Source organism: Sodalis sp. CWE, from assembly GCF_019646055.1.
Taxonomy (GTDB): domain Bacteria; phylum Pseudomonadota; class Gammaproteobacteria; order Enterobacterales; family Enterobacteriaceae; genus CWE.
Map to the genome: position 1 here is coordinate 403,699 of NZ_JAESFE010000001.1, position 57,671 is coordinate 461,369.

At 29.7% G+C, this 57,671-nt stretch carries 36 protein-coding genes and 3 tRNA genes; 10 read left to right on the forward strand and 29 right to left on the reverse strand.

Annotated features, from left to right (window positions below; translation table 11 throughout):
- Positions 1-588 precede the first annotated feature (588 nt).
- From JK145_RS01590 to JK145_RS01640, 11 genes are all read right to left on the reverse strand, one after another.
- Positions 589-662: transfer RNA gene (locus JK145_RS01590), tRNA-Arg, on the reverse strand.
- Between the two features lie 12 nt (positions 663-674).
- Positions 675-762, reverse strand: a tRNA-Ser gene (locus JK145_RS01595).
- Positions 763-1,019: 257 nt separating this feature from the next.
- Complete coding sequence (gene csrA / locus JK145_RS01600; protein WP_220665105.1) at positions 1,020-1,187, reverse strand: carbon storage regulator CsrA; 168 nt, start codon at positions 1,185-1,187, stop codon at positions 1,020-1,022.
- Between the two features lie 255 nt (positions 1,188-1,442).
- Positions 1,443-4,121, reverse strand: a complete 2,679-nt coding sequence (gene alaS, locus JK145_RS01605) for an alanine--tRNA ligase (protein WP_220665106.1) — start codon at positions 4,119-4,121, stop codon at positions 1,443-1,445.
- A gap of 420 nt (positions 4,122-4,541) precedes the next feature.
- Entirely contained in the window at positions 4,542-5,609 is a 1,068-nt protein-coding gene (gene recA / locus JK145_RS01610) for a recombinase RecA (RefSeq protein WP_220665107.1), read from the reverse strand.
- Between the two features lie 1,030 nt (positions 5,610-6,639).
- Entirely contained in the window at positions 6,640-7,623 is a 984-nt protein-coding gene (nlpD, locus tag JK145_RS01615) for a murein hydrolase activator NlpD (RefSeq protein ID WP_220665108.1), read from the reverse strand.
- A 796-nt stretch (positions 7,624-8,419) separates the two neighbouring features.
- The gene (gene ispF, locus JK145_RS01620; RefSeq protein ID WP_220665109.1) at positions 8,420-8,887 is read right to left on the reverse strand and encodes a 2-C-methyl-D-erythritol 2,4-cyclodiphosphate synthase; all 468 of its coding nucleotides are present in this window, start codon (positions 8,885-8,887) and stop codon (positions 8,420-8,422) included.
- A gap of 18 nt (positions 8,888-8,905) precedes the next feature.
- Positions 8,906-9,580, reverse strand: a complete 675-nt coding sequence (gene ispD / locus JK145_RS01625; protein WP_220665110.1) for a 2-C-methyl-D-erythritol 4-phosphate cytidylyltransferase — start codon at positions 9,578-9,580, stop codon at positions 8,906-8,908.
- Between the two features lie 34 nt (positions 9,581-9,614).
- Entirely contained in the window at positions 9,615-9,902 is a 288-nt protein-coding gene (ftsB, locus tag JK145_RS01630; RefSeq protein ID WP_220665111.1) for a cell division protein FtsB, read from the reverse strand.
- A gap of 620 nt (positions 9,903-10,522) precedes the next feature.
- The gene (gene eno / locus JK145_RS01635) at positions 10,523-11,836 is read right to left on the reverse strand and encodes a phosphopyruvate hydratase (RefSeq protein ID WP_220665112.1); all 1,314 of its coding nucleotides are present in this window, start codon (positions 11,834-11,836) and stop codon (positions 10,523-10,525) included.
- A 107-nt stretch (positions 11,837-11,943) separates the two neighbouring features.
- The gene (locus JK145_RS01640) at positions 11,944-13,569 is read right to left on the reverse strand and encodes a CTP synthase (protein ID WP_220665113.1); all 1,626 of its coding nucleotides are present in this window, start codon (positions 13,567-13,569) and stop codon (positions 11,944-11,946) included.
- A 1,296-nt stretch (positions 13,570-14,865) separates the two neighbouring features.
- On the opposite strand from JK145_RS01640, the gene mtnN reads away from it, so the two are divergent.
- Positions 14,866-15,579, forward strand: coding sequence for a 5'-methylthioadenosine/S-adenosylhomocysteine nucleosidase (gene mtnN / locus JK145_RS01645; protein ID WP_220665114.1), 714 nt, complete (start codon positions 14,866-14,868; stop codon positions 15,577-15,579).
- Between the two features lie 80 nt (positions 15,580-15,659).
- Here mtnN and erpA read toward each other — a convergent pair whose 3' ends face one another.
- Entirely contained in the window at positions 15,660-16,007 is a 348-nt protein-coding gene (gene erpA / locus JK145_RS01650; RefSeq protein WP_220665115.1) for an iron-sulfur cluster insertion protein ErpA, read from the reverse strand.
- Positions 16,008-16,560: 553 nt separating this feature from the next.
- Positions 16,561-16,845, reverse strand: a complete 285-nt coding sequence (rplY, locus tag JK145_RS01655) for a 50S ribosomal protein L25 (protein ID WP_220665116.1) — start codon at positions 16,843-16,845, stop codon at positions 16,561-16,563.
- Positions 16,846-17,572: 727 nt separating this feature from the next.
- Here rplY and JK145_RS01660 point away from each other — a divergent pair.
- Positions 17,573-17,646, forward strand: a tRNA-Pro gene (locus JK145_RS01660).
- 447 nt (positions 17,647-18,093) lie between these two features.
- Here JK145_RS01660 and JK145_RS01665 read toward each other — a convergent pair.
- Positions 18,094-19,191 carry a porin gene (locus JK145_RS01665; RefSeq protein WP_220665117.1) on the reverse strand — a complete coding sequence of 366 codons (1,098 nt, stop codon included), beginning with the start codon at positions 19,189-19,191 and terminating at the stop codon, positions 18,094-18,096.
- Positions 19,192-20,873: 1,682 nt separating this feature from the next.
- On the opposite strand from JK145_RS01665, the gene ibpA reads away from it, so the two are divergent.
- A complete protein-coding gene (gene ibpA / locus JK145_RS01670; RefSeq protein WP_220665118.1) occupies positions 20,874-21,287 on the forward strand; it encodes a small heat shock chaperone IbpA in 414 nt (137 codons plus the stop codon).
- A gap of 379 nt (positions 21,288-21,666) precedes the next feature.
- On the opposite strand, the gene JK145_RS01675 is transcribed toward ibpA, so the two are convergent.
- Complete coding sequence (locus tag JK145_RS01675; protein ID WP_220665119.1) at positions 21,667-22,668, reverse strand: AI-2E family transporter; 1,002 nt, start codon at positions 22,666-22,668, stop codon at positions 21,667-21,669.
- A gap of 1,110 nt (positions 22,669-23,778) precedes the next feature.
- Here JK145_RS01675 and glyQ point away from each other — a divergent pair.
- The gene (gene glyQ, locus JK145_RS01680) at positions 23,779-24,660 is read left to right on the forward strand and encodes a glycine--tRNA ligase subunit alpha (RefSeq protein WP_220665259.1); all 882 of its coding nucleotides are present in this window, start codon (positions 23,779-23,781) and stop codon (positions 24,658-24,660) included.
- Positions 24,661-24,720: 60 nt separating this feature from the next.
- Complete coding sequence (gene glyS / locus JK145_RS01685) at positions 24,721-26,802, forward strand: glycine--tRNA ligase subunit beta (RefSeq protein WP_220665260.1); 2,082 nt, start codon at positions 24,721-24,723, stop codon at positions 26,800-26,802.
- A gap of 145 nt (positions 26,803-26,947) precedes the next feature.
- Here the strand turns inward: glyS and JK145_RS01690 are convergent, their stop codons facing one another.
- The 3 genes from JK145_RS01690 to dnaN form a co-directional block, all read right to left on the reverse strand.
- Complete coding sequence (locus tag JK145_RS01690; RefSeq protein WP_220665120.1) at positions 26,948-27,565, reverse strand: Fe-Mn family superoxide dismutase; 618 nt, start codon at positions 27,563-27,565, stop codon at positions 26,948-26,950.
- A gap of 2,476 nt (positions 27,566-30,041) precedes the next feature.
- Positions 30,042-32,462 carry a DNA topoisomerase (ATP-hydrolyzing) subunit B gene (gene gyrB / locus JK145_RS01695; protein ID WP_220665121.1) on the reverse strand — a complete coding sequence of 807 codons (2,421 nt, stop codon included), beginning with the start codon at positions 32,460-32,462 and terminating at the stop codon, positions 30,042-30,044.
- Positions 32,463-33,011: 549 nt separating this feature from the next.
- Positions 33,012-34,121, reverse strand: a complete 1,110-nt coding sequence (gene dnaN, locus JK145_RS01700) for a DNA polymerase III subunit beta (RefSeq protein ID WP_220665122.1) — start codon at positions 34,119-34,121, stop codon at positions 33,012-33,014.
- A 1,004-nt stretch (positions 34,122-35,125) separates the two neighbouring features.
- On the opposite strand from dnaN, the gene rpmH reads away from it, so the two are divergent.
- From rpmH to mnmE, 5 genes are all read left to right on the forward strand, one after another.
- Positions 35,126-35,269: a 50S ribosomal protein L34 gene (gene rpmH, locus JK145_RS01705; protein WP_220665123.1), complete on the forward strand. Its 144-nt coding sequence runs from the start codon at positions 35,126-35,128 to the stop codon at positions 35,267-35,269.
- A gap of 8 nt (positions 35,270-35,277) precedes the next feature.
- The gene (rnpA, locus tag JK145_RS01710) at positions 35,278-35,637 is read left to right on the forward strand and encodes a ribonuclease P protein component (protein WP_220665124.1); all 360 of its coding nucleotides are present in this window, start codon (positions 35,278-35,280) and stop codon (positions 35,635-35,637) included.
- Entirely contained in the window at positions 35,601-35,846 is a 246-nt protein-coding gene (yidD, locus tag JK145_RS01715) for a membrane protein insertion efficiency factor YidD (RefSeq protein WP_220665125.1), read from the forward strand. Before rnpA ends, yidD begins: the two co-directional genes overlap by 37 nt.
- A gap of 14 nt (positions 35,847-35,860) precedes the next feature.
- The gene (yidC, locus tag JK145_RS01720) at positions 35,861-37,492 is read left to right on the forward strand and encodes a membrane protein insertase YidC (RefSeq protein ID WP_220665126.1); all 1,632 of its coding nucleotides are present in this window, start codon (positions 35,861-35,863) and stop codon (positions 37,490-37,492) included.
- A 76-nt stretch (positions 37,493-37,568) separates the two neighbouring features.
- Positions 37,569-38,966: a tRNA uridine-5-carboxymethylaminomethyl(34) synthesis GTPase MnmE gene (mnmE, locus tag JK145_RS01725; protein WP_220665127.1), complete on the forward strand. Its 1,398-nt coding sequence runs from the start codon at positions 37,569-37,571 to the stop codon at positions 38,964-38,966.
- Positions 38,967-39,096: 130 nt separating this feature from the next.
- On the opposite strand, the gene bamC is transcribed toward mnmE, so the two are convergent.
- The 11 genes from bamC to JK145_RS01780 all read right to left on the reverse strand — a co-directional run bounded on the left by bamC (position 39,097) and on the right by JK145_RS01780 (position 56,983).
- Entirely contained in the window at positions 39,097-39,411 is a 315-nt protein-coding gene (gene bamC, locus JK145_RS01730; protein ID WP_220665128.1) for an outer membrane protein assembly factor BamC, read from the reverse strand.
- Positions 39,412-39,432: 21 nt separating this feature from the next.
- Positions 39,433-40,320 (reverse strand): 4-hydroxy-tetrahydrodipicolinate synthase, encoded by an 888-nt coding sequence (gene dapA / locus JK145_RS01735; protein WP_220665261.1) that lies wholly within the window; start codon positions 40,318-40,320, stop codon positions 39,433-39,435.
- 1,483 nt (positions 40,321-41,803) lie between these two features.
- Positions 41,804-42,430, reverse strand: a complete 627-nt coding sequence (gene upp, locus JK145_RS01740) for a uracil phosphoribosyltransferase (RefSeq protein WP_220665129.1) — start codon at positions 42,428-42,430, stop codon at positions 41,804-41,806.
- A gap of 1,176 nt (positions 42,431-43,606) precedes the next feature.
- Positions 43,607-45,181 carry a glutamine-hydrolyzing GMP synthase gene (gene guaA, locus JK145_RS01745; RefSeq protein WP_220665130.1) on the reverse strand — a complete coding sequence of 525 codons (1,575 nt, stop codon included), beginning with the start codon at positions 45,179-45,181 and terminating at the stop codon, positions 43,607-43,609.
- Positions 45,182-45,198: 17 nt separating this feature from the next.
- Complete coding sequence (gene der, locus JK145_RS01750) at positions 45,199-46,641, reverse strand: ribosome biogenesis GTPase Der (RefSeq protein ID WP_220665131.1); 1,443 nt, start codon at positions 46,639-46,641, stop codon at positions 45,199-45,201.
- A 1,513-nt stretch (positions 46,642-48,154) separates the two neighbouring features.
- A complete protein-coding gene (gene hisS, locus JK145_RS01755; RefSeq protein ID WP_220665132.1) occupies positions 48,155-49,465 on the reverse strand; it encodes a histidine--tRNA ligase in 1,311 nt (436 codons plus the stop codon).
- A 13-nt stretch (positions 49,466-49,478) separates the two neighbouring features.
- On the reverse strand, positions 49,479-50,606 hold the full coding sequence (gene ispG / locus JK145_RS01760) for a flavodoxin-dependent (E)-4-hydroxy-3-methylbut-2-enyl-diphosphate synthase (RefSeq protein WP_220665133.1): 1,128 nt from the start codon (positions 50,604-50,606) through the stop codon (positions 49,479-49,481).
- Positions 50,585-51,511 (reverse strand): cytoskeleton protein RodZ, encoded by a 927-nt coding sequence (gene rodZ, locus JK145_RS01765; RefSeq protein ID WP_220665134.1) that lies wholly within the window; start codon positions 51,509-51,511, stop codon positions 50,585-50,587. The genes ispG and rodZ overlap by 22 nt, the downstream gene beginning before the upstream one ends.
- Positions 51,512-52,065: 554 nt before the next feature.
- A complete protein-coding gene (locus JK145_RS01770; protein WP_220665135.1) occupies positions 52,066-53,163 on the reverse strand; it encodes a bifunctional tRNA (adenosine(37)-C2)-methyltransferase TrmG/ribosomal RNA large subunit methyltransferase RlmN in 1,098 nt (365 codons plus the stop codon).
- Between the two features lie 898 nt (positions 53,164-54,061).
- Positions 54,062-55,351: an aminopeptidase PepB gene (gene pepB, locus JK145_RS01775; RefSeq protein WP_220665136.1), complete on the reverse strand. Its 1,290-nt coding sequence runs from the start codon at positions 55,349-55,351 to the stop codon at positions 54,062-54,064.
- Between the two features lie 477 nt (positions 55,352-55,828).
- A complete protein-coding gene (locus tag JK145_RS01780) occupies positions 55,829-56,983 on the reverse strand; it encodes an IscS subfamily cysteine desulfurase (RefSeq protein WP_220665137.1) in 1,155 nt (384 codons plus the stop codon).
- Positions 56,984-57,671: the final 688 nt, after the last annotated feature.

Consider the following 57,671-nt stretch of genomic DNA (forward strand, 5'->3'; position numbering starts at 1 on the left):
TAAAATTAAAAAAACAAATTAATTTAATATTAAATTAATCAAATTTTGACAAATTAAAATGGATAAATCAAATATTTATCTATATTATGAATATATGTTTAATTAATTTACTTAAGTTAAAACAAGTTACTATCTTAGTAAGATAATTGTTTTGTTTAAAATAGATAAATTTAATCTCTATTTTTTGAAAAAAATTTTTAAAATTTTCTTTTTTAAAATTACTCTGATTAGTTTACGATATAATACTATTAGTTAGTAACAGTCGAACTGTAATCCTCTAGAGAAGAGGCTCATGATTTATCGCGAGTACAATTTTCTATCATTTGCAGTAGTTTTTCATATGTAACTTAACTTAAACTAACTAATTGAGTTAATATTAAATCTGTTCATCAAATCTTTTCTTAAAAATGCATTCTAATTAGATGAAGCTAAATAAAAATAAGTAGCCCATTTGGTTAATCAATAAAAATTAGTCTTTATCCTTTTATAAACCTTACAAAAGAGAAAAATATCTAATTCATTTATGCGAAACAAAAAACAGCATTGGGGAAAAAATTAATCGTACCGTTCTATGCGTTATCAGAGTAGCGCATCCGAGAGGATTCGAACCTCTGACCGCTCGGTTCGTAGCCGAGTACTCTATCCAGCTGAGCTACGGATGCATTAATAAGCAGCGGTGAGAGAGGGATTTGAACCCTCGGTACAGTTTTTCTGTACACTCCCTTAGCAGGGGAGCGCCTTCAACCTCTCGGCCACCTCACCCAGTATTAAAACGAAGTAACATAAAACTATATACTTTTGAGGTTAAATAAGTCAAATATTTTTGCAACTATTGCGTAATGCCATGTTTTTTTTAGAAAAAATTAAAATTTTACTAAGTAAAATTTTTGTCTTTTTAAATCTCTCTTTTAAAGAGAAAAGAATTAAATTAGGTTGAGAATAAGAAATGTGTAACAATTAGATTGTTCAAAAGTAGCATTGATTACTAAGGTAGGTCTTACCGATGTATAAAATCTTCCTTATTTTTCGGCTTGAATGCGTTCATATATTTCTTCTCGATGCACAGAAACTTCTCTAGGGGCATTTACTCCAATACGTACCTGGTTGCCTTTGACGCCTAAAACAGTAACTGTGACCTCATCACCAATCATGAGGGTTTCGCCAACTCGACGGGTCAAAATAAGCATTTTGTGCTCCTTGAAAGATTATAATGAATCTAATGTTTTTGCAGACATATATTATTAGTAATGCGTTACAAAATTATGTAATCAAAAATATTACATAATGATATGATACATTTTTTATATTGATAACCTGTTGTTATGTTCGAATAAATATAAAGCAACCAAATTCAACACATGATTTTTTATCTTTGATCTCTTTTATAGAGAAACTTTACAGAATATTTTAACAAGAGAAAACGATGTTTTTTAACTAAAAGTTTATTCAAATTTCATACGGAATCTCGTGATTAAAAATTTTTCTGTACTTTTCAATGCAAGTTGAAAGTCGCATGCACTTTTACTTCCTGCTTGGGCGAGCTCAGGTTTCCCTTTTCCATCACTGATTTTGCCACTTACTTTTAACATAAGATTATTAATAATGTCGTATGCTTTAACTTGATCTACTAAGTCTTTAGTGATACTGACTATAAAGTTAACTTTTTTTCCTTCTGATGCAGCAAGGACAATAATGGATCTTCCTAATTGATTTTTCAGATTATCCACTATAGTACGTAATACTTGCGGTGCAAGATATTCTAATTGACTCACTAAAAGTTTAGTTCCATTAAAATCGTGAATTCTACTACTTTCAAGTAGAAAGTTTGATTGTTGCATTGCCTGTTGATTTCTTAATTTTTGAAGTTCTTTTTTCATTTTTTTAGAGTTTTCATATACGGTTTGTACTCTATTTAACAATGTTTGAGTATTACACTTAAGTAATTTAGCTACATTTTGTATCAGACTATCTTTATAATGTATTTGTTTTAAAGCTTCTGCTCCACAGACTGCTTCGATTCGACGAATCCCAGTTGCAATACCAAACTCAGATATGATTTGAAATATACCAATTTCACCAGTGTGAGTAGCATGAGTTCCACAACATAGTTCAGTAGAAAAATCGCCTATTTTCAATAATCTAAATTTTTGAGCACTGTTTTCTGTTTTTATTTTTTTTGTAATTCCTTTTTCTTTGGCCTCTTTTAACGTTATAACATCAGTCTCAATAAGTAAGTTTCGACGAATTTGCTCGTTCACTATTTCTTCTATACTATAAATTTGCTCTGGCTTCATAGGCTCATGGTAGGAAAAATCGAAGCGGAGATGTTTATTATCTATCAATGATCCTTTTTGTTTAACAAAATGTGGTTTTAGCACTTGACGTAACGCTGCATGCAATAAGTGAGTAGCAGAATGATTAAGACAAATATGTGTACGATATATTTTGTCTACTTGAGTAGCAACTTGTTCTCCTAATTCCAGTTTACCGTATTTAAGTGTTCCATGATGAAACACAATATCACCATATTTCCGTGTGTCTATGACTTCGAAGATTCCTGAGTTTGCTTTTAAAATTCCTTGATCTCCTACCTGTCCTCCAGATTCTCCATAAAATGATGTTTCATCTAATACAACCATTGCCTTTGTTCCATGAAAAAGAGTATTGACTGATTGATCATTATAAAATAATGAGATCACTTTTCCTTTATGTTGAAGATTTTCATAACCAAAAAAACGAGTACGATGATCATAATGTGTACGTAACACACTGTTGTTACGTGTAGCAATAAGGCTATCTTTTCTAATTAGTCTATTATTTTGTCGTTTTGCTTCTAAAATAGTTCTTAGACCAGCTTCATCAAGACGTAAGTTATGCTCTCGACAAATATCGTTGGTTAAATCTATTGGAAAACCGTAAGTGTCATAAAGACGAAAAACGGTATCTGCATCAAGAACGTCCCCGTCTAATTTAGCTAATTCTTCATTTAGCAATATTAATCCACGTTCCAAAGTGCGAGAAAACTGCTCTTCTTCAAGACGTAATACTTGCTCTATAAATTTTTGTTGACATTGTAGCTGGTTAGCAGATTTGTCCATTGTGTCGATAAGTAACGGGACTAACTTGTAGAAAAAAATTTCGTTAATGCCTAGTGTTCTTCCATGACGAAGCGCACGTCGAATAATTCGACGTAAAACATACCCTCTTCCTTCTTTGGAGGGCGTGATTCCATCACTAATTAAGAAAGAACATGACCTGATATGATCAGCAATAACTCGTAATGACTTACTATTTAGATTATTAGTTCCTATCATCTTAGCTATATTTACAATTAGCTTTTTAAATAAGTCAATCTCATAACTTGAGTTAACGTTTTGTAATATAGCTGCAATGCGCTCCAGTCCCATTCCTGTATCTACAGCAGGTCTGGGTAGAGATAACAATGTGCCATCGTTTTGACGATCAAATTGCATAAAAACTAAATTCCAAATTTCAATGCACTGATTTCTATCTTTTTTTGTAATTGAACTTAAACTATCTAATCCTTGTTCTCCATAAATGTAGAATATTTCTGAACAAGGCCCGCATGGACCAGTTTCGCCCATTTGCCAAAAATTATCTGAAGTGCAAGCATTATCCTTATTATTTCCGACACGTATAATACGTTCAGGTGAAACTCCTATTTTCTTAGCCCAAATAGTATAGGTTTCATCATCAGTGTTATGCACTGTTACAAAAAGTTTTTCCTGAGATAAATTGAACCATTGTGCTCCAGTTAATAGCTCCCAAGCAAAACGAATAGCATCGTATTTAAAATAATCGCCAAAGCTAAAATTTCCTAACATTTCAAAAAATGTATGATGAAATGGTGTATATCCAATATTCTCTAAATCGTTATGCTTTCCACCGGCCCTTACACAGCGCTGTGAGGTAACTATTCTCTGATATGGAGCCTTTTCCATACCAAGAAACATTTTTTTAAATTGGTTCATACCAGCGTTAGTAAAAAGCAAGGTTGGATCATTATTAGGGACAAGCGAACTGCTTGGCAGCATTTGATGTCCTTTACTACAAAAAAAGTCAAAGAACATTTGACGGATTGCAATAGTACTGTTATTCATACTTTACTTAAAATTATGCGATAATCACAAATTCTTAGGGGACACTAAGTACTAGTAATATTTTCAGAATTATAAAATTTACAATTAGGTTTTTATTTTAAATAAGTATTTCTACAAATAGAGCTCTATTATAGGCACAAGCTGTTTTTTCACTACAGAAAAATCCTTAGAAGAAAACACTATAAAAAACTGAATACTTGATTAGATCAAAATACAAAATTACCATACCATGATTTCTTAATAAGAAGTTTGAAAAACGTAATTAAAGAATCTTACTTAACTTAGTAAGTAAAGAAAAAACAGAAAAGTATGTTCTTTTAGTTAATCAAATTTTTCTTTGTTTTAAAGATTTAAAGCCATCTTCCAATATGGAGAGTTATTTCTTTATTAAAAAAAGAACCATGCTAATTGCTATTCATCTCACTCATCAACTTTTTCATTTTCATCTTCATTACCTTCATGGTAAGCCTTTAGTTGATTGATGTCTGTAGAATTCTTGTGCAATAGCATATTACGTAATTTTTTTTCTAACTCATCAAATATACTAGGATGGTTTTGCAAAAAGTTGCAAACACTGATTTTTCCTTGACCGATTTTTTCTCCAGCATAACTATACCAAGAACCTGCTTTTTCAATTAGATTATGTTTAACACCTAAATCAATTAGCTCACCAAATATATTAATGCCTTTTCCATAAATAATTTGAAATTCAGCTTGTTTGAACGGGGCAGAAACTTTATTCTTTACAACTTTGACGCGTGTTTCATTACCTATTACTGTATCTCCTTTTTTTACCGAACCAACACGACGAATATCTAAACGAACCGAGGCATAAAATTTAAGCGCATTTCCACCTGTAGTGGTTTCCGAATTACCAAACATAACACCAATTTTCATGCGAATTTGATTAATAAAAATCAATAATGTGTTAGCAGCCTTTAAGTTACTTGCCAGTTTTCGCATTGCCTGACTCATCATACGTGCAGCTAAACCTATATGAGTATCACCGATCTCACCTTCAATTTCTGCTTTTGGTGCTAACGCTGCTACAGAATCAACAATAATAACATCTACTAAACCGGAACGAACCAAAGCGTCACAAATTTCCAACGCTTGTTCACCAGTGTCTGGCTGAGAGCATAACAAATTTTCAATATCAACTCCTAATTTCTTTGCGTAAACAGGATCTAAAGCATGTTCAGCATCGATGAAAGCACATGTTTTTCCTTTTTGCTGTGCTACGGCAATAACCTGTAAAGTCAGAGTTGTTTTTCCAGATGATTCAGGACCATAAATTTCGACAATACGACCCATTGGTAAACCGCCAGTACCTAAAGCAATATCCAAAGAAAGAGAACCTGTAGAAATTATCTCAATATCCATAGAGCGATTTTCGCCCAATCGCATTATTGAGCCTTTACCAAATTGATTTTCAATTTGGGCTAGCACTGTTGTTAACGTTTTTTGCTTATTCTCATCAACAACCATTTTAGCTCCTAGAGAGCCATCCTCTCCTTTTTTATAAATTTATAATTTAGCGCACGAATCAAGCCTAAAAGGTATTTTTTTATATTAAAAACATGCGACAAACAAATTATTTTTATAATCTTAATAACATGCAGAATGCATATATGTTTACTTTATCTGGCTGGATATATTATTAGTTAATTAAATCTATATCAACAACTGTACTAAATATAGATTGCGAGCTCTTTTTTTTAACTTAAACAATACCAATTAAAAAATTCCTTAAAGGCTTATCAATTGTTTTTGTTAGTTAACATTAAATTACTAATCTAAGATTAGAACATTTTTAGTGCTATAGATATTCTTGCTATGAGCAGTATATAAAAATTATCATGTCCTTTTAAAGGAAGAAATTATAACATAATAAATTATAATCTTATGCAAATTAATCGTACGATGTATTTAGAACGAAAAAGAACTAATAAATTATATGTAAAATTATTAAAACTTTAATTTAAATCTATTCTAAATCTAATTTTTAATTTTGATCTTCTTAAGAAGAAGATTATGAAACATGGAATTTATCACAAGGAGTTTTTGAATGTTGTTTAATAAATATATTTAACTAATAATATTAAAGTAGATATCATGAAATGTAAGCCCTATGCTTTTACCAAAGCATAGGCAAGTTTAGTTCATTTCACGAATATAAAAGCATTTAATTTAAATAAATTTAACTAATAACTTTACTAACTTTAATGATTGGCTTTTTCTGGAAATCACTGTAATTTTGTAATTTTCTATAAAAACTCTTCTTTTAAGAAAGACTATTAAGTATTTTGCGTAAAGTGAAACATCTAATATACAAAATCACTGTCCGAATTTTTCTTGTTCTTAAAAAACTTAATATAAATCTACTTGATAATTTTATTTACCTATTCAAGCATATAAAAATTCTTAATTCTCTTCTTATTATGTGCAGTAAAAAATGGCTTATATTAAAGAATAATATTTTTTTTGATATAATGAAGAAAGTGCGTTGCAGGCAATATTATTTGTTCTTTTTTTGAAAAAAACAAAGAGGATTTATTGACTTTCCTTTATGTCGAATTTCAAAATGCAATTTGATTATATTGGTTCCAGTATCTCCCATAGTAGCAATTTTTTGCCCGTTTTTTACTTCTTCTTGTTCTCTAACTAAGATTCTATCATTGTGAGCATAAGCACTTAAGTAATCGTTTTTATGTTTAATGATTATCAAATTACCATATCCGCGTAAAGCATTACCAACATAAACTACTTTACCACTGGCGGCTGCTAAAATAGGTTGACCTTTTTTGCCAGAAATATCAATGCCTTTATTACCACCTTCCAATGAAGAAAAGCTCCCAATAATTTTTCCGTATGCTGGCCAACTCCAATTAAATGTTGGTAAATTGCTACTATGCATTTTAATATTTTTTTCTTTATCAAATATTGACCTCGACTTAATTGAAACTTCCCTGGAAGGAGAAGCAGAAAAAATATTTTCATTTGACGGTAAAGATATTTTCTTAGCATCTTTCCTATTAATACATTCGTAATTTTGATCAGAATTAATACTGTCTACATTTTTTAATGTTGGAGTAATGCCAGAATTAGTTGCGAATCCAGTATTTTTTTGGATTTTACTAGTAATTAATGTGGTCTTAGGTAATGGTAGTTTATTATTGGTAATTAACTGTGTTGTTTTCTTTTTATAAAGATATATAGTTTGCCCAACATATATATTGTATGGTTTTGGGATATTGTTCTTTTTTGCTAAAAAGTGATAGTTAGTTCCAGTAATCCAAGCAATATAAAACAATGTGTCGCCCTTTTTTACTTGGTATTTCGTATCAAAACATGGAACCTGTCGATGTTGATCGTAACGCTTAGAAAATTCTTTCTGAAAATGATTAGTTTGCTTTTTCTTACATTTCATTGATTTAGCAATTGGAGCATTAAACTCATTGCTTCCACATCCTACTAACGTACAGAATGCTATGACAAACATAAAAATTATGACGTAATAGCAGCACCTCTTATTCCTTTGCTTTTCCAAATTTAACCCTTCCCTACAGTGCTATTATCTTATTCATAACCTCAATAAGCTGATTATTTTTGGACTTAAACTACTAAATAAGTTTATATAAGTGTCTTTTATCAAAAAGTAATCTCGAATGATTCAAAATTATCTATTATATTTTATATTTATTTTTTAACTAAAATTAAATATTAAACTCTTTGGCAGAAATATTAATACCTTAACTAATTTAGTTACATAAGAGATCCCTTCAGGGATCCTCTCTATACAACAATAATAATTTAAATGAGTAAAATAATTATTAATATTTTTATTGAAAATTTAAAATAAATAAACTTAATTATTAAATAATAAAGAACTTTTTTTTCGAAAAAACTTCTGACACTGAATTATCAGTACTGCAATTTAAATTAATTAAAAATTATTCTTATCTCTTTTTAAGAATTTTCTTAAAAGGCAAGTTATTATAAACTTATCTGCGACTACAATTTTTTTTCACTGATATTCTTAATAGATATCACCTAATGTAACTATAAAAAATTATAAAAAAATCTATGAAACTCGCTATAAACAAGCCAACTCTTAGAGCATATTAAAATATTTCATGCTTTGTGCATATTTTGCATATACACTAATCACATTAATCAATATAAATTATGATTATTTAATTTTTAGTAAAAATTTGCTCAAATAAATTACTATTTTGTTCATTTATAAAATAACGTTTGAAGCGGATGTTTTTTTAATTACCACTGCATGCAGTTTTTTAAAAAATTAGTACCACTGCTTCACAAGCAATAGCTTCATTTCGTCCAATAAAACCTAGTTGCTCAGTAGTAGTTGCTTTGATGTTAATACTATCAATATGAGAGTTAAGATCTTCCGAAATATTTGTACGCATATTCGAAATGTAACTTGTTATAATTGGCAATTGAGCTATCAGCGTAACATCTAAATTACCCAAACAATGATAATTCTTGATCCGATTTTGCCAAACTTCACGTAATAATATTCGACTTTCTATTCCAATCAAAGTTGGATCGGAGTCTGGAAATAGCTTACCAATATCACCAAGAGCTGATGCTCCTAACAAGGCGTCAATAATAGCGTGTAACATGACATCTCCATCGGAGTGTGCTAATAATCCTTGTGAATAAGGAATGCAAACTCCACCAATAATAAGCGGTTTGATTCCGCCAAACTTGTGTATATCAAACCCATGCCCAATACGCATTTATGTTGCTCCAACCTTTTAGCTAAGAAAAAAACGAGCAAGTTCTAGATCTTCTGGATAGGTTACTTTAATATTGTCTGCTCGCCCTGGAACTAATAACGGTGAGTAACCACAATACTCTAACGCTGACGCTTCATCTGTTATTGTTATGTTTTTAGATATAACCTTCTCGAGACAAATCACTAGTAAATTACGTGAAAATAATTGAGGTGTTAAAGCATGCCACAAATCTTTTCGATCCACAGTGACAAAGATATTTTTAGAGCCAGCATATGCTCGTTTAATTGTGTCTCGTACTGGAACCGCTAAAACCCCACCTATGTTAGTATAAGCTACTATCTTTAGCAGGCGAAAGAGGTCATCCTGGTGTAAGCATGGACGAGAAGCGTCATGTACTAAAACCCATGATGCTGTTTTTGTGTAACGCAAGGCAGCCATAACTGAGTGAGTTCGAACTAAACCGCCAGTAACAACACGCACTCGTATATCATTAGAAATTGATAATCGGTAATACCAATGGTCGTTTGCATTTATTGCTACAATCACTTCATGGATATATGGATGATTGAATAGTCTTTCAATAGCGTGTTCAAGTAGTGTTTTATTGCCGATAGTAAGGTATTGTTTTGGTATATCACTACCCATTCGACTACCTACACCAGCTGCTGGCAATACAGCAATAACGTTAGTCAAGATTTACCTCCTATCGTTAGTAGAATAATTATTATTAATTATTTTGCGTGATAGGAACCAAACGATAAAAAGTTTCTCCAGACTTTATCATACCGAGCTCGTTGCGTGAGCGCTCTTCAATAAATTCTTGACCTTGATTGTTAAATTTGTTGATTTTCGAGAAAAGTTGACTATTTCGAGCTTTAAGTTGTATATTTTTACTTTTTTGTATTGCGATGTGATTTTTAATACGGATTAAATCATATAAACCGTTTTTTCCAAGCCATAGCGAATATTGTAACCAACCGAATATAATTAATAACAATACCGCTAGTTTTCCCATTTTTTCCTCTCTAACTGATAGTAGAAATAATTTATTTAAAATTATTTTTTGCGTTAATTTTGATGAAGGTCACTTAACACTAAACTGTAAAATTTTTTATGAAAATTATTTCACTAATTAAGCATAAATTATACAATTTTTTTAATTAAAAAATGTACGGGAGTCTAAAAACAATTTAGAAGATGTTAGCCATTTTCAAGAAAATAATAATAAATTTTAAATAATGATGCTTATTTGCTAATTAATCGATTATATATAATATACTATATAGTTTTCTTGTAATATGTTCCTACAAGGAAGACTTAGAGGTCAAATTTCACACTGAATGCATTTAAAAAATAAAAAACCTTTACTAAGTTTTTTATTTTATATTTAAAAAATCTTAATAAGAATCACATGAGTTAACTGTATATCAAATAGCAATACCTAATTCTTCTTTTTTAAGAATTATCTCGTTTTAGTGAGTAATAAATATCCTTTCGCAATAAGAAAAATTTAATGACGATAAACATCTCTCTAAAATGTAAAAATTTTACAGTTCTAAGTTTAGAAAATTAATTTTAGAAAAAACATATAATTTTTTATTAATGATTTTCTTGCTAGAAATGGATAATTAAATTTTATAAAACATCCCTTTTACATCGTATTTCATTTAAGCCAAAAAAAGGTGCTTGAACAACGCTAAGCTCTTCTTCAATGCGAATTAACTGGTTGTATTTTGCTATTCGATCAGAACGACTCATAGACCCGGTTTTAATCTGTCCGGCTGCAGTTCCTACTGCTAGATCAGCGATCGTAGAATCTTCCGTTTCACCAGAACGATGGGAAATAATAGTTGAATATTTTGCATTTTTAGCAAGGTTAATAGCCTCTAAAGTTTCAGTTAATGTACCAACTTGATTGAATTTGATAAGGATCGCATTTGCAATCTCTTTTTTAATACCCTGTTCTAATATTTTTGTATTAGTTACAAATAGATCATCTCCTACTAATTGAATTTTATTACCTAAAACCTTGGTCAGATAAGAAAAACCGCTTAGATCTAACTCGCTTAAGCCGTCTTCAATAGATAGTATTGGATACCTCTTAGTCAAATTTTCCAGGTAATGGACAAATTCTTGTGAAGTAAATACTTTACCTTCACCCTTCATATTATAATTTCCAGTAGATTGTTCGAAAAATTCAGAAGCTGCACAATCTATAGCTATAGTTATATCTTCGCCTGGTATGTAACCAGATTTCTCAACTCCTTCCTGAATAAGGTCTAGTGCAATTGAATTTGATTTTAAATTTGGCGCATACCCGCCTTCATCGCCTACGGCGGTGCTCATACCTTTTCTTTCTAGAATTTTCGCCAAGTTATGAAATACTTCAGACCCCATTCGAATTGCTTCTTTAACATTTTTTGCGCTGATTGGTTGGATCATAAACTCCTGAATATCAATATTATTATTAGCGTGTTTACCACCATTAATGATATTTATCATTGGTAATGGCATAGAATATTTGCCTTGCAAGCCATATAATTCTGCAATATGTACATATAAAGGTATACCTTTTGATGCAGCTGCTGCTTTAGCAACAGCTAAAGAAACGGCTAGTATAGAATTAGCGCCAAGCTTAGACTTATTTTTTGTGCCATCTAAATCGATCATAAGCCTGTCAATTATAGATTGATCTTTTGCGTCTTTATCGTTTAAAACTTGAGCGATAGCATTGTTTATTGCAGCAACTGCTTTAGTAACACCTTTTCCTAGAAAGCGAGATTTATTGTTATCTCGTAACTCTACTGCTTCATGCGTTCCTATTGAAGATCCAGAAGGCACTGAGGCTAGGCCAACAAAACCACCTTTAAGATGCACCTCTGCTTCTACTGTAGGATTGCCTCTAGAATCAATAATTTCTCGTCCAATAATCTTAACTAGATTAGACATTTTATATTTCTCCTATGAGATATTTATTTATAAGTAATTATCATGATTATCTTTTAAGAAGATCAACTTTTGAAGTTTATTAAATAAATCACAACCCATATCTTTTTTTATCTTTTTTGATATGTTTTTGCAGCTTGAACAAAACCAGAAAATAATGGATGACTATCTCTTGGAGTTGACGTAAATTCCGGATGAAACTGACTGGCTAAAAACCACGGATGATTTGGATATTCAATAATTTCTACTAACTTATTATTATTATTTCCAGACCATCCAGATACCCGTAATCCAGCAGTTTCTATTCTTTTTAGAAGAAAGTTATTTACTTCGTAACGATGACGATGTCGTTCCAAAATAGTAGCTTCAGCATACAACGTTTTTGCTAAACTTCCATCCTTTAAATAACAAAGTTGACTGCCAAGTCTCATGATATTATTACATAAATCATTACTTTTTTTACAGATACCATTGCTTTGTTGTTCAGTAATTAATGAAACTACAGGATATTTGCAATTTGGAACAAATTCAGTAGAATTAGCATCTTGCATTCCTACAACATGACGGGCAAATTCAATCAAAGCAACTTGCATACCTAAACAAATGCCAAAATAAGGAATTTTCTTTTCACGTGCATACTTTGCGGTTAAAATTTTCCCTTCAACTCCTCGAGGCCCGAAACCACCTGGAACAAGAATAGCTTCTAAATCTTTTAATATTTCAACACCGTGAATTTCAACATCCTGAGAATCAATTAAACGAACATGGACTGTTAAATGATTTTTTAGTCCAGCATGTTGCAGAGCTTCAATCACCGACTTATAAGCGTCTGGTAATTGGATATACTTGCCAATCATACCGATGATTACTTTACCAACTGGATTTTCTTGTTGTCGAATTACCTGTTTCCATTCGGTTAAATTTGCTTTTGGACAATTTAAATTAGATTTTTCACAAATATAGTCATCTAATCCTTGGGACTGCAATAAAACAGGCACTTTATAAATTGAATCAACATTCTTTAGCGAAATTACTGCTTTTTTTGGGACATTACAAAATGAAGCAATTTTTTCTAGTTCGTTACTAGGTACAGATCGATCAGAGCGGCAGATTAACACATCTGGTTGAATTCCGATAGAAAGAAGCTCTTTTACTGAATGCTGTGTCGGTTTGGTTTTTACTTCTCCGGAAGTAGCCATATATGGTACAAGGGTTAAATGCATATAAGTAGTATGTTCACGACCAACTTCTGATGCCATTTGACGAATGGCTTCTAAGAAAGGCATCGATTCAATATCTCCCACGGTTCCACCTATTTCTACTAAAACTATGTCGTAACCTTCTCCACCTCTAAAGATTCGTTCCTTAATGGCGTTGGTAACATGAGGAACAACCTGAACAGTGGCTCCGAGATAATCACCACGACGTTCTTTACGCAAAACATCAGAAAAGATACGACCAGTTGTAAAGTTATTCCAGCGCGACATTTTTGTACGAATAAAACGCTCATAGTGACCTAAATCTAGGTCAGTTTCCGCTCCATCTTCAGTTACAAAAACTTCACCGTGTTGAGTAGGGCTCATATTTCTTGGATCTACATTAATATAAGGATCTAGTTTTATGATAGTAACTTGAAGTCCTCGTGCTTCAAGAACAGCTGCTAAAGAAGCCGCAGCAATACCTTTTCCTAAAGAAGAAACAACTCCTCCCGTTACAAAAATATAGTTTGTTTTCATTTTCCAGTTTAATTATTAAGCACAAAAAGATAATATAACTAAAGTGAGAAACAAGAACTGTATGTGAGATTGCATTGCAACATAAATATTTTCTAATTCAAACATATAAATTATTTATGTCTTATCTCTTTCTTTTAAAGGAAAACATTCATTAAATGAAAGTAAATAAAAAAAAGAGGTTCAATCTTAACAAGATGGATCTTGTTTTCATCTGCATTGCTTCGATGTGTTGCTAAGTAATCTTCAACTAATTTAATTTTTTTTTGCAATTAAGTAATATTGTTTATTTATCAAATATTATTCTTTAATCTAAAGAGTTTGTATTTTTTTGTTAGTAGATTTTGATGCCAGATATTGATATATGCCAAATATACTTTGAATTTAGTGCTTATTTATAAGGAATTTAAAAAAACTCATTTAAAATGAAGTTTTGATTTTACAGTTTTAATCTTTTTTTTGATTTCTTCTTAAAAAGAAGTGCGCATCGTATTTTTATTGATAGCAGTTTTTCATATGTTTTTATATTTCTTTTTATTTATTTCAGATACTCATGATACTTTAATTTAAATTTGACGTTTTCTAGAAGGTTTTAATTGTCCTTTAACTCCCCTATTTAAAATGTTTAACGATGATTCTTGATTAATTTTAAATGAGTTCAATAAATATTGTTTATCTAAATTTTTCAACAATTATTAGAAATCTATAAGTACAAATAAACCAGTAATTCCATAATAGAGAATATAGATTATTATAGTTTTTCAATTTAGTTTATTAAACGTATTTTAAGTTTTTATCAATTAGACTAAAAATTTTCCTTTGAAAAGAAGACTAAGTATTCTGATCTTTCTTTAAGAAAGATCAGAATAGTAAATTATAAAGCTTATGCGCTATAACTTTTTCAGTTTAATTTTGTTAATAAACAATTTGTGTTTAGCGTTTAAAAAAATTTTTATTTAAAATAACTTGAATATGATAAGTGAACAACTGGCGTTGAATATAAAACTATTTCTATATTTCACTATGTTACGGAGACATATTAATAACTTAATTAAATTAATACGCTTGTTATTAAGGATATATAGTAACATTAAAACTATGCTAAAAAATGTTTTAAAAAATTAGAGTAACTTAATGTATCTGATATTTTATAAATTATAATTTCATTTAAAAATGGATATTTAGACAATTTCCATATTTTAATTTTATGTAATCAAAAAGCGATCTTATACATTTGTTAAAATGAATGACAATTATAATTAGCCATTCGTTTAATATTTTAATTAAAAAAAATTAATTATGAAAATTGGAATTATTGCTGCAATGGAACAAGAAATTGCGTTATTACGTAATCGTATGAGTAATTTTTCTGTTTGGCGTAAAGCGGGATGTAACATTTATATAGGTAAATTATTTGGTATTGAAGTTGCACTAATAAAATCGGGCGTTGGAAAAGTTTCTGCTGCGTTAGGAACAACGTTACTTCTCAATTTTTTTCAGCCAAATCTAATTATCAATACTGGTTCTGCTGGAAGTCTAAAATCTTCTCCAAAAATTGGAGATATTGTAGTACCATACAAAGTGGGTTATCACGATGTAAATCTTACTGTTTTTGGCTATAAAGAAGGACAAATGGCAAAATGTCCTAAAGAATTTAAAAGCGATCCTTTTTTAACAACCCTAGCAAATAAAATTGCCGTTAATTGCCTGAAGGTAAATTCAATTCATCATGGTATGATAGTCACTGGTGATACGTTTATAAATAACTCTGTTGACCTGGCCTGTATTCAAAGAAGGTTCCCATCAGCTATCGCCGTAGAAATGGAAGCTGCGGCAGTAGCTCACATTTGTTATCGATTCAACGTTTCTTTCATTATAACTCGTGCAATCACAGATTTTTCAAATCAAACATCTCACCTTTTTTTTAAAAAGTTTCTTATCGTTGCGTCAAAAAACTCCTCCCTCCTGGTGGAGGAGATAATAAAGTCATTAAAAATGAATCATGTTGCTTAATTAAATATAATCAAAGATCTATTTTAAACTTTGCATAAACACAAGTGCACCTTAAACATTTTTGTCTAAATTTTTATATTTTAGATGCTAAAAGATAGTCCACAACTACAAGTAGTTTTAACGTTAGGATTAATGACAATAAATCTAGATCCCTCTAATCCTTCGTCATAATCGACAGATCCTCCTGTCAAATACTGTAAACTCATAGAATCTACGATTAATGAAACTCCTTGTTTTTTAGTAACAAAATCATCACGATTGATTTTATCATCAAAAATGAAGCGATATTGAAAGCCGCTGCAACCACCTCCAGTGATATATACTCGTAGTTTTAAGTTTTTATTTTTTTCTTTTGAAATAAGATTTTTGACTTTAAAAGCTGCTGAGTCAGTAAAATTCAATGTTAGAGCTGTTGGTTTATTGTTCATAGCGTCACCCTAGATTTTATAACTCAATTAAGAATTGACTTGTTTGATATAAAAATATTCAAATTTTTACCTGAAATACTAGAAATATAGAATTTCATCCTTTAAAAAGGAAGTAGTTAACTAAGTAAAAATTTTTTGTTATAAACATTTTATTTTTTTTGTAAAAAACTAATTTAATTTTCTTGATAAGAAAAAAGAAAAGGACGTTGAGACATAATTATTTTTTCTGAGTTAAATACAAGTGTATTTTTATGTTTCCATAGTTTTTTATCATATTTGATAATTCTAGATTTATTAAATGTAATTCTGTACTTTTATCCCATCAAAATGAAAGGAAGTATAAATGTAAGTCTTTAAAAATTTTAATTAAAGATTAAAATAGTTAGTTTTTAATTAAATTAAATTTAAATTCACTTAAACAAATAACTTAATTGATTGACTCTAAATTTTTGGAAGATAAACGCTTTTGTTAATTAAATACAAAAAAACTAACCTGTTTATCAGACTTCTATTATTTTTAAGTGAAGACAGGATCTTTCGATATTAAAGGTACTTAAGAACGAATAAAATCAACATGGGTTAATTTTAGTTTAAACGGATGAAATTGGACCTCCTGCACTCGCACTTTATTCTCTTTACCATCAATCACAAGGACAAGAGGTTCAGTATAAAAAATTTTTTTATCTTGCATGTTTAAAATATGATCATAACGAATCTCAATCATAGTCGGTTTTTCAGCACCGCCATAGATAATAGCGGGAATTTTGTTCTTTAAACGTAATCGTCTGCTTACGCTTTTTCCACGAGAGCTACGGACCTTTGCATTTAAGTATAGCATATATTTTTATATTCTAATTTGTTTTGCCTTCATTTTAAAGGAGGCAGTTAACTTAAATCAAGTTAAAATTAACTTAATAATCACATCTATTCAGATTAATAAAATTTATTTGTATATGAGAACCACTTTTATGCAGTATGAACAATTTCTCAATATAATTTCATTAAAAATACTTAATTTCAGTACGTCTATCGTAATTCTGTAAAAACTTTAAAATTATTTAAGACAAATAAAGACATTTATTTGTTGTGTCCATCAATAATTTTCTGTTAAAAATTTCTTATGATAAAAAGATATTATTTATACCTTCATAAATTATGATTTACCATTTCATAAAAAAATTAAAAAATCAATAATCTGCAATTAAGTTTCGAATTGAAATTCATACACGTTCTTTAATTTAGAAATGAGCGTGTTGATTCTTAATAAGAAACGCTTTGCTAAAAGCGAAATGTTGTTTTAATGAGAGTTAAATATAATCCTAAAGGGAAGAAGATATAGATTTTTTCAATAAAAAAATACATTAAATATACATATGATTCAGCACTTTGATTTTTCTTTTCGAAAAGAGTTGCTAACGTAAATTAAATTTAATTATAGTTAATAACCTTTAAATTAAACTTATTAATCAATTTTTACTTTTTAAATCATAGTTAAATATAAAATTTTTGACTAAAATCAAAAATTATCTCTAAGTTGTTAAGCAAGTAAAAAATTCTTACAGTTTCGGCATGTAGCGCAGTTTGGTAGCGCGCCGTCATGGGGTGTCGGAGGTCGGAGGTTCAAATCCTCTCATGCCGATCAAGATCTTATATCGCAATGTACTAATTAAGATTTCAGCTAATTAGTATTTTCAGACATTAATTCTAAGAATGATACTAATCATAAATTTTTCAATTAAAAGTTGTACCCTAAACAACACATCTAATATCGACCATTCCAACCTAATGCAAGATTTTATCCAACATTAAAATTTTATTAAAAAAACCCTTAAAAAGGAAAAGGTGAAACGACCTTTTTATTTAGTTTTTCCATTATCAGTGATAGCATGAAAAATTTATCAAAATAATTGTAAGTAAGTAAAAATTTTCTAGTTCAAACAAAAAAAATCCCTCACTAATATAAGGCACCAGTGAGGGTGAAAAAAAGAAAACAAAAAATTCATTACTAAACGATTAATTTTTATTGTTGCTAATTTTTCTTTGTTTTAATTTGAAAAAATTAGATATTTTTAATTTTTAAAATTGTTCAGAATGTGTAAGTCATCCCTACTGCAATAGTATTATTTGTAGGTAATTTTGTATCTTGAACAAAACTATTTTTCGATAGTAAATTAATACGATAATCAACAAACGTTAAGGCATTTTTACTAAAATTGTAACTAGCTCCCATCCCAATGTATTTTTTCATATCTTGTCTATTGCTCTGATAGTTACGATTGATAGTTGATTGTAAATAACCAATCGAAGGGTGTAGACCAAAATCAAAGTCATACCTCGCAACTAATTCAATGTTGTGAGTTTTTTTAGCAAAATCCTGCTTTTTTTCTTTTGAATCTACAGTTTTATTGTACAAAACTGCATTGTGTGTTTCAAGATACAGTGCTGCCAGATACAAATTATCTGCATCATATTTTAATCCTAAAGAATATCCCTCAGCCTTTTTGTTATTTTTTAATAAACGCTGCTCAAGAGCACGATTACTACTACTATAAGCAGCACCTATGGACATACCATTCCATAAATCATATGTTATAGACATACCATAACCGTCGCCGTTTGCTTCGTGTACTTCTTGTTTTTCTTTATTTTTGATTAAATCATTTTTACCTTGATATTGCAGTGCAAAATTTAGTCCGTCAGTTGTTCCAAAAAAGTTATTATTGCGATAAGTAAGCACTCCGCTTGAACTTCCAATTATAAAGTTATCAGTAGCAGTAGCAGTAACATTATTAATCGTTGGCATAATACTAGTCCAACTGCCAATATCATGTAATATTCCGTAATTACGTCCGTAATCAATACTGACTGTATCATTAAACTTCATGCCAACTAAACCTAGACGGGTTGATTTACTTTTTCCTTCACCTTCAATAGGATTCAATTTAAATCCCTGTTCTAAAACTCCAAAACCTGTGAATCCTTCACCAAGCTGAGCTTCTCCACTGAGACCATACAGAAAAAAGGAGCAGTCCCCAGCGTTACTACCAGACATATAACGTCCACCATTAAATTTGCCAAAAAGATCTATTTTATTACCACCTCTATTATAAATTTCTGTTGCCTCAATACTGCCAGCTATAGCCATAGCTGAAATAACCACCAATCGATACCAAAATAGTTTCATACTTAAATTCCTCTTCCCGTTATCTTTGTTCTGACATTTTAGTTTGATACTTAAAGATCAGTAATTTCTAAATATTTCTTTTTATCTAAAAACGCGCTTAATTATACTTGAAAGATTCTGACATTTAAAAGAATTTATTTTTCACATATTAAAATAACGGGGAATACAAAAACCTGTTAACTCTACAGTTAGAAATTTATAATTAGCCTGAATGAAATATTTAAAGAACAATTTTTTATTTAAAAGCTAAACTGATACGTGACTAATCCTTTAACATATCATTGTTATGTTGTAAAGTAATTACATTGATTCGCTAATTCCTATCAATAACTGATTTAAAGATATTTATGAGTGCGCAAGTTAATCATATATTCTGGTTCTTTATTTAAAGAAGTTGCCTAATGATGATCAAAATTTATTTTTTAAAGATTATTAAAAATAATTTAAAGCTAATGTGCTAGCATGTTCTAAATTATTTAGATAACTTTCTAAGTTAGAAACTACCATTAAAAGAGATGGAAATTTTTTTTAATTAAAGCGCTAAAAAAGCGGTTTTATTGAATAGATTTATTACAATCACCCTATTCCATAGTAATTTTCTTGTTTTGAAACTTTGACTCTATTTTTTTTCAGATACTCTTTTCAAGACCTTTCTTTCTAAGAGCTTTAAATTTACGAGTTAAAGATTTATCAAGTTTTGTGCATACGCAATGTGCTTTGAAAAAGTTGAAACATGAAAGATATGCCTTTGACAAATCAAATTTCTTCAAGATATTCGTAAAATATTGTTAATTTAAATTGACATCTAATAAAGGCTAATTTTTTTTCAAAAAATTGATTTGTTAATAACAAAAAATCTTAAAGTTATTTGAATATTTCAAGTATAATTTGGGGCTATCTATATATTTTTTATAGCAAAAAAATTTAGGGCTATTAACTATAATTAACACATAAGGAAAAACTTTTTACATATCCTAACTAAAAAGAAAGAGTTCAGTTGTTACAATTTTTAGATTAACCGTAAAAAAATTATCGCTTTTAACGAAAACTTTCAGAACCTTCAGAAGAAATTTTTAATTTTTAATTTTAAACGAATTATCAATGATAATTTTGCCTTGGTGAAGCTATCTACTATATAGTTGAAGCTGAGCATTTTTTTAGTAATTGTTATCTAGTAATTGATTTTTTGTATACTTTAATTCTTAAGATCAGTTAACTCTCAATATAGTTTGAATGTCAAAAAATGACAGTCAATAATGCTTTTTATAAATTCTTATTTTTTCTATTTAATCAGGTTGCATTATTTATATCAGTGACTTACTACTTAATAAAAGTGTGTTAATTTATTTTAACAAATACTAGCAATACTAAAACAAGACTATTTACTTATATAGAATCTTTAAATTAAAATGGCGGTGTTAAATAAATTCTCCCTAAAAAAGCAGATCTAGTTTCTTTAGAAGACTAGAAGTCTTATATTATTTATATTAGAATCAAAATAGCAAGTCAGTTTAGTGTTTAAAAAAAATAACAATTCTTTCTTGTTTTAAGAAGTGTTAGTATCTATCTAGATTACAAGCTGTTTTTCTTCTGGAAGGCGCTTAAAATTAAGCTAAATCTAATTAAATATTAGTAATTTTAAAATAATGGTCAATTTTTGAAATATTTGGAGATTTAAATTTATGCGTAATTTTGACTTTTCACCCCTATATCGTTCTGCTATAGGGTTTGATCGTTTAGTAAATTTACTTGAATCAGGTCAAAGTCAAGGAAACGGTGGTTATCCTCCTTATAACGTTGAATTAGTAAGTGAGAATCAATACCGAATAGCCATTGCGGTTGCTGGATTCGCTGAAAATGAATTAGAGATCACTGCTAATGATAACTTACTAACAGTAAAAGGTATTCATACTAATGTTCAAAATGAACGCAACTATTTATATCAAGGTATTTCTGAACGCAACTTTGAACGTACGTTTCAGTTAGCTGAACATATACAAATACGAGGTGCTAAATTATACAATGGTTTGTTGTTTATTGATTTAGAACGTAAAGTGCCGGACACCTTAAAGCCAAGAAGAATTGAAATTAAATAATTGTTAATTTTTTGAAATCTTTTTCAAGTTCCTATCTGTAATCTTGGAAGATAGTCTTCCTTATAAAGGAACTTGTATTATAACAGTTAAAAAATTAATTTTAGTAACACTAAGTTTCGAACAAGACGCAAACATTTAATTAAATCAAGAAGATTTTTATTTTTTTCTTGATCAAATAATACAGATTTCATCAGGTCGCGTCTTGTTCCATACTTGAATAATTTTAATCATAATTATCATGTTTAATTTTACTGAATTTGGTAAGTTATTATGAAGATAAATAAATTTCTTTTTTATTATTTCCAATAACGAGGCTTTTTAAGTAAATGAAATTTTGACAATTTAAATAAAACAATCTGTTTGTTTTAGATAGATAAAATCAGATAATGTTTCTTGCTCGTAATTCTGTTTTTAAATAAGCATAATAAATTGGTGCTACTACCAATCCTCTTAATCCGAAGATTTCTTCAAAAATAAGCATTGCCAACAATAACTCCCAAGATTTTGCGTTAATACAATTTCCAACAATTTTTGCATTCAAGAAATATTCTAACTTATGAATTGAAACAAGATATATTATCATTATTCCTCCTAAACCTAAAGAAATTGAAAGCGCAGAAATTATAATCATAAAATTTGATATAAGATTGCCTATAATTGGCAAAAGACCACAGATAAAAGTAGCTATAACTAACGTGTTACTTAATGGTAAATGAATTCCAAACAGTGGGAGGAGCAATAAGATCATAATTGATGTTAACAATGTATTAACCAACGATACTTTAATTTGTGCATAAATAATATTACGAAAAGCTTGTGAAAGATAATATAAACGTTCCAGTAACTGATTCGTAAAGTATGTCCCATGACCAGAAGGTTGATTCAGTGAGATCACAGTGCCAATGACAAATCCAATAAAAACAGTAATTATTCCATGTAATAAGGAACGGCCCATTTTTCGAATAATTATTAGGTTTGACTCAATTAATAAAAAAAGTTGATCTTTTAATTCTTCCGCACTTTCAGGAAAAAAAAAAGGTAAGTGATCAGGAATATGACTTTTTACATCAGAAAAAATGCGATCTATTTTAGATATAACATCAATACCGAATTTAATATCCGAAGTTAGAAAATGTATCAAACCCATTACACATAATATAGTAACTAACATAACCAATATTATAATCATTGTCGCTACTAACAACCGCGCACGAATACCGCTTGCTAAGTTTTCAACCAAGGGAGTTAGAGAAATAATCGCTTCATATACTAAAAATCCAGCAATAAAACAAGGAAACAGATTTAATGGAATAATTAAGATAATAAAAGAAAACATTAATAAATAAGAAACAGCTTTTAGCCACCTTTTACTTGTTTTCATCTCCAGCATAGAAATTCCTTTATCGAGTAAACAACGGATTGTTATAACAATTGATTTAGAAAATCGAATTTTATTTCGTCATTTTCTTCTATATTAATTTGAAGATATTCGTCTTAATATAAATCGACCTTAAATAAATCTTTATTTATTGCATGATAATCGAAAAGTTTTTTGGACTATTTTAAATAAAAGTTTTTTACATCTTTATTAGTAAGTAGTGTATTTATACAATTGCTGGATTTTGATGCAAGCAGAAAGTTTGCTAGTGATTTTTTCTATTTAGAAAAAAATTTAATAAGATCGATACAGAAGTATTTAAATGCTAGATAAATTAATCTTCTATCCTTCAACTGAAATTATAAATGATTATATCAGTAGCTTAATCAATTTCAGTTGAAAAAATTTAGTATTTAAGTAATTAAAAACACTTTTTATATAAAGAAACAATTCGATTGGTTAATCAATTTGCATTACTTTTCTTACGTTAAGAAGATTTATATTCTTGTACGAGTAATATACTCATTACTCTAATGAAATTGATTAAATTTTTCATAGTTATTATGAATAATTTTTTACAGTTAGTTATTATTGAAATAATGCTGGGTTTGATCTTTCTTTCATTTATTTTTAATTTACTTTATTCTAAATAAAAAGGTCGATTTTTCTGAAAAAGTTATTCTAAAATGCTAAATAAATACCTTATATTCGCATGATTAATCAACTTTAAAATTAATAAAAATGATATAAAGAAGATAATCTCTTCATTAAGCACTTTACTATTTTTTTTGAAAAATGTAATAAATTATTAAAAAGATATTTATACTAATTTTTATATTTATTTCATGGGTTTCATGAAAGTAGTATGAAAAGATACTCTTCTCTTGTTAAGAGATGCATGCTATTTGAATAATTAATTTTTACAAAGTTAAACGTTAAACGTAATTGTTCTTGATTTAGAAAAAATTGATAAATATATTTGCAGTATCAAAATAATCGTTACCTTTGTCTTTTAAATTAACTAATGCGATATTTATGCACGTAAATTGCATCTTAACTATAAGATAAGTTAAATTTTTTTATCGTATCTCATGATATACATTAAATATAATGATAGGAAAATTTAATCCAAAGGTTTTTCAAGGTTTAATTTTAACGCTCCAAAACTATTGGGCCAAAAACGGATGTGCCATTTTTCAACCTCTGGATATGGAGGTTGGTGCAGGAACCTCTCATCCTATAACTTGCCTTCGAGCTCTCGGTCCAAAACCTATTTCAGTTGTCTATGTACAACCGTCTCGACGTCCTACAGATGGACGCTATGGAAAAAATCCAAATCGATTGCAACATTATTATCAATTTCAAGTTATTATTAAACCTTCTCCTATAAACATTCAAGAACTGTATCTCAATTCACTAAAAGAAGTCGGAATAGATCTAACTGTGCATGATGTACGATTTATAGAAAATAATTGGGAAAATCAAACACTTGGTGCTTGGGGTTTAGGTTGGGAAGTTTGGTTAGATGGAATGGAAGTGACGCAATTTACTTATTTTCAACAAGTTGGTGGTTTTGAATGTCGACCTGTCACAGGAGAAATTACATATGGGCTTGAACGTTTATCCATGTATTTACAAGATGTAGATAACGTTTATGATTTGGTATGGGCTGATAGTCCATCAGGACCTATTACGTACAAAGATATTTTTTTCCAAAATGAAATTGAACAATCTGCTTATAATTTTGAATATGCTAGTGTAGATTATTTATCTATTTGTTTTGAACAATATAAAAAAGAAGCCCAGAGTTTACTGAATTTAAAAAAACCGCTATCACTACCAGCTTACGAATGTATTCTAAAAGCAGCACACACTTTCAACTTGCTCGATGCTCGTAAAGCAATTTCTATTACAGAACGCCAGAATTACATTCTGCAAATTTGTGCTTTAACAAAGGCCGCTGCAAAAGCCTATGTTGCTTCTCAGAATAAGTAATGAATTTTTGAATACGTAGAACAGAAAAACAAATGACGATGAAATAATACAGGTAGAATCATAATGAAACACACTTTTCTGGTGGAAATTGGTACAGAGGAATTACCTTCTAAAGATCTACGTGCTTTAGGAGAGGCTTTTTCTGCTCATATTGCAAGCGAACTCGATATAGCCAAAATTCATCATGGTGAAATTAAATGGTTTGCTACTCCATTACGTCTTGCTGTTAAAATTACTTCTCTCAGTAATACGCAATCCTGTTACAACATTGAGAAACGTGGTCCAGCAATTTCGAAATCATTCGATTCTTATGGTCGTCCTACAAAAGAAGCAGAAAGTTGGGCACGCAGTTGTGGCATTACACTTAATCAAGCAACACGACGTATGATTGGTAAGAAAGAATGGCTAGTTTATTGTTCTAAAATAAAAGGAGAAAAAGTAAAAAATTTGCTATGCAATATAATTATCCGCGCCATTGAAAAATTACCGATTACCAAAATGATGCAATGGAACAATTGTGAAGTTCAATTTATTCGTCCAGTTCATTCGATAGCCATGTTATTAGATAACGATGTTGTCGTCGGTAATATTCTTGGAATTAAAACAGATCGTGTTATTTATGGACACCGATTTATGGGAAAAAGGAAAATTATTTTAAACCATGCTAATGAATATCCAAAAATATTGTTAGATCATGGTCGAGTAATGGCAGATTATTTAAAACGTAAAGAAATAATTCGAAAATCTGTAGAAACAGTGGCTAAACAGTTAGGGGGTATAGTTAACTTAAACGAAAATCTTTTAGAAGAAGTAACTTCATTAGTAGAATGGCCTGTAGTGCTTAGCGCTAGATTTGAAGAAAAATTTTTATCAGTACCAATAGATGTGTTGATTTATACTATGCAAAATAGTCAAAAATATTTTCCTGTATATGACAGCTCTAAAGGTAGTTTACTACCTTATTTTATATTCGTTGCTAATATCGAATCAAAAAAACCAAAGAAAATTATTGCGGGTAACGAAAAAGTTATTCGTTCACGACTAGCTGATGCAAAGTTTTTTTTTACAACCGATCGTAAAAAAAAATTACAAGACTACCTGCCTCGTCTTAATACCATTGTTTTTCAAAATCAGCTTGGTTCTTTACGTGATAAAAGTAAGCGAATTGAAACTTTAGCAGCTTGGATTGCAGATAAAATTGGCGCTAATATTTCTCAGGCTAGTCGTGCTGGTCTGTTATCTAAATGTGACTTAGTAACAAACATGGTATCTGAGTTTTCTGAAATGCAAGGAATAATAGGAATGCACTACGCTCGCTATGACGGAGAATCAGAAGAAGTAGCTCTAGCACAAAAAGAGCAATATCAACCGCAATTCTTTGGAGATTTACTTCCAACAACGCTTGTCTCTTGCTCGGTCTCTATTGCTGATAAGATGGATACGTTAGTTGGTATTTTTGGAACTGGTTATTCCCCAAAGGGGGATAAGGATCCATTTGCATTGCGTCGTGCAGCACTTGGAGTGCTACGCATAATTATAGAAAAAAAACTTTTTCTTGACTTGGAAATTCTAACAAAGCAAGCAGTACAACTTTTTGGAAAAAAATTGGCTCATACCACTTTTTTAATAAAAAAAATTATTGATTTTATTCTTAGTCGTTTTTTCTTTTGGTATCAAGAAAAAGGATATAACGTTGATGTTATTCAGGCCGTTTTATCATGTCATTCTACTGTTCCAACAGACCTTGATGCGCGTATACGTGCGATAAATTCTTTTTGTATGCTTAAAGAAGCAAAATCTTTAGTATTGGTTAATAAAAGGATATCAAAGATTTTAATTAAATCATCTAATCTAATTAGCAATAAAAATATAAATTTTTCCCTTTTTAAGAAACCTGAAGAAATTAAGTTAGCAATCTGTTTCATTAGATTACAGAAAACACTTAAACCACTGCTTGAATCTGGTCGATATCAAGATGCGTTGAAGGAACTACTATCAATTGACAAACCAGTCAATTTCTTTTTTGAAAGAATTACAATAATGTCGGATGATTTTGAAATTCGTACCAATCGTATTTTTCTGCTAAAAAAATTACAAGAACTAATTCTAAAAATTGCAGATATTTCGTTTCTTCAAATATAGCAATTACTGACTCACATGATTAATTAGGTTAACATCTTGTTGATATTTTACTAGAGCCAAATCACTCGTAGATACTTTTTATATAAAAGTGTGTTAAGCAAAAAAATAATTATAAACTACACTTCTATAATCTGAAATTTCAGAGTTAGGAATTAAAACGTACAGCCGCTTCGTCCCAATTTACTACATTCCAAAATGACTTAACATAATCTAGACGACGATTCTGATATTTTAGATAATAAGCGTGCTCCCAGATATCTAATCCGATAATCGGATTACCTGAAGTGCCAGAGATATTCTCACCCATTAATGGATTATCTTGATTCATAGTAGATGTTACGAATAAAGTTTCGTTATTTTTAATAAGCCAAGTCCAGCCAGATCCGAAATGCATTAAAGCCGTTTTTTCAAAAAATTCCTGAAATTTACTAACGCTTCCAAAACTATTTTCAATAGCGTTTTTTAATTTCCCGCATAAAAAAGTGCCTCCTGGTTTTAGGCCCTTCCAGAAAAAACTATGATTGAAATGTCCTCCAACATTATTGCGTAGTTCGTTTCTTTTTTTAATTGGAACTTTGTCTAATTTCTGAAGCAAATTATCTATTGGTATATTATCAAACTCTGGTAGTTGATCTAAAATAGCATTAGCGTTATTAATATATGTTAGATGGTGCTTTTTATGATGAATTTCCATTGTTTCTTTATCAAAAGAAGGTTCTAAAGCATCATAGTCATATGATAGGGAAGGTAGTATAAAACTCATAAATATCTCTCCGTTTTAGTATGAATCAATTTCTTCATTTTCCTTTTGAAAGAAGAATAAGAAAAACAATAATAAAACTTAATTATTGTTTATTAACAATAAAAAAAAGAACATGATTCTTATCATTAAACGACTGTTAATCAAGTTTGATTCACATCAACTTATCAGGATTAATTGTACGAATCAATTGTTTCATTTTTTTTCATTTTTTAAAAACTTAGGTTCCTCGAGAAGAGGGAGTATAGCAGCACTAAAAAATAAAAGCAAGCATAAATATATCCTTTAATTAGGAAATCTCTTAATAAGGAATTGTTTATATATGCTATATGGATAATCTAAAAAACGTGTAAGTTTTCTTTATTTAGGAAGGGTTCTTTTTAATTTTTAATTAAAATGAATATATTTCATATGTTAATAATTATTATATTTAAAGTTTATTCATAAATAATATAAAATATTATTCTAATATAAATAGACGTGGCTTAAAATTTTCTCAATGCAGGAGTTTTTATCTTTTCTCTAAAAAAGTCGATAAACTACCAACAATTAATTTCTATTATAAATAGACATATTTAATTTAAATTAAAAGTTACATTATTTAACATAAAAAACTTATTTTCTTTGCATATTAAAAATAATATTAATTAATTTAACGACTAAAAGATAAATATTAATAGTTTATACGAAAAGGTGTATTTTGGTATGTTTTGATAGTTTTTGAAAAACTTTATAGAGTTCTCAATTAACTTATTAGTTAGCTTTTATTTGAAACTTTTTCACATTGAATATTATCTAAATATTTTTAGATGTTCTAATTTTTCTTTTTTAAAGACTGTTCAATTGAACAATTGAATGTTTTAATATTATTTTCAAGCTAACTTATTATTTATTTTCTTAAATATTAAACTTTTATTTATATATTTTTTTAGCAAAATTAGTTAGTTAACAGTGAATAATTAATATAAGTTTTGATTTTTATATTTCTATGAAATAGAAATTTTTTCAATAAATCTCATTGAAGTTCAATAAGCTAATTTTTTATCAGAAAATAAAAATAATAGTTGTTATATAATTTTATCATAAAACTTGTTTTGATTTATTATCAATGGTTATTTAATTTTTTATTAATTAATTATTATTGAGTCTTCTAATAAGAAGATTAGTTCTAACTATTCAGTCAGAGATATAGCGAAGCTGTTACGTAAAAAATAAAATTTTAATTGTCAAAAGAATTTGAATAAGCGTTAGAACTTGAATAATTTTTTTAAAACGATTATTAATTATGATTAGCTAGTTCCTCTTTCTTTATTAAAAAGCCAGTGCAATAATTTTTAGAAATTACATTTTATTATGCAAGTAAATTAGGACTAGTGTTATGGTAAGCAAATAAGCTAATAAAACATATTTATCTCAATGAGATAGATCAGAAGTTCAAATTTTCTCTTACCAACTGTTTTTAGTTTTAATATTTAAAATAAATAAATCTTCTAAACTAAGAGCTTCTATAATTTGATGAAATTTTAAAAAAATTCGAATTATATCATAACATGATCTTACTTAATAATGGTTTTATTCTTTTTTTAAGAAGAAAATTATTAATCAAATAAATAAAAGGTAATATATTTTAATTTTCTAAAAAATTTTCATTTCTAGATATTTAATCAGGCTATACGTAACCATTTATATGTTTTATATTTAATTTGACATAATCCATGAAATTAATAATTAAGTTAATTTAATTAAATACTAAATTAAACATTTTTAATAAAAAATTAAAATAACTATTTTCTTTTATTGGTTTTAATTATTAATTTTAATATTATTAGATTAATTTTAAATAGACTGATTGAAATCCATTTATACTAAAGTATAGTAAAAGCAATGGTTTAAGATCGTCAATAATTTAATGTTTATAAAAAATGAGCTGCTTACTAATTTTTAGTTAAATTTAATAGTAAAACCATCTGAATTAACAAAAAAATACCTAGAATGACTATTTATTCTAAATTTGACTAAAAATCAAAATTAATAGAAATATTGACAAATCATAAACATGACTATTTTGTATGAAAAAACTATCAATGCATTCACTAGGAAGTGAATGTTTAACAAAAAAAGTCTATTTATAACAAAATATTATTAATAATAAACTGTTTAATAAATTTTAATGATTTTTCTCTTCTTAAAGAGAAGTCGCTTTGTAACTAATATTATTTAGAATAAACGAGAGTTAGTATTTAATTAATTAAGCTAAAATTTAAGCATTTCGAATAGTTTTAGAGAATTTATATTTTATAAACTTTTCAAACTGCTTATTTAAACAAACATTAATATTTTTAATGTAGATTTTTATAAATTTAGGTAAGAGTAACTAATTCTATCTATATAGAAAAGGATTGTTTACTAAAACAATTATAGAGAACTGTTTACTAAAAGCGTTTATTTTAAAAATAATTTTTATAGGACCTTTTCATTTCTAAATATCAATATTACTCGCATTTAGCGCGTTATCTTCAATAAACATACGACGTGGTTCTACTGCATCTCCCATTAATGTAGAAAATAATTGATCTGCTTCAAAAGCGTCTTGTATCATGACACGTAACATGCAACGACTTTTTGGATTCATAGTTGTTTCCCATAACTGATTAGGATTCATTTCACCCAAACCTTTATAACGTTGCACTGCTAATCCTTGACGTGATTCTTTCTTCAACCATTCTAAAGCTTGTTCAAAACTAGTTACTAACTGATGATGTGCACCACGTTCAATATAAATCTCTCCTTCAATAAAATTTTTTAAAGTCTTTCCTAATGTTACTAATTTCTGATATTCATTACTTTGAATAAATTCATAATCTAATAGATAATCTATGTCAAAACCATTTACGCACACTCGAAGTAACGGTTCAAATAATTGATGTTCAAAGTTTTTTCTTATTTGGTAATTATAACGATTACCTTGTTTTTCATTGTCATTTAGTTTTTTTATTAACAAAGACATCCAATTTACAAGCAAATCTTGTTGACCTAAATGCGTTTTAGTCAAAACTGGTTGGTAAATTAAACAATTTAATAAAGCGCGAGGAAAACGCCTTTCCATACGACATATCATTTTTTGTATAGAATAATGTTCAACTATAAGTTCTTTTAGGGCTTTGCCAGTCAAAACAACATTACCAGCATTAGTGTGCAACTCCGCACCATCTGTTGCTAAAGCTATCTGATATTGATCCATAGCCTCATCATCTTTAATGTACTGCTCTCGCTTACCTTGCTTTACTTTGTAAAGTGGTGGTTGAGCAATAAATATATGACCACGTTTAATGAGTTCTGGCATTTGTCGATAAAAAAAAGTTAGTAATAAAGTACGAATATGAGATCCATCAACGTCAGCATCAGTCATTATAATGATATGATGGTATCGTAATTTATCTGGATTATATTCATCTTGACCAATTCCACAACCAAGGGCAGTAATAAGTGTAGCAACCTCTTGTGAAGAGAGCATCTTATCAAAGGGTGCTTTTTCAACATTGAGAATTTTTCCTTTTAATGGCAATACCGCCTGATTTTTTCGATTACGACCTTGTTTAGCTGAACCACCTGCGGAATCACCCTCTACTAAATAGAGTTCTGATAACGTTGGATCGCGTTCCTGACAATCTGCTAACTTACCAGACAAATTGTTTAGATCAAACGCTCCTCCTTTGTTGCGTCGCGTTATCTCTCTTGCTTTACGAGCAGCCTCGCGAGCTCGTGCAGCATCAATAGTTTTTCCTATTATGATTTTTGCATCATTAGGATTTTCTAAAAGAAACGCTAGCAAGTGTTCGCCCATTAATGACTCTACTGCTGATTTTACTTCAGATGAAACCAATTTATCTTTAGTTTGAGATGAAAATTTTGGATTCGGTACTTTAACAGAAACGATAGCAAGAATTCCTTCGCGAGTGTCATCTCCAATCATAACAATTTTAGCTTTCTTGCTGTAACCCTCTTTGTCCATATAAGTATGAAGAGTGCGAGTTATTGCTGTACGAAAACCTGCTAAATGAGTACCTCCATCACGTTGTGGAATATTATTTGTAAAACAGTATACGTTATCTTGAATCCCTTTGTTCCATTGCAGTGCAATTTCTACATTGATTGCATCTTTTTCAGCAGAAAAGTAAAATATATTCAGGTGAGCAGGATTTTTATTTTTATTTAAATATTTTACAAAAGCCTTAATACCACCTTTATAGTGAAAAAAATCGGTCTTATTACTTCGCTTATCACAAAGATGAATAGATATACCAGAATTTAGAAAAGATAATTCTCGCAATCGTTTTGCTAAAACTTCATATTGAAATTCAATTTTATTAGAAAATATAGTTGTGTTGGGCCAAAATCGTATAACAGTACCTGTCTTATCAGATTGCCCTATTACTTTCAAAGGAAATTTAGGTATTCCAGTATAATAAATTTGTTGATATACCTTACCTTCTCGTTTTATTACTAGTTCAAGTTTTTCTGACAAGGCGTTTACCACTGAAACACCAACGCCATGCAAACCACCTGAGACTTTGTAAGAATTTTCATCAAATTTTCCTCCAGCATGCAATGTAGTCATGATAACTTCAGCTGCAGAAATTCCTTCTTCTTTATGAATTCCGGTTGGAATTCCACGACCATCATCTTGAACAGAAATTGAATTATCATTATGAATGGTTACTGTAATTTCCTTGCAATAACCAGCAAGAGCTTCATCAATAGCATTGTCTACAACCTCAAATACCATGTGATGCAAGCCAGTTCCGTCATCAGTATCACCAATATACATCCCTGGTCGTATGCGAACTGCATCTAATCCTTTAAGGATTTTAATACTTGAAGAATCGTAAAAATTTTTCATTAATATTTCCTGCTCTTTTCGTATATAATTTAGTTAAAGGTATCTCCTTTTTTTTATTTTAAATGTTTTGTTTTTTATTGGAAATATTAGAGATTTGATTTAACTGTCAGTGGCATTTAGAATTTACTAGTCACTAGTAACCTTAGGTATTTTATCAAAAATTGCTAATATCTAAAATATAGTTCAGCATATAAAGTTACTAAATAAGTAAAGATTTCACTGGCCATTTCGGCGAAACATAAGATTTTGTCCTTAAATCAAGAAGAAATTTACAAACTAATAATTTCAACTAACGTCTTGAGATAATTTACAAATTTTTTAGGGCTTATAGCAAGAGTTTTTAAATTGTTTTTATGCGAACTAAATTCAATATAAATTAGAAACAATTGGATCAAAATAATTTTTTATTAATTTTCTGAGAAAGCTTTTTTGTCCCAGCCATATTAAAAAACAAAGTTAGTGAAATCAGCAAATTTGACAGATTTAGTTTTATGAAATTGCATATTGATAAATGTAATAAAATTACTTTCTCTTTCTGAGAAAGAAAAATCAGATTTGCATAGGCATAACAATGTAAATAGCACTTTGATTAGAACTATCTTCAATTTGAACTCCAGATGTACAATTCATAAAACTTAGTCGGATTTTTTCACATCTTAACACATTTAATATATCAAGTATGTAATTAACATTAAAGCCAATTTCTGCTTCATTGCCTTCATAGAAAATATCTAGAATTTCTTCTGCTTCTTCCTGTTTTGTGTTATTAGCAGTAATCTTCAACCTTGTAGAACTAAAATGTAAACGTACCCCACGGAATCTCTCATTAGAAAAAATGGCAGCTCGAATAAGAGATTGTCTAAACTTATTACAGTCAATTTCTAATATATTGTTTTTATTTTTTGGCAGTACACGACGATAATCTGGAAAACATCCATCAATCAATCTAGAAGTGAAAATATAATCCCCAATAATAATTCGCAGATTATTGTTACCAATTTGAAATCTTACAATATTTTCATCAATAACATCCAAAATTCGTATTAACTCTATTACTCCTCGCCGTGGCATAATAATAGAATGAAATGGAAGACGATCCGAACTAATAGGCATACTGCATATTGCCAGGCGATGTCCATCAGTAGCTATTGTGCTTAATTTTTCATCCTCAATTTCAAATAATAAACCGTTAAGACAATAACGTATATCTTGTTGAGCCATAGAAAAATATGTCGATTCAATTAATTGCTTTAATACAGATCGCATTAAACTAAATTCTATTTTTTTTTGCCATTTTTTTAGACAAGGAAAATCCGATGCAGGTAATGTAGAAAGTAAATAACGGCTTTGTCCTGAATGAATTAATAATTTTTCACCTTCAAGTTTCATTGAAACCTTAGCTTCTTTGGGCAAACTACGAAAAATATCAAAGAGCTTTCGTGCTGGTACCGTAACAGCACCTAATTCATAGGTGGTATCTATTAACATAACTTGAGTAATAATTTCTACTTCTAGATTGGTGCTAATTAATAACAAAGTACCTTTAGATACTTGCAATAGTAAATTAGCTAGAATTGGCAAGTGTAAAGAACTTCTTAACGGATTATTAAGGTACTGTAATGGTTTGAGCAATCTATCTCGTTCAATAGTAAATTTCATTAATGATCATAAAAAAAATATTTTCTACTAAAAAATTTTGTTTTTTTTGACTCACGCATTGAGTTATTTTCTTTATTTAAGAACGAAATGCAATACTGCTTAGTCATTGTACTTAAATTTCAACTTTTACTAAAAAGTAATTATCCAAGCAACATTAATATATGGAATAAAATTGAGTTTTACGATAATTTTTTTGCTATAACTCTCAAAATTAGCTTTTATCTAAAGCAGATAGGATGCACATTAATGCTAAGTTGCTAGAAATTTTAGTCTACAGTACAGAGTATTCAAATACTTTTTTAGAGTATGTTAATTATGTAATTTAAAATCTAATTTCGTTATTTTTACTTGATCCCCCATTTCTAACGGTTAAGTTTAATATATAATGAAAATAAACCACATGAGTGAAAGATTAATTACTTGGATTAAGAACAATATTGCACAATATCAAAATTTAATCTAAAAATATTTAGTCATTGTAATATTATTTGATCTATCTTTGATAGTTCTTTTTGAAAGATTAAATAAAAGTTGAAAATAATATTGTTAAATAACAAATGTGAAATACTATAAGTAAAAATGAAAATTAAACACATATAACTAACAGTATATTTATCTTCTTAGGAGCAGAGAAACGGTAAACGCATTAGAAATATAAAATGTATACAAAATGAGTCTTACTTAAGAGCACTTAAAAACAGAGAAGTTACGCTAAAAATAGATTTAATTTTTTTAAAAATTTAAATTTTTGACTGAATATTGCAGGCATAACTCTAATTTTTAGAAAAAACAGTCTAAGATTTAACTCTTTGTGTATATTGTTTATTCAATGAAAGATATTAAGAAATATATATCTGTATTGCAAGTAGAGAATTTGACTTAAAGCTTTAATTTGTTTACATTTTCTTTATATCCTTGAAACGTTTTATAGTTAGGAGAAGCAGATACTTGAAATTTATAAAAGATTTTCAAAATTAACCAAATAAAAAAAAGTAAACTTCATTATGAAACGCACATTTCAACCATCTGTATTAAAAAGAAATCGTTCTCATGGCTTTCGTATACGTATGAAAAAAAAAAGCGGACGTCGCATTCTATCGCGTCGACGTGCAAAAGGCAGAATGCGCTTGACTTCATCTTCTAAATGAGTTTCGTGATGATGAGGCTTATGTTTTCACGAAAATTAAGATTATTAACTTCTGCGCACTTTGCTTTTGTATTTCAAAAACCAAAAAAAGTAAGTGCATTAAATATTAGTATTTTCGGTCGACTAAATACCTTGGCATATCCACGGATTGGGATTACAATCGCCAAGAAACATGTAAAACAAGCTCATGAAAGAAATCGAATAAAACGTCTTGTGCGGGAAAGTTTTCGTTTGTTTCAACATGCTTTACCTGCAATGGATTTTGTAATTACTGTCAAAAAAAATATATCCAATTTGGATAACCGTTCCCTAACGGAGACGTTAGGAAAATTATGGCATTTCTATTTTCTTTTCTCTCAAATCCACTGACTAAATTGATACGTGTGTATCAACTCACAATTAGTCCATTATTTGGACCAAATTGTAGGTTTACGCCTACATGTTCGCAGTATGGAATTGAGTCGATAAGCAAATTTGGTATGTTGAAAGGTGGTTGGTTAACAGTAAAACGCGTATTGAAATGTCACTCTTTACATGAAGGCGGCAAAGATCCCGTACCACCTAAATTTTGGAAATAGAGAACATTAATACTATGGATGTGCAACGTAATCTTTTCGTCATAGCTTTACTATTCGTATCTTTTATAATTTGGCAAACATGGCAAATCGACCATAATTTTAAGCCTGCTACTCAATTTGAAAATACTACTACCTTAGTAGACTTAGATAGACAAGCACCAATAGCGAGTAAAGAAAAAAAAATTATTTCAATTAAAACTGATGTGCTCTTGCTAAATATTAATGCTTATGGTGGTGATATTGAAGATGCTTTTTTACTGTCTTATCCAAAGGAACTAAATTCGTTGCAACCCTTCCATTTATTGGAAACTTCTTCTAAGTTTATTTATCAAGCACAAAGTGGATTTACTGGAAAAAATGGTCCGGATAATCCTGTTAATGGTGTTCGTCCTCTGTTTATCACAGATCAGAGTACATATGTACTAAAAAAAGATCAAACAAAACTAGTTGTACCACTAACTTATATGTCTTTAGACGGAGTTAAATATACTAAAACCTTTGTTTTAAAACGCGGCAATTTTGCACTAGATATCATTTTTTCCATTAAAAATACTAGCGTTAAACCAGTTGAATTAACACTTTTTGGACAACTGAAACAATCCATTAATTTACCTAAGTCGCATGACAGTAAACGTCATAATTTTGCATTACATGCTTACCGTGGAGCGGCTTACTCTACTATTAATGAAAAATATCAGAAATATAGCTTTAAAGATATAAAAAACAAAAATTTAAATATTGATAGTAACGGCGGTTGGATAGCTATGCTACAACAATATTTCGTTGCAGCTTGGATTCCTTCCATTCTGGATAAAAATACTTTTTACACGTCAGAATTAAACAATAACTTAGCAATAATTGGATTTAAGTCTCCTTCTTTTACTGTTCTGCCAAACAGTCAAAGCGAAATGAAATCTGTACTTTGGATCGGTCCTAATATTCAAGATAAATTAGCATCTGTCGCTCCGCATTTAGATTTAACGGTTGATTACGGTTGGTTATGGTTTATTTCTCAACCATTATTTAAATTATTAAAGTTTATTTACAGCTATGTTGGTAACTGGGGTTTTTCTATAATCATCATTACATTTATTGTACGTGGGATCATGTATCCTTTAACTAAAACACAATATATTTCGGTAGCAAGAATGCGTGTACTGCAACCAAAACTGATAGCAATACGTGAACGACTAAGTAATAATAAACAACAACAAAGTCAAGAAATAATGGCGCTTTACAAGAAAGAAAAAGTTAACCCATTAGGTGGATGTCTTCCTTTTTTAATTCAGATGCCTATATTTTTAGCTCTATATTATATGCTATCAAGTTCTGTTGAGTTACGTCATGCACCATTTGCATTATGGATTTATGATTTGTCATCACAAGATCCGTATTACGTTCTTCCAGTTTTAATGGGGGTTACTATGCTTTTTATACAAAAAATGTCTCCTTCTACTATTACTGATCCAGTGCAACGAAAATTTATAACCTTTATGCCGGTAATTTTTACTTTATTTTTTTTATGGTTTCCTTCAGGATTAGTTTTATACTATATAGTCAGCAACTTAGTAACTATCATTCAACAACAACTAATTTTTCGTGGTTTAGAAAAACATGGTCTATATAACAAAAAGAAAAAACATTAAAAAAACCACAAATTTGAAAAATATATATTTTTATTGATGATAAAACTATTGATTAGTCTGTTTTAATTTAAAATAAATGCAATGTAAAAAATCTTTCCCATTCAATCAAACAGACACTATTGCTGCTCTTGCCACTCCACCAGGGGTTGGAGGAGTGGGTATTTTACGTGTTTCTGGATCGTTAACTGTTCAAGTGGCTCATGCATTACTCGGAAGAGTTCCCAGTCCTCGACAGGCCGAATATTTACCATTTCGCAATAAAAAAGGTGAAACGATTGATCAGGGAATTGCGATATTCTTTCCACATCCTCACTCCCTTACAGGAGAGGATATCTTGGAATTACATGGGCACGGAGGCCCAGTTGTACTCGATTTGCTGTTAGAGCATATTGTTGGAGTACATGGAGTACGTATTGCGCGCCCTGGTGAATTTTTAGAACGCGCTTTCCTTAATGACAAGCTAGATTTAGTTCAAGCTGAAGCTGTCGCTGATCTTATCAATGCCAGTTCAGTTCAAGCTGCACGTTTAGCAGTAAATTCATTACAAGGTATATTTTCCAATCATATTCAAGAAATAGTCAAATCAATTACTAAATTGCGCATTCATATTGAAGTGGATATTGATTTTCCTAACGAAGAAAAAACTGACTATTCTTTATCTAAAGATAAAATTAACACGGATCTAAATAAAATTATTTTTCAACTTAATCAAACGTATGACAAAGCGAATCAAGGCAATTTACTGCGCGAAGGAATAAAAGTAGTAATAGCCGGAAAACCAAATGTCGGTAAGTCCAGTTTACTAAATATCCTGGTTGGACGTGAAGCAGCAATTGTCACTAGTATTGCTGGTACGACGCGCGACGTTATAAGAGAAAATATCCATATTAACGGAATACCATTAAATATTGTTGATACTGCTGGGCTTCGAAAGACTAGTGATGAAATAGAACGCATTGGCATTGAGCGAGCTAAAGCCGAAATTGAACAAGCAGATCATATACTTTTTGTTGTAGACAAAACCGTTACATCTCTTAATGATTTAAACAAACTCAGTTCTGAACTTATTAATTTTTCTCAACCCATGTCAGTACCAGTCACCATTATACAAAATAAAGCAGATCTTACTGGAGAAAATGTTAGATGTAGGAAAATAGGTAATCATCCCTGCATTATTTTATCAGCACGATCTGGTGCAGGAGTAAATCTATTGCTTTCTCATTTGAGAATGAGCGTTGGTTTTAAGAAAAATATAGAGGGAATTTTTCTAACCAGACGTCGTCATTTGCATGCATTGAAAGCAGCCATTTTCCATTTACAAAATGGAAGGAAACAGTTATCGACTAATCACTTTCATGAATTATTAGCTGAAAATCTTCGTTTAGCGCAACAATCTTTAAATGAGATTACTGGTGAATTTAAAACTAATGATTTACTTGACGAAATTTTTTCCAAATTTTGTATTGGAAAATAATGCTTATCTTTAATTAAGATATATAAAATAGTCATTAAGAGGTTAATTCCATTAAGAAAAGTCGCTCTTATTTTAAATACTATCAAGATAAAACTTTTCTGAAATAAAAAAGCAGCTAATTAGCTCATAATCATTCGCAATAACAATCTAGGTGAAAATTGTCTAAAGGTTCTAGTGATTTTGGAGGTCTAATATCTAGTTTTTTGCCTATTTTACCATTATATAGAACAGTAGGAATTTCGTAATCATTGTTATATTCCGGTAAGAAAATTGAATTAGGTAAATAAATAAGTGCCCGCAAAGAAGGTGTTTGTAAATATCTTTCGTGATCATTCGCTTGGGTATTACAATCATAATGATACAAAGAGCATGACTCAGTTAACATAGTCACGCTTGCTAAAGCAAGCGCTAGCTTTGATATCCGAAAAATGAATATTTTAAACATAACATAAGTTCTCTAGAGAGTTTAAATTAAACCTGCGTGTAATAATGCTTTCTTTAGTATAAGACGCCCAGATTTCTTTAGTGAAGTCATTGGCAGGCGTAGTGTATCCTTTTCAATTAATCCTACTACTTTGCAAGCCCACTTAATAGGTATCGGATTAGTTTCATAAAAAAGATTGCGATGTAAAGGTATCAACTTTTTATTAAGACATCGTGCTTCGGCTAAACTACCTCTAGCAACTAAAGTGCAAATTTTTGCTATTTCCTTTGCTGCGACATTTGCAGTTACGGAAATTACTCCTTTGCCACCTAATTGCATAAAATCTAATGCGCTTTCATCATCACCGCTCAAAAGTATAAAATTATCACTAACTAACTCTTGAATTTGATTAACGCGCTTCAGGTCTCCTGTTGCATCCTTAATACCAACAATATTTTTAATATTTGCTAAACGAGCAACGGTAGATGGCAAAATATCGCAACCGGTTCGTATTGGAACATTATATAAAATTTGCGGTAGGTCACTGTTTTCAGCAATAGCCTTAAAATGATAAAAAAGTCCTTTTTGATTTGGACAATTGAAATAAGGAGTAACAATAAGATATCCCATTACACCACTATCATTAAATCTCTTAGCTATTAAAATTGCTTCGTTGGTAGAGTTTGTACTTATTCCGCTAATGATAGGAATACGCCCTTCACTAATTTCAATGGACCAAGTTACTAGTTTATAATATTCCTCATGAGTGAGAGTAGATATTTCTCCAGTTGTTCCTGCTATCACAATTGCTGTGGTACCACTTTCAATATGGTAATTAATCAGTTTGTTCAAACTGATCTGATCAATAGCACCATACTCATTCATCGGAGTAATCAAAGCAACTAAACTACCCTTAAGGTAAGTTATCATTGATTTTTTATTATCAATTAAAGAATACGACATTGGCTGCTTTTAAAAATAAAAAATTCATTGAAATCATCCGTCAATATAGTTTCACTGAAATAATCAAAACTTATTGTTTAATTTCGCTTCGAAATCTTAATTGAAAAAGAGAAATCTTTACTCTGTTGATTTAGTGAAAGGTTACTTATTTGTTACCAGAATATATATAGATCTTTTTAAGAAAATTTAGTTGTTAATTTTACTGTACATTTACAGTTTTTTCTCTCTCTGATGAAAAATTATTTCATCTTTCGTTCCAGTAAAAATTTATTTATAGTGCAAAGACTACGCTAAAAATGTTTTCTAAACATACGTTCGCATTTATTTTTTATCCATGGTATCATATAATCTTTATCCCATAAATAAATAAAGTAATCTGTCAATTTGCTCTTACATATTAAGAAAGCAGTTAAAAAAAGAAACAAAATTTTGATGGTTTTTCTTAAATCAAATAAATCAAAAGTTAACTCTCTCTTAAAAGAGAGAGCTAGCTTTGTATGGTTGCATCTTCTTCATTGCGATTTAATTAAAAAGTAAGTTTTAGAAAAAATTTCTCGAAAACAAAATTAAAAGTTTTATTAGTTTCTAATTTATATCTAATAAAATTAGATTGATACGTGCATAATTTACATGTTAATACGAATCCGCGCCACGACAACTGAAATACAATAATATTTTGTATTTTCTCTTTTCTAGAAGAGAATTAATTCCAATTATTTTACTAACAATTGCTAGATAATTTTTTCTATTATAAAATAGAATTTTTATGCAGAATTTAGTTGACCCGATTTTGCTACCTAAAAAATTTAGTGTATAAATTATAATTTAGCTGATAATATAATTTTGCTTTAAACTATCTATTTTAGACTTTACGTGAAATAACATTTTTAGTTATTTTGAATATTTTTCACTACGTTCTTTCTTTACGAGAAATCAGAAAAAATTTTAAAGTAAGCCTGTACAACCTATTATTTGAATAAACAATTCCAGTTATAAAAGATATTTTCTTTTAGTCAAAAGAATAAATATAATAGGAGCTAATAGTTTTTTTTAATTAAAAAAGCACTGAAATTATTTCAAAGCGTTTCTTTTTAAAAGAAAAATATAACAAATTTAGACAATTAAAAAATTTACATTGATGTTTAAAAAATATTAAAATAATAAACTTGTTTCAAACAATATTGAAAGCAATCTACTAGCGTAACTTTGCTCTTTTACATATAAAATTTTATGTTGCAAAAGAGCAAAAGTAAAAAGTTAATAACAATTAATAACGCTTTATTTTAGAAAAATTTTGTTAATGATACGTTGGCTCTATTAAAAACTAATAAAATTATTTCTTAATAATAAGAAAATAAAAAAATAAAAGACATTTATTAATAAATTTTTTGAATATTTTAATGGAAAAACAATTAATGATTTGTCTTAGTAAAGATTTAAAAATTAGAATTTATTTTGTTCCAAAAATTTTATCACCAGCATCACCTAGTCCAGGAATAATGTATCCTTTTTCATCCAATCCTTTATCGATAGCTGCTATGTAAAGTTCTATATCAGGATGTGCTTTTTTTAATGCAGCAATACCTTCAGGCGCTGCTACTAGTACCAGAGCTCTGATGCATGTACAACCCGCTTTTTTTAATAAATTAATAACAGTAATTATCGAGCCTCCAGTTGCCAACATTAAATCCATTACTAATGCCATCCGTTCATTTATATTTGATACCAGCTTGTGAAAATAAGGAACTGGTGTTAGAGTATTTTTTTCACGATAAATGCCAACTACGCTAATGCGCGCACTAGGTAGATTTTCTAAAATTCCATCCATCATTCCTAATCCAGCTCGTAATATAGGTACAACTGTAACTTTTTTTCCTTTAATTTGATCAATTTCAACAGGACCACACCATCCATCAATGGTAACTTTTCCAGTTTCCATATCAGTGGTTGCAACATAAGTCAATAAACCACCTACTTCTGAAGCAAGCTCGCGAAAACGTTTCGTACTAATATCATGAGCACGCATCAATCCAAGTTTATGTTTCACTAATGGATGTTTAACTTCAATAATTTTCATATATCTCTCCATAGAGCAACGAAAGATTCAATTTTTAAGAAATTATAACGTGTTTGTATATGATTAGATATTATGAATTAATTCTTAGTTTTACTTAAATCAATTTACGTGACATACAATATATCTCATTGTAAAGTGATTTTTTTAAAAATCTTCGATTGCAAGATATAATTTTTAAGTTTGGAATATTTTTATATCATTAAATAACTGAAAATTCTTTTTCATGTTAAAACTTTCAAATCTAATAGTTGCAAAGTTATATTTGAATCATCAGGTTCTTCTTAAAGAAGACCCATTTAAATAAAAATATTGGAATTTTCATTCATAAAATGAAATAATGTTTTATATCTATTAAGCTTCAGTAAAAAGATATTATTTATTTTATTTACTTGTTCAAATATGGCATGCCTTTATAGAAGGTAAACATATTAAACTATATAAGCAATCAGGACTTTAAATATAAAAAAGTATATTAATATTCATTTTTTAAATGATTGTTAAATTTAATTAACCAAAAATTAAGAAAAAGATATTTAAGCAAATTTTGCTTTAGCAAGCATTACCAAAATTATTTATATAGCAATTGAAATTAAAAAATTTAACTAAAATTTTTTTTCTAGAAACTCAAATTTTTTAGTAAAATTTTCTTATAAAGAATTATAATTTATCTGAGTTAAAATTCATATGTATAATTTTAATTAATCTCTTAAAACATTATTAACTTGAATAAGCTGAAGTAATATTTATTAATAATATTAAATTTGCTCGTTAATTGATGCATGTTTGATTTTGATATTTATTCAAGTCGATAAATAATTACTTGCAAATTAAGTAAATCTTTTTAGGTCTAAAAAAATTTTTAGTATAATAAAATATATCGTTATTGTGAATTTATACTTTATATAAGCGTATTTAATTGTAAATGTACTTTACAAAACAAATTGTTGCCGTAATTAACAAAGTTAACTATAAAATTCATCAAATTTCTTTTTTACTTTTAATAAAAATAAAGACAGAGGTAAAATTATCTTCTTCTTAAAAGAAATTTTAAGAAAAAGTTTGAGTTAGCTATATAACAAGTAAACACAAATAATTAATAGAAAAATCGAAAAATAAACTAATTATATTTATCTAATCGTCAAATTAGATTTTTAAGTCATTTTATAAGAAAAATGTCTACTCCCATTCAATCGTGGAAGGGGGTTTATTAGAAATGTCATACACAACGCGAGAAATACCTTCGACCTCATTAATAATCCGGTTGGAAACATGATTTAAAAAATCATAAGGCAAATATGCCCAATTTGCTGTCATAAAGTTGACAGTTTCAATTGCGCGAAGAGAAATAGTCCAATCATATCTGCGAATATCTCCCATAATGCCAACAGAACGTACAGGTAAAAATATCGTAAAAGCCTGACTTATTTTAGAGTACAAGTTTTCTTTTATTAGTTCTTCAATAAAAATTGCATCGGTGCGACGCAATAAATCACAATACTCTTTTTTTACTTCACCTAGCACGCGTACGCTAAATCCAGGACCAGGAAAAGGATGACAATAAAGCATCTCGTAAGGCAATCCAAGCTCCAAACCTATTTTACGCACTTCGTCTTTAAAAAGCCCTTTGAGGGGTTCTACTAAACCCATTTTTATATTTTTTGGCATACCACCAACATTATGATGTGATTTAATGACGTTATATCTATTGCCAATAATTGAAGAGGATTCAATTATATCTGGATAAATAGTTCCTTGTGCCAGCCATTTTACATTGGTGAGCTGCATTGCTTGTTCGTAAAATATTTCCATAAAAACTCTACCAATGGATTTTCGCTTTTCCTCTGGATCAATAATGCCAGCCAATGCAGAAAAAAATCTATCTTCTGCAAGAATATGAATGATTTTCAAACCGTAGCGATATCCGAATGTTCTTATTAATTGATTCGATTGATCGTGATGCAGGAGTCCATTATCAATAAATACGCAAGTAAGCTGATCACCAATAGCTCGGTGCAACAGCATTGCAGTTACTGACGAATCTACACCGCCAGACAATCCGAGGATCACTCCATCATTTTTAACTTGTTTTCGAATGCGAATTATAACATCATCAATTACTTTAACTGAAGTCCAAAATGTTGAACATTTGCAAATATTAAAAATAAAACGTTCAAAGATGCGGGTTCCTTGTTTAGTATGCGTAACTTCAGGATGAAATTGTATTCCATATAATTGTTTTTTTTCATTAGCCATAATAACACATGGGCAAACTTTAGTACTGGCGATGATAGAAAAACCTTTTGGAACACTGACAACCATATCATTATGACTCATCCAAACATCTAACAATGGTGTTCCGTTAGAACTAACATTATCTTGAATATTACGTATTAGAGGACTATTAATTAATATTTCTACTTGAGCGGAACCAAATTCACCTTTCGATGCATTACAAACCGTTCCTCCGAGTTGGACTGCTATAATATGCATACCGTAACAAATACCAAGCACTGGTATTCCAGCACGGAAGATGTAATCTGATACACGTAAGCTGCTATGTTCAGTTATACTTTCTGGACTTCCAGACAGTATAATCCCTCTAGGTTTAAGATTACGTATTTGTATCTCAGTTGTATTCCATGACCAAAGCTTACAATGAACTCCTAATGCATGTATTTGATTTGCAATTAGTTGAGTATATTGGGAGCCAAAATCTAAGAGAAGAATTCCGTTGTAGATATTACTTTTCATTAATCATCTGTCATGCTTTAAGTTACTTCTTTTACCTTTTTTGATTTAGCTAGAAAGCAATTATTCGACCAGTTTCGAATCTTGGATTTTCTTTTGACTCTGTTAGGAAAAGGATTTTTGCTTTCATTAAATTGAATATGTATAGGTACGCCAACAATATTAAGTATTCGACGAAAATAATTTATTAAGTATTGTTTATAATTATTAGGCAGTTTTTTGACTTGTGAACCATGAATTATTATGGCTAGCGGATTGTATCCACCAACATGAGCATATTTAGGTTTTATGCGATACCCTCCTTGTATTAATGGTGGCTGATGTTCTTTTATAGCCATGCGCATAATACGAGTCAGATATGCTGTATTTATTCTTTTAATAGAACACAAATATGCTTCTTCTACAGAAGAAAACAAATTTTCCATCCCAGTACCGTATAATGCAGAGACGTAATGTATACGGATAAAATTAACAAATTTTAGACGCTGCTCTAGTATTTCTTTTTCTTCTTCGTTTGATTTATGTTCGGATACTTGATCCCACTTATTTGCTATAATTACTAGACAGCGACCGCTGTTAAGTATTAACTTAAGCAATGAAAAATCTTGATTACAAATACCTTCGTAAGCATCAATCACTAACAAGACAACATTAGTATTTTCAATAGTTTGTAATGTTTTAATAACAGAAAACTTTTCTACGGTTTCTTTAATTTTACAACACTTACGTACTCCAGCAGTATCAATTAAAACGTATTTCTTTCTATTTCGTACTATAGGTACGTGTATACAATCGCGCGTAGTACCAGGAGTATCGTAAACTACCATACGTTCTTTTCCGAGAATTCGATTTATCAACGTAGATTTGCCGACATTAGGGCGTCCTATAATTGCAACTTTTATCGGATTAGATTTTGAAATTAAAAACTCTTCTTTTGATTTGTTAGGTTCTGCAAATAAGATATTCCTTATTAAGGGCAATAAAGTTTCTTTAACAAGAATGTTTATACTTTTTTCGCATAAAGCAGAAATAAAAACAATCTTTCCAACTGTACATATAGAAAAAAAGTCTTTTTCTAGATTGAGAACACTGTTTTTTTCAGTTTTATTAATAGCAATTACTACAGATTTTTTACGGTTATATAAATATTTAGCAATACTTTTATCGTTTTCTATCAATCCAATTTGTCCATCTATAACAAACAAAATAATATCAGCTTCATCAATTGCTATCATAGATTGCTGGGTTATACAAGCCTCTATTTCTTTGCAGCTACCATTTATTCCACCAGTGTCAATAACAATAAATGCATAACCATTCCATTCAGCAAAACCGTAATTGCGATCGCGTGTTAGGCCAGAAAAATTTGCTACCAGCGCATGGCGAGTACCCGTTAATTTATTAAATAGAGTAGATTTACCTACATTTGATCTGCCAATCAACGCTATAACTGGTATTGTCATTATTTAATTTTAAATAACTCCTCAGCATACTTTATTAAGACGGAAAATGACCACCTTCAATATTTTTTAAGGGATGGTTTTTCCGAAATGTATTAAAAATTTAGCTTTTTTAAAGCTAAGCTACAATGCAAAAAAATATTTTCTATCAGAAAATTAGGACACACATAGTACAGATTATGTAATTATCTTTATCTGCTAGATAAACTCTTTTTTTTTCAAAAAAAATTAGTTGAAAGAACCTATATTTTGCATTCAAAAATTTCAATCACCAGCAGTATAAACACTATTAATAAATTTATGCGATAAATTATACCGTAGCTCATGTTGTGAAACATGATAACCTATCCGTGTTTTCTTAATTATAGCAATTTTATAGAACCACTAATTAAATACATGCCTTGTTATTAAGTTAATTACTACTCTTAATTAATTTTTATTCATTTATCTGACTGTTGTGATTATCTTTTTCAGTAATAACAACAAGTTTCGTTTTTAGTGAAAACTCATCATGAAAACTAATAAAAATAGGGGGTATCAAGACTAACAGTTTATTGTATGATTTATTGTTCTTATTACTTGTATGTATCATTTTTATATTATTAGTGTAAAACACTAATATTTTTTATTAACTTCTGACAAGAAGACCCTTTTTGTAATTATTGTATTCTAAGCGCGCAATATCACTGTCTTTGCATTAATTATATTTTTAAGCTAAGTTAAAACTAATTTTTGACTGATCTATAACTAAATCATTAAAAGTTGACCTAAATATTTGCATACGAAACAGTCATTTTTCAATCGCAATATTTCTAAAATACTAGGTTTTTTTCATGATTGAAAAGTAGAATTATTGTGAATTTACAATTTTCTTCCATGCGTATATGTATAACTTTCTTCATAAGAAATTTTTTAAATTATAATTCCAGCTAGAAAATTATTATTAACCTGACCTAAAAATAGAGTTAAAATTTAACTGAACTGTTAATTGATTTTATTCAAGTGAGAATAATTAATGCCTTGTTGCTTTTAATGCTAAGTCTCAAATAAGTCTACTAATTTATACATAAATGACATAATAAGAAGTTGCAACATCTTTAACTGTTTTTAATCAATTTAAATCTTGTTGAAAAAGAGGATTATTTTAAGTTTATCAAATTAACGTTCACAACACTTTATCATAGTAAAGCATACTGTTCATAATCTATTGTTACTATGTTTAACAGTTCAATTATACAATTGCGTATTTCTGCAAACATTTCTTTTTAAAGAAAAGAATCTTTGTTTTTTAATTATATCGAAACAGGAATCCCTTCACGATTTAATATATCTGGCAAGTTTTATCAAAATCTTTAATGCAGTTCCGTATGCGATATTTATAGCAGCATTTGCCAAAATAAATTTTCTATGAAAGAAAACATCAGATCATTTTTTCGTTACTATTTTTCAACACATATTACGTATTGATTGCTATAAGCAATCGGTAAATTTTTACATTTTATCAAATTTTAGTAAATTAAATATTTTCAATATATTTTTCTTTTTTATTTAGAATTTCTTGCAATCGTGCAGCAACAAATTTTTGCTCTAGTATTTCTTGAGTGCTTGTAGACAAATCTTTTATTATTATTTTCCCAAAATTCATTTCTTCTTCTCTAAGAAGGAGAACAAGGCGAGCGCCATATTTATTTGCACGGCGAAACTGTTTCTTAATATTTCCACCTCCGTGATTAATCATTAATCTTAAGAGCGGTAACGTATCACGAAGTTTTTCTGCTAATTGTAGCGCAACACATTGTTGTAAATTTCCTCCATCTACTATTAGATAAACATCTATGTAGTTTTTTACAAAAAATTTGGGGTTAACTTTCTTCGTTAAGAAAACTAATCTTTCCATTCCTATTGCAAAACCAATTGCAGGGGTAGGGTTACATCCTCCCAAATGTTCTATTAAATTATCGTATCGTCCACCACCACAAATAGTATTTTGCGATCCTGTCAAGCGAGGACTAGTCCATTCGAAGATTGTTCGATTATAATAATCTAGTCCTCTTGCGAGACGATGGTTAATTGTGTATGGAACATTAACTAGCTCTAATAACTTACAAAGTTCGGAAAAATGAACTTTAGAATCATTGTCGAGATAGTCAGTTAAAATAGGAGCTTTTTTTAGGAAATTCTGAGTATTAGGGTTTTTTGTATCCAATATTCGAATTGGATTAACATACATGTGCCGGCGACTATCATCATCTAGTTGGTTTTCATATTGACGTAAAAATTCTTTTAGAGCTTCAGAATATCTCTCGCGCGTTGATAATGAACCAATGGAGTTCAGTTCTAATTTCATGTGTTCACAAATACCAAGATCTCTCCAACAACGAGCTGTAAGAAGGATAAGTTCAGCGTCAACATCAGGTCCACAGTGTCCGAATATTTCGACTCCAGTTTGATAAAATTGTCGATATCGACCTTTTTGTGGACGTTCATAACGAAACATTGGACCCATATACCATAATCGCTGCTCTTGATTATGCAGAAAACCATGTTCAATGCCAGCTCGAATGCAGCCAGCTGTGCCTTCCGGACGTAGAGCCACATTCTTTCCGCTTCGATCAATGAAAGTATACATTTCTTTACCTACTGTATCAGTAGTAGTTCCAATAGCACGCTGAAACAATTTTGTTTGCTCAATGATAGGAAGACGAATTTCGTTATATCCATATCTAATTAATACATTTTCAACTGCCTTTTCTACCTGTTGAAAAGTAATTGCATCTTCTGATAAGAAATCGTTCATACCACGGATGGCTTGGATATTCTTTCTCATGTCATAAAATTTTTTATTTATTACTCTCTATCAAGCTTGCCATAATTCGATTTTTTTTATCTAACATTGCTGCTTTTGCGCGAATTCGCGTTTCTAATTGATTAATAATTAACTCATTGCTTAAACGTTCATTTTGACGTATTCCATTTTCATAATAGCTGCTTTTCTTATATCCACCGATTACTCCCAATGTAGACGTCATAGCTTCACCAAGACCGTTTACTATGCAACCAATAATAGATATATCCATTGGAGTAATGATGTCTTCCAGTCGCTGTTCCAACTCTTTAACAGTATTAATTACATCAAATTCTTGGCGAGAACATGTTGGGCAAGCAATAAAATTTATGCCACGAGTGCGAATCCTCAGTGATTTTAAAATATCAAAAGCAACTTTTACTTCTTCTATTGGATCTGTTGCCAGTGAAACTCGTATCGTATCACCAATACCTTCACTTAATAATAAGCCAAGTCCAATAGCGGATTTTACTGTACCGCTACGGGCTCCACCAGCTTCGGTAACACCTAAATGAATAGGCTGATCGATATGCGAGGCTAAAAGCCGAGAGGATTGTACTGTCAAAAACACGTCCGAAGCTTTTATACTAACTTTAAAACTATCAAAGTTAAGTCGATCAAAAATATTAATATGCCGCATGGCTGATTCTAATAAAGCCTCAGGAGAGGGCTTCCCGTACTTTTTTTGCAAATCGCGCTCAAGAGAACCAGCGTTAACACCAATACGAATTGGGATATTACTATCACGAGCGCAGTTCACTACAGAACGAATTTTTCTTTCATTTCCGATATTCCCTGGATTGATACGCAAGCAATCGGCTCCATATTCTGCAACTTTTAGTGCAATGCGATAATTATAGTGAATATCTGCTATCAAAGGAACAGTTACTTCTTTTTTGATTAATTTAAAAGCTTCAGCAGCATGCATAGTAGGTACTGAGACACGGACCACATCAGCACCAGCTCGCTCCAACGAACGTATTTGTTGAACTGTCGCTACAACGTCTGTAGTGCGAGTATTAGTCATTGACTGTACAATAATTGGAGCCCCATTACCTATCGGCACTTTACCAATATAAATACGTTTTGATTTTCGACGAATTATTGAGGTAGACCTACACATTTATTTTTTCCTAAATTTATGGATAGATTTGATTGGTCATCAATAGGCGGCACAGTTAATTTTGCAACTTGATTTGATTGAATAAATCGATTAAGATTTATCGATTTTCCGTGAAAATAAATCTGTGTTGCAGCAGGAGCTCCGATGCGGAGTTTATATGGAATTTGGCCAGTAAGATTTAATTTTGTACCTTTATATTTTGTGCCGCTAAATAATTTTTTTCCAGTGTCATCAAGCACTTCTAACCAACAATCGTCACTAAATATCAGAACTAGCGTATTTAGATGATTAGAGTCATTAACAAAAACATTAGCAGCATTTGATAATGTATTCGTTGGTAAAAAATACGATGATTTTATTGGATCTGTTTCATTAGCTGATGAAAACCAACTAACTTCGTCATCAACTTGTTTCATCAATGTAATTTCGTTACTCTTATTATGTAAACTTAGCAAAGAGAACTGATTAGTCATACTGGTGGTATCTTGTTGTTGTAGTCGATGATTTTGCCACCACCAAACACCTGTTAAACTAATTAAAATAGACAAAATAAGCCACGTAAGTTTCATTAACCAATTATCATACTTTTTATATGTATCAGTAAGCGAAAAGTTTTTAATTGGCATTATCTTTGATATTTTTATTGGTACTTGTTTAGCTATCATTGTTATTAATTCTTCTTCAGAAATTCTAACAAGACGTGCATAGGATCGAATATACCCTCGTAAAAATGTTAAAGAAAGGTTGGGATTAATAAAATCATTTTCGATATCTTTTACCGTGGATACTTTTAAGCAGAGCTTTTTAGCCACTAAGTGTTGACTCAATCCCATATTTTCACGGGCTTGACGTAAACGTCTTCCTATACTAGTTGATTCTTTGTTTTTCAAAATCTTAACATTCATTAATTGGAAGGAGAACTGATAACTTATTCGTTATGAAATAACCATTACTTACAAGATTTATACTAACAATTAATTTGACTAGTTTAAAAAACTGTATAGTTAATTGATGATTAACATTTATTGCAAACATAAAAGTTATGAAAATTTTAATGAATGAATGTTCGTGTTGTTATAGTTGAATTATTCGCTATGTTTTAGCGTATTCTTCATTCAAAGAAATATCCATTAAAAGAAAAAATGATTCATAAATTTTTATTTAAAAATTCTTCTAGTTATAAAAATATTGCACTTAATTATTTACTTTTATTTTTGATTGATTCAAATAGTTTGAATAAAAAAATTTAATAAGGGATACTCAACAAGTAATATTACCAATTATATGAATTTGCCTTAATAAAATTTATACTTTTAGTAACATTTCACTCTCATGTTTCAGTTTAAAAAGTTTCTTCGAACCTATTTAGATAGTCTATATTAATAATTTTTCTTCTATCTACATAATGAACATTTACTAAACTGATTGACCTATATTAATTTACTTGGTGATTTATCTTTTAAAGTTTTTTGGAACGATTTATTACGGTTCCAGTTAACTGTCCACAGGCAGCATTGATCTCATCACCACGTGACTTACGAATTATGGTAACAAATCCATAACTAATAAGAATTTTAGCAAAATGTTTTATTCGAGCGTTAGAACTACAGTTATAAAAAGCACCTGGAAACGAATTCCATGGAATAAGATTAATTTTACAAGGTACGCCTTTTAAACATTTTGCCAGCTGATGCGCGTGTTCAATTCTATCATTAAAATGATCAAGCATTACATACTCTATTGTTACATAGCCACGACTAGCACGAGATTTATTGATATAATTACGTGTAGCTGTTAGAACGGCCTTAATATTATATCTTTGATTGATTGGAACAATCTTGTTACGCATTGAATCATTTGGTGCGTGCAATGAAATTGCTAACGATACATCAATCATATTACTGAGTTTTTCTAAGGCTGGCACTATACCAGAAGTAGATAATGTCACATGCCGTTTAGAAAGACCAAAACCAAGATTATCTAACATAATTTCCATTGCAGGTACTACATTCGCGAGATTTAATAATGGTTCTCCCATACCCATCATTACTATATTAGTGATGGGGCGTTTTCCTGTAATTTTTTCTGGACCAATCATTTTAGCTACACGCCAAACTTGACCGATAATTTCAGACACTTTTAGGTTTCGATTAAAACCCTGCTGTCCAGTAGAGCAAAAAGAACACCGTAGCGCGCAACCTACCTGAGAAGAAACACAAAGCGTAGCTCGATTTTTTTCAAGAATGTAAACTGTTTCTATTTGTTGCTGATTGTCTACCTTAATGATCCATTTAATTGTTCCGTCAGAAGCATGATGTTTCTCTTTTACTTCTGGTGCACGAATTTCTGCTAACGCTTTTAGCTTAATACGTAAATTTTTATTAAGATTTGTCATGACCTCAAAATCATCACAACAGTAATGGTAAATCCACTTCATTACTTGATCAGCATGAAACGGTTTTTCTTTTAATAGCAAAAAAAATCGACGAAGTTGCTGACGATTCATGTCAAGTAGGTTTAATTTTTCTTTAGTATCAGAATTAGGAATAACTGACATTTAATACTGGAGTTCTTGGTAAGATTTAACCAACATTACTTTCATAAGTATTTATTCTCTCTGTCACTTTATGATCTAAAAAATCAGAGGTTATTTAGATAACAATTCAAATATATACACTACTCTATTTTTTAATTGAAGTAAGTTAAATTGCGAAATCTTCTTGATCAAAGAAATAAAATCAACTTAAAGACATTAAAATTGGCTTTTAATTTTTTCTTTAATAAAAGAAGGAAAGAAAACTATATAATTTTATTTATTTGTTAGCAGAATTATTTCTAAAAAATAGATTTATATAATAAAGAACAGTGCATAATATCCAACTTTTTCTTCCAATTTTAGAAGAAAATATGGTACATATTACACGGTACTTATAAATAAATAATAATTATATGTCTATTTATGTGCAATCTTTTAAGTAAATCTTCTTGTTAGAAGATAATACATGTTAGACATCTTCTCCGTTGCTTTATTTTTTCTTAAACTAATAGTCTTAAAGAAAGTTAATTTTATTAAATTAAAGTTTTTTATTAACGCCTTCTATACTAGAAACTTTTCATACTTTCACTATCCAAAAATTTTTTTAAAGTATCGTTTTTCCTATAAAAAAATTGAACGATTGGAGTTTCTATTTGAAACTTTTTCTAAGTCAATCTAATTAAAAATTAGAATTTTATTTAAATTAATTAGTTGATTAATAACTCAATTTTATTTAGGTTTTAACAAACAGAAGCAATGATTTAATTGACACAATTTTAAGAAAGTAAAAGTTTAGTCAATTTACCAAAAATATTATTTAATAAGCCATTCCATACACATCAATTTATATTAATAACTAAGTTTTTTAAACATTAATCCTTTAAAGGAGACTCTCTATTAAAAGAGATAGTGTTAAATATTAATCCTTTTCTTTAGCTAATAAAAAATTAGCTAATGTACAAACACCTAATCCAGTTGAACCTGCTGACCATTTTTCTACTTCCTTTTCATAGTAAGAGGCAGAACAATCTATATGTAACCAGTTACAGCGATAATTTTCTATAAAAAAGGATAAAAATGCTGCGGCAATACTAGCGCCCGCAGTAATTGTAGAATTACAATATGTTACGTTACTTATGTCTGCAAAGTTAGATGACAAATGACAACGATGCATTTCTGCCAAAGGCAGACGCCAAAAATACTCATGTTCTTCTCTAGCGCTTTTTATTAGTTCTTTTGCTAATATTTCATCAAAACTAAATAATGCATGGTAATCATTACCTAAGGCAATTTTTGCTGCACTAGTTAATGTAGCGCAGTCAACAATAAACTTCGGCTTAATTAAGCTAGCATCAATAAGTCCATCAGCCAATATTAAACGTCCTTCCGCATCAGTATTCATTACTTCCACGGATTTTCCATTACGATAATGGATAATATCGCCTGCTTTTAAAGCGTTTCCATTTATCATATTATCCGTGCAGCACAAAATTAACTGTACTCTTTTTTTTAATCCACGACAGATAGCCAAAGCTAATGCACCTGTTAACATAGCAGCACCACTCATATCTGACTTCATAGAATTCATGAAAACACTATTTTTCAGATGATAGCCACCTGTATCAAAAGTTACCCCTTTCCCAACTAAGCAAAACAATGTTGGGGTTTTTGTATCTCCACTTGGATTATAATCTATTGTTAATAATACTGGATTTCGATCAGAACTACGACCAACAGAATATAAACCTAAATAACGATTGTCTAATAGAGATTTACCTGCCAAAATACGATAATTTGCATCATTTTTAGCTATGGAAAAAATAAAGCCTATCGTATTCTGTACTAATTGCTCTGGACCAAGCTCATCTGCTGGTGTATTGATTGTATGTCTAACCCAATCAACAACTTTGATTCTATCATTTAATTCCTTGCGATCTTTATCTAAAAGAATTGGCCAGGTTATACAACTTTCTTTTTTAGGAGAATAAAAACCCTGCCAGAACGCCCAGCAACGATTTAAGTTCCATGCATCTCCAATTAATGCGATTTCTCTTATTCCTTGCTTACTAATTATTCGTCCTGCTTTTTGAATTGCAATCAGTGGATCATTATCTATCAAGTGAATAGTCATTACATGTTTGTTAGTACTTAGCAGTGCTTTTTCTCCCCAAAACCACTCAGCTGGTATGGAAGATATTGTAAGATGCATTATTTTTTTTATCAAAAACTTCTCCAAAAAGATTTAGACTGAATCTTAATTCTTAAATTATTATTAATGTATTGAATACCACCTGCTTCTTAGCATATCAAACACTTAAAGGAAAATTTTCTAAATATTATCTAATTATACGTTTTTCATAAAATTCTCTATAGAACTATCAAAACTAATTCCAGATTAAAAAATTTTTTCTAAAAAAGAAAATAATTTAATCTTTCAAAATTAAAAAACCGCGATAAATTTCTTCGGAATTAAGAATGATTTAATTATTAGTTTTTTTATCGCTTTTTAATAAAAAACATTGCTAGAATAATCTTTCTATTTAATGTTACTTTAAAAATAAAAAAATTTGTTTTATTTACTCTAGTAACGTTTGCTAAATAACAAATTATTGTAATGCTGTTTATTAAGCATAAAACAAATTCGCCCTAACAAAAAAACTAACTGGTTTCAATATACAATAGTAATTTATATAGAACGAAGTTTTGTTATTGCTTTCTTAACTTGATTAACAGCGTATTCTATTTCTTCACTAGTGGTAAAACGTCCTAAAGAAAAACGAATAGAACAATGAGCAAGTGTATCTTCTATCCCCATAGCTCGCAAAACATAAGATGGTTTGAGAGTAGAAGAAATACAAGCAGATCCTGTTGATACAGCTAAATTTTTTAGGGCAAGAATAAGAAGTTCACTATCAACAACATTCTTAAAACTAACGTTCAATATTGTTGCTAAATTTTGATGTAGCGTTCCATTTAGTATTACTCCACCAACCTGGTTTAATCCTTCCCATAACTGATTACGGAGAATTTTAAGTCGTGGCATTTCGTCCCCAATTTTTTGAGCTGCAATACGACAAGCCTCACCCATTCCAACAATCTGATGTACAGGTAACGTTCCAGCACGTATACCTTGCTCTTGATTGCCTCCATGTATTTGTGCTTTAAGACGTACTGGTGGAGTTCGACGTATAAACAAACCACCAATACCTTTTGGTCCGTATATTTTATGTCCGCTAAAAGACATCAGATCCACTGGAAGTTTTGCAAGATCGATGGGAAGTTTTCCAATACTTTGGGTAGCATCCGAATGAAAAAGTACTTTACGGACACGACATAAGTTACTAAAAGCTGCAATATCGTGGATCACTCCGGTTTCATTATTAACATGCATTAAAGACACTAAAATGGTATCATCTCGTAAAGCATCACTTAACTGATCCAGAGAAATAGAACCATTTTTTGCTGGAGATAATCTTGTTATAGAAAATCCTTCTTTTTCTAGTTGCCAACAAGTTTCTAGTACTGCTTTATGCTCAGTCATGGCTGTAATGATATGTCGTCCCTTGGAAAGATTAGCATAAGCAGCCCCTTTAAGAGCCAAATTATTAGATTCAGTTGCTCCAGAAGTAAAAATAATTTCTCGAGAATCACTACCAATCAATTTAGCAACATGATTTCGTGCAATATCCACCGCCTCTTCTGCCAACCATCCGTAATAATGTGAACGGGAAGCTGGATTACCAAAAACGCCTTTTATTGTAAGGTACTGCATCATTTTTTCTGCTACCTGTGGATCTGCTGGCGTAGTAGAAGAATAATCAAGATAAATTGGTAATTTCATTAATATTAATTCTATGCAAGATAAATTGTTTCAATACAAAACTATGATATGCTAAAATCTTTTGTATTAATTAGTGTTAACATCAATGGTAATTTTATTACGATAAATCATCAATTGTATTAATTCTTTGAAAGAATTTATACTCAAAAAACCTGTATATACAATGTTGTGATCTTAACTCAACTCAGTAAGAAGGTTCTGTGTAAATAAAAAAAAATTATTTTAATGAAATTTTAGAATAATATTTTTAACAGAAAAAGCCTAAGAAAACGAAGTAGGACAGCGTCGTCAATCATAAAAAACAGAAACTCTTTAGTGCTTTTAACTTATTCTAAATCAATTTCTAAAAACTATTCATTAATAAAGCTAACATATGGATAAAAAATCGCATTTGCATAATAGTAACTGTAATTGTTTTACGCACCAGTTAGTATGCAATACCTATTTTAAGCGACTAGTTAATTCATAAAAGCAATTACTCGAGATAATTTTACGAGATTTCTAAATATATTTTTTTGAGCTAGATCATGATGAAATCGAATTCAATAAAAATATGAAATATTCCTTACAGTTAATAATCGTTTGGCTAGCTGTCTTATAAGACTAAAAACTAAAACCTAGTATTTTTAATTATAACTCTAGTTCTTTGAAGAAGATTTTTATTTTCCTGTTGTAAGAATGAAAATCA

Coding starts and splice junctions, on each gene's coding strand:
- nlpD (WP_220665108.1), bottom strand. CDS start 7,623: ATGTTTGTCATAGCATTCTGTACGTTAGTAGGATGTGGAAGCAATGAG.
- erpA (WP_220665115.1), bottom strand. CDS start 16,007: ATGAACAATAAACCAACAGCTCTAACATTGAATTTTACTGACTCAGCA.
- JK145_RS01770 (WP_220665135.1), bottom strand. CDS start 53,163: ATGTCAGTTATTCCTAATTCTGATACTAAAGAAAAATTAAACCTACTT.
- csrA (WP_220665105.1), bottom strand. CDS start 1,187: ATGCTTATTTTGACCCGTCGAGTTGGCGAAACCCTCATGATTGGTGAT.
- guaA (WP_220665130.1), bottom strand. CDS start 45,181: ATGAAAAGTAATATCTACAACGGAATTCTTCTCTTAGATTTTGGCTCC.
- JK145_RS01675 (WP_220665119.1), bottom strand. CDS start 22,668: ATGAAAACAAGTAAAAGGTGGCTAAAAGCTGTTTCTTATTTATTAATG.
- rodZ (WP_220665134.1), bottom strand. CDS start 51,511: ATGAATGTTAAGATTTTGAAAAACAAAGAATCAACTAGTATAGGAAGA.
- gyrB (WP_220665121.1), bottom strand. CDS start 32,462: ATGAAAAATTTTTACGATTCTTCAAGTATTAAAATCCTTAAAGGATTA.
- eno (WP_220665112.1), bottom strand. CDS start 11,836: ATGTCTAATCTAGTTAAGATTATTGGACGAGAAATTATTGATTCTAGA.
- rnpA (WP_220665124.1), top strand. CDS start 35,278: ATGATGAGGCTTATGTTTTCACGAAAATTAAGATTATTAACTTCTGCG.
- ispF (WP_220665109.1), bottom strand. CDS start 8,887: ATGCGTATTGGGCATGGGTTTGATATACACAAGTTTGGCGGAATCAAA.
- yidD (WP_220665125.1), top strand. CDS start 35,601: ATGGCATTTCTATTTTCTTTTCTCTCAAATCCACTGACTAAATTGATA.
- rplY (WP_220665116.1), bottom strand. CDS start 16,845: ATGCTATACTTAAATGCAAAGGTCCGTAGCTCTCGTGGAAAAAGCGTA.
- ibpA (WP_220665118.1), top strand. CDS start 20,874: ATGCGTAATTTTGACTTTTCACCCCTATATCGTTCTGCTATAGGGTTT.
- dnaN (WP_220665122.1), bottom strand. CDS start 34,121: ATGAAATTTACTATTGAACGAGATAGATTGCTCAAACCATTACAGTAC.
- pepB (WP_220665136.1), bottom strand. CDS start 55,351: ATGCATCTTACAATATCTTCCATACCAGCTGAGTGGTTTTGGGGAGAA.
- JK145_RS01690 (WP_220665120.1), bottom strand. CDS start 27,565: ATGAGTTTTATACTACCTTCCCTATCATATGACTATGATGCTTTAGAA.
- hisS (WP_220665132.1), bottom strand. CDS start 49,465: ATGAGAAAGAATATCCAAGCCATCCGTGGTATGAACGATTTCTTATCA.
- alaS (WP_220665106.1), bottom strand. CDS start 4,121: ATGAATAACAGTACTATTGCAATCCGTCAAATGTTCTTTGACTTTTTT.
- JK145_RS01665 (WP_220665117.1), bottom strand. CDS start 19,191: ATGAAACTATTTTGGTATCGATTGGTGGTTATTTCAGCTATGGCTATA.
- dapA (WP_220665261.1), bottom strand. CDS start 40,320: ATGATAACTTACCTTAAGGGTAGTTTAGTTGCTTTGATTACTCCGATG.
- JK145_RS01780 (WP_220665137.1), bottom strand. CDS start 56,983: ATGAAATTACCAATTTATCTTGATTATTCTTCTACTACGCCAGCAGAT.
- rpmH (WP_220665123.1), top strand. CDS start 35,126: ATGAAACGCACATTTCAACCATCTGTATTAAAAAGAAATCGTTCTCAT.
- upp (WP_220665129.1), bottom strand. CDS start 42,430: ATGAAAATTATTGAAGTTAAACATCCATTAGTGAAACATAAACTTGGA.
- yidC (WP_220665126.1), top strand. CDS start 35,861: ATGGATGTGCAACGTAATCTTTTCGTCATAGCTTTACTATTCGTATCT.
- ftsB (WP_220665111.1), bottom strand. CDS start 9,902: ATGGGAAAACTAGCGGTATTGTTATTAATTATATTCGGTTGGTTACAA.
- ispG (WP_220665133.1), bottom strand. CDS start 50,606: ATGTGTAGGTCTACCTCAATAATTCGTCGAAAATCAAAACGTATTTAT.
- der (WP_220665131.1), bottom strand. CDS start 46,641: ATGACAATACCAGTTATAGCGTTGATTGGCAGATCAAATGTAGGTAAA.
- mtnN (WP_220665114.1), top strand. CDS start 14,866: ATGAAAATTGGAATTATTGCTGCAATGGAACAAGAAATTGCGTTATTA.
- mnmE (WP_220665127.1), top strand. CDS start 37,569: ATGCAATGTAAAAAATCTTTCCCATTCAATCAAACAGACACTATTGCT.
- JK145_RS01640 (WP_220665113.1), bottom strand. CDS start 13,569: ATGAAAACAAACTATATTTTTGTAACGGGAGGAGTTGTTTCTTCTTTA.
- recA (WP_220665107.1), bottom strand. CDS start 5,609: ATGGTTGTTGATGAGAATAAGCAAAAAACGTTAACAACAGTGCTAGCC.
- bamC (WP_220665128.1), bottom strand. CDS start 39,411: ATGTTTAAAATATTCATTTTTCGGATATCAAAGCTAGCGCTTGCTTTA.